General features: G+C 37.2%; 47 protein-coding genes (2 of these 47 only partly in view). 37 read left to right on the top strand and 10 right to left on the bottom strand.

The window, feature by feature from the left end:
• Window positions 1-75, bottom strand: the start of a protein-coding gene (locus ACZ1AQ_RS05635; RefSeq protein ID WP_489631967.1) for a hypothetical protein. 507 nt of this gene lie to the left of the window's left edge; only the first 75 of its 582 coding nucleotides appear in the window; the start codon lies at window positions 73-75; the stop codon falls past the left edge of the window.
• Window positions 76-322: 247 nt separating this feature from the next.
• Window positions 323-1,651: a HEPN/Toprim-associated domain-containing protein gene (locus tag ACZ1AQ_RS05630; protein WP_489631966.1), complete on the bottom strand. Its 1,329-nt coding sequence runs from the start codon at window positions 1,649-1,651 to the stop codon at window positions 323-325.
• Window positions 1,652-2,093: 442 nt separating this feature from the next.
• Here ACZ1AQ_RS05630 and rlmD point away from each other — a divergent pair, with 442 nt between their 5' ends.
• The 3 genes from rlmD to ACZ1AQ_RS05615 all read left to right on the top strand — a co-directional run bounded on the left by rlmD (window position 2,094) and on the right by ACZ1AQ_RS05615 (window position 5,282).
• Window positions 2,094-3,506, top strand: coding sequence for a 23S rRNA (uracil(1939)-C(5))-methyltransferase RlmD (gene rlmD, locus ACZ1AQ_RS05625; protein WP_489631965.1), 1,413 nt, complete (start codon window positions 2,094-2,096; stop codon window positions 3,504-3,506).
• A 431-nt stretch (window positions 3,507-3,937) separates the two neighbouring features.
• Entirely contained in the window at window positions 3,938-4,477 is a 540-nt protein-coding gene (locus ACZ1AQ_RS05620) for a DUF6452 family protein (RefSeq protein ID WP_489631964.1), read from the top strand.
• Window positions 4,449-5,282 (top strand): DUF6048 family protein, encoded by an 834-nt coding sequence (locus ACZ1AQ_RS05615; protein ID WP_489631963.1) that lies wholly within the window; start codon window positions 4,449-4,451, stop codon window positions 5,280-5,282. The genes ACZ1AQ_RS05620 and ACZ1AQ_RS05615 overlap by 29 nt, the downstream gene beginning before the upstream one ends.
• Window positions 5,283-5,585: 303 nt before the next feature.
• Here ACZ1AQ_RS05615 and ACZ1AQ_RS05610 read toward each other — a convergent pair whose 3' ends face one another.
• Both ACZ1AQ_RS05610 and ACZ1AQ_RS05605 read right to left on the bottom strand, forming a co-directional pair.
• Window positions 5,586-5,822: a hypothetical protein gene (locus ACZ1AQ_RS05610; RefSeq protein WP_489631962.1), complete on the bottom strand. Its 237-nt coding sequence runs from the start codon at window positions 5,820-5,822 to the stop codon at window positions 5,586-5,588.
• Between the two features lie 106 nt (window positions 5,823-5,928).
• A complete protein-coding gene (locus tag ACZ1AQ_RS05605; RefSeq protein ID WP_489631961.1) occupies window positions 5,929-7,107 on the bottom strand; it encodes a THUMP domain-containing class I SAM-dependent RNA methyltransferase in 1,179 nt (392 codons plus the stop codon).
• Between the two features lie 111 nt (window positions 7,108-7,218).
• Between ACZ1AQ_RS05605 and ACZ1AQ_RS05600 the strand changes: the two genes are divergently transcribed.
• The 21 genes from ACZ1AQ_RS05600 (at window position 7,219) to ACZ1AQ_RS05500 (ending at window position 26,822) form a co-directional block, all read left to right on the top strand.
• Complete coding sequence (locus ACZ1AQ_RS05600; RefSeq protein WP_489631960.1) at window positions 7,219-7,983, top strand: class I SAM-dependent DNA methyltransferase; 765 nt, start codon at window positions 7,219-7,221, stop codon at window positions 7,981-7,983.
• 62 nt (window positions 7,984-8,045) lie between these two features.
• Complete coding sequence (locus ACZ1AQ_RS05595) at window positions 8,046-8,714, top strand: ZIP family metal transporter (RefSeq protein ID WP_489631959.1); 669 nt, start codon at window positions 8,046-8,048, stop codon at window positions 8,712-8,714.
• Between the two features lie 225 nt (window positions 8,715-8,939).
• The gene (murQ, locus tag ACZ1AQ_RS05590; RefSeq protein WP_489631958.1) at window positions 8,940-9,758 is read left to right on the top strand and encodes an N-acetylmuramic acid 6-phosphate etherase; all 819 of its coding nucleotides are present in this window, start codon (window positions 8,940-8,942) and stop codon (window positions 9,756-9,758) included.
• Window positions 9,759-9,778: 20 nt separating this feature from the next.
• Window positions 9,779-10,000, top strand: a complete 222-nt coding sequence (locus tag ACZ1AQ_RS05585) for a DUF6095 family protein (RefSeq protein ID WP_315142069.1) — start codon at window positions 9,779-9,781, stop codon at window positions 9,998-10,000.
• Between the two features lie 87 nt (window positions 10,001-10,087).
• Window positions 10,088-10,318, top strand: coding sequence for a hypothetical protein (locus ACZ1AQ_RS05580; protein WP_489631957.1), 231 nt, complete (start codon window positions 10,088-10,090; stop codon window positions 10,316-10,318).
• A complete protein-coding gene (locus ACZ1AQ_RS05575) occupies window positions 10,303-10,617 on the top strand; it encodes a type II toxin-antitoxin system RelE/ParE family toxin (protein ID WP_489631956.1) in 315 nt (104 codons plus the stop codon). The genes ACZ1AQ_RS05580 and ACZ1AQ_RS05575 overlap by 16 nt, the downstream gene beginning before the upstream one ends.
• Window positions 10,605-11,177: a pentapeptide repeat-containing protein gene (locus tag ACZ1AQ_RS05570; RefSeq protein WP_489631955.1), complete on the top strand. Its 573-nt coding sequence runs from the start codon at window positions 10,605-10,607 to the stop codon at window positions 11,175-11,177. Before ACZ1AQ_RS05575 ends, ACZ1AQ_RS05570 begins: the two co-directional genes overlap by 13 nt.
• Window positions 11,178-11,179: 2 nt before the next feature.
• Entirely contained in the window at window positions 11,180-11,761 is a 582-nt protein-coding gene (locus tag ACZ1AQ_RS05565; RefSeq protein ID WP_489631954.1) for a DUF1572 domain-containing protein, read from the top strand.
• A 33-nt stretch (window positions 11,762-11,794) separates the two neighbouring features.
• Window positions 11,795-12,163 (top strand): DNA topoisomerase IV, encoded by a 369-nt coding sequence (locus tag ACZ1AQ_RS05560; RefSeq protein ID WP_489631953.1) that lies wholly within the window; start codon window positions 11,795-11,797, stop codon window positions 12,161-12,163.
• Between the two features lie 44 nt (window positions 12,164-12,207).
• The gene (locus tag ACZ1AQ_RS05555) at window positions 12,208-12,975 is read left to right on the top strand and encodes a TerC family protein (protein ID WP_489631952.1); all 768 of its coding nucleotides are present in this window, start codon (window positions 12,208-12,210) and stop codon (window positions 12,973-12,975) included.
• An 88-nt stretch (window positions 12,976-13,063) separates the two neighbouring features.
• Window positions 13,064-14,983 carry a DUF294 nucleotidyltransferase-like domain-containing protein gene (locus tag ACZ1AQ_RS05550; protein WP_489631951.1) on the top strand — a complete coding sequence of 640 codons (1,920 nt, stop codon included), beginning with the start codon at window positions 13,064-13,066 and terminating at the stop codon, window positions 14,981-14,983.
• Window positions 14,983-15,645 carry a 3'-5' exonuclease gene (locus tag ACZ1AQ_RS05545; protein WP_489631950.1) on the top strand — a complete coding sequence of 221 codons (663 nt, stop codon included), beginning with the start codon at window positions 14,983-14,985 and terminating at the stop codon, window positions 15,643-15,645. Before ACZ1AQ_RS05550 ends, ACZ1AQ_RS05545 begins: the two co-directional genes overlap by 1 nt.
• Before the next feature lie 381 nt (window positions 15,646-16,026).
• Entirely contained in the window at window positions 16,027-17,466 is a 1,440-nt protein-coding gene (locus ACZ1AQ_RS05540) for an MFS transporter (RefSeq protein WP_489631949.1), read from the top strand.
• A gap of 97 nt (window positions 17,467-17,563) precedes the next feature.
• Window positions 17,564-18,400 (top strand): 5-dehydro-4-deoxy-D-glucuronate isomerase, encoded by an 837-nt coding sequence (gene kduI, locus ACZ1AQ_RS05535; RefSeq protein ID WP_489631948.1) that lies wholly within the window; start codon window positions 17,564-17,566, stop codon window positions 18,398-18,400.
• A 25-nt stretch (window positions 18,401-18,425) separates the two neighbouring features.
• The gene (locus ACZ1AQ_RS05530; RefSeq protein ID WP_159683796.1) at window positions 18,426-19,217 is read left to right on the top strand and encodes a gluconate 5-dehydrogenase; all 792 of its coding nucleotides are present in this window, start codon (window positions 18,426-18,428) and stop codon (window positions 19,215-19,217) included.
• Between the two features lie 19 nt (window positions 19,218-19,236).
• The gene (gene uxaC / locus ACZ1AQ_RS05525; protein ID WP_489631947.1) at window positions 19,237-20,637 is read left to right on the top strand and encodes a glucuronate isomerase; all 1,401 of its coding nucleotides are present in this window, start codon (window positions 19,237-19,239) and stop codon (window positions 20,635-20,637) included.
• Between the two features lie 41 nt (window positions 20,638-20,678).
• Complete coding sequence (locus tag ACZ1AQ_RS05520) at window positions 20,679-21,701, top strand: PfkB family carbohydrate kinase (RefSeq protein ID WP_489631946.1); 1,023 nt, start codon at window positions 20,679-20,681, stop codon at window positions 21,699-21,701.
• A gap of 12 nt (window positions 21,702-21,713) precedes the next feature.
• Complete coding sequence (locus ACZ1AQ_RS05515; RefSeq protein WP_342692737.1) at window positions 21,714-22,382, top strand: bifunctional 4-hydroxy-2-oxoglutarate aldolase/2-dehydro-3-deoxy-phosphogluconate aldolase; 669 nt, start codon at window positions 21,714-21,716, stop codon at window positions 22,380-22,382.
• Window positions 22,383-22,406: 24 nt separating this feature from the next.
• Window positions 22,407-23,222 (top strand): SDR family oxidoreductase, encoded by an 816-nt coding sequence (locus ACZ1AQ_RS05510; RefSeq protein ID WP_489631945.1) that lies wholly within the window; start codon window positions 22,407-22,409, stop codon window positions 23,220-23,222.
• A gap of 38 nt (window positions 23,223-23,260) precedes the next feature.
• Complete coding sequence (locus ACZ1AQ_RS05505; RefSeq protein WP_489631944.1) at window positions 23,261-24,703, top strand: tagaturonate reductase; 1,443 nt, start codon at window positions 23,261-23,263, stop codon at window positions 24,701-24,703.
• Between the two features lie 502 nt (window positions 24,704-25,205).
• Window positions 25,206-26,822 (top strand): UxaA family hydrolase, encoded by a 1,617-nt coding sequence (locus ACZ1AQ_RS05500; RefSeq protein ID WP_489631943.1) that lies wholly within the window; start codon window positions 25,206-25,208, stop codon window positions 26,820-26,822.
• Window positions 26,823-27,383: 561 nt separating this feature from the next.
• Here the strand turns inward: ACZ1AQ_RS05500 and ACZ1AQ_RS05495 are convergent.
• Window positions 27,384-28,403 (bottom strand): LacI family DNA-binding transcriptional regulator, encoded by a 1,020-nt coding sequence (locus ACZ1AQ_RS05495; protein ID WP_489632062.1) that lies wholly within the window; start codon window positions 28,401-28,403, stop codon window positions 27,384-27,386.
• 316 nt (window positions 28,404-28,719) lie between these two features.
• Between ACZ1AQ_RS05495 and ACZ1AQ_RS05490 the strand changes: the two genes are divergently transcribed.
• The 13 genes from ACZ1AQ_RS05490 to ACZ1AQ_RS05430 all read left to right on the top strand — a co-directional run bounded on the left by ACZ1AQ_RS05490 (window position 28,720) and on the right by ACZ1AQ_RS05430 (window position 51,223).
• The gene (locus ACZ1AQ_RS05490; RefSeq protein ID WP_489631942.1) at window positions 28,720-30,162 is read left to right on the top strand and encodes a glycoside hydrolase family 28 protein; all 1,443 of its coding nucleotides are present in this window, start codon (window positions 28,720-28,722) and stop codon (window positions 30,160-30,162) included.
• A 111-nt stretch (window positions 30,163-30,273) separates the two neighbouring features.
• Complete coding sequence (locus ACZ1AQ_RS05485; protein WP_489631941.1) at window positions 30,274-33,405, top strand: SusC/RagA family TonB-linked outer membrane protein; 3,132 nt, start codon at window positions 30,274-30,276, stop codon at window positions 33,403-33,405.
• Window positions 33,406-33,424: 19 nt separating this feature from the next.
• Window positions 33,425-35,212 (top strand): RagB/SusD family nutrient uptake outer membrane protein, encoded by a 1,788-nt coding sequence (locus tag ACZ1AQ_RS05480; protein ID WP_489631940.1) that lies wholly within the window; start codon window positions 33,425-33,427, stop codon window positions 35,210-35,212.
• 41 nt (window positions 35,213-35,253) lie between these two features.
• The gene (locus tag ACZ1AQ_RS05475) at window positions 35,254-36,807 is read left to right on the top strand and encodes a DUF4957 domain-containing protein (protein WP_489631939.1); all 1,554 of its coding nucleotides are present in this window, start codon (window positions 35,254-35,256) and stop codon (window positions 36,805-36,807) included.
• A 492-nt stretch (window positions 36,808-37,299) separates the two neighbouring features.
• Window positions 37,300-40,434, top strand: coding sequence for a SusC/RagA family TonB-linked outer membrane protein (locus ACZ1AQ_RS05470; RefSeq protein ID WP_489631938.1), 3,135 nt, complete (start codon window positions 37,300-37,302; stop codon window positions 40,432-40,434).
• Between the two features lie 11 nt (window positions 40,435-40,445).
• Window positions 40,446-42,101 carry a RagB/SusD family nutrient uptake outer membrane protein gene (locus tag ACZ1AQ_RS05465; RefSeq protein WP_489631937.1) on the top strand — a complete coding sequence of 552 codons (1,656 nt, stop codon included), beginning with the start codon at window positions 40,446-40,448 and terminating at the stop codon, window positions 42,099-42,101.
• A gap of 163 nt (window positions 42,102-42,264) precedes the next feature.
• On the top strand, window positions 42,265-43,164 hold the full coding sequence (locus ACZ1AQ_RS05460; RefSeq protein ID WP_489631936.1) for an alpha/beta fold hydrolase: 900 nt from the start codon (window positions 42,265-42,267) through the stop codon (window positions 43,162-43,164).
• Entirely contained in the window at window positions 43,165-44,124 is a 960-nt protein-coding gene (locus tag ACZ1AQ_RS05455; protein WP_489631935.1) for a DUF4861 family protein, read from the top strand.
• 20 nt (window positions 44,125-44,144) lie between these two features.
• A complete protein-coding gene (locus ACZ1AQ_RS05450; RefSeq protein WP_489631934.1) occupies window positions 44,145-45,332 on the top strand; it encodes a glycoside hydrolase family 88/105 protein in 1,188 nt (395 codons plus the stop codon).
• 3 nt (window positions 45,333-45,335) lie between these two features.
• On the top strand, window positions 45,336-46,958 hold the full coding sequence (locus ACZ1AQ_RS05445; protein WP_489631933.1) for a glycoside hydrolase family 43 protein: 1,623 nt from the start codon (window positions 45,336-45,338) through the stop codon (window positions 46,956-46,958).
• 10 nt (window positions 46,959-46,968) lie between these two features.
• A complete protein-coding gene (gene pelA, locus ACZ1AQ_RS05440) occupies window positions 46,969-48,978 on the top strand; it encodes a pectate lyase (RefSeq protein WP_489631932.1) in 2,010 nt (669 codons plus the stop codon).
• Window positions 48,979-49,137: 159 nt separating this feature from the next.
• Window positions 49,138-50,484, top strand: a complete 1,347-nt coding sequence (locus ACZ1AQ_RS05435) for a glycoside hydrolase family 28 protein (RefSeq protein WP_489631931.1) — start codon at window positions 49,138-49,140, stop codon at window positions 50,482-50,484.
• A 7-nt stretch (window positions 50,485-50,491) separates the two neighbouring features.
• Window positions 50,492-51,223, top strand: a complete 732-nt coding sequence (locus ACZ1AQ_RS05430) for a rhamnogalacturonan acetylesterase (protein ID WP_489631930.1) — start codon at window positions 50,492-50,494, stop codon at window positions 51,221-51,223.
• Window positions 51,224-51,294: 71 nt separating this feature from the next.
• Here ACZ1AQ_RS05430 and ACZ1AQ_RS05425 read toward each other — a convergent pair whose 3' ends face one another.
• The 5 genes from ACZ1AQ_RS05425 to ACZ1AQ_RS05405 form a co-directional block, all read right to left on the bottom strand.
• Entirely contained in the window at window positions 51,295-52,968 is a 1,674-nt protein-coding gene (locus tag ACZ1AQ_RS05425) for a formate--tetrahydrofolate ligase (RefSeq protein WP_489631929.1), read from the bottom strand.
• A gap of 118 nt (window positions 52,969-53,086) precedes the next feature.
• Window positions 53,087-55,792 carry a DNA gyrase/topoisomerase IV subunit A gene (locus ACZ1AQ_RS05420; protein ID WP_489631928.1) on the bottom strand — a complete coding sequence of 902 codons (2,706 nt, stop codon included), beginning with the start codon at window positions 55,790-55,792 and terminating at the stop codon, window positions 53,087-53,089.
• A gap of 38 nt (window positions 55,793-55,830) precedes the next feature.
• Window positions 55,831-56,013 (bottom strand): hypothetical protein, encoded by a 183-nt coding sequence (locus tag ACZ1AQ_RS05415; RefSeq protein WP_489631927.1) that lies wholly within the window; start codon window positions 56,011-56,013, stop codon window positions 55,831-55,833.
• A 13-nt stretch (window positions 56,014-56,026) separates the two neighbouring features.
• Window positions 56,027-56,641, bottom strand: coding sequence for a hypothetical protein (locus tag ACZ1AQ_RS05410; RefSeq protein ID WP_489631926.1), 615 nt, complete (start codon window positions 56,639-56,641; stop codon window positions 56,027-56,029).
• A gap of 27 nt (window positions 56,642-56,668) precedes the next feature.
• On the bottom strand, window positions 56,669-57,671 hold the 3' portion of the coding sequence (locus ACZ1AQ_RS05405; protein ID WP_489631925.1) for a DNA topoisomerase IV subunit B. It continues 860 nt past the right edge of the window; the window shows 1,003 of its 1,863 coding nt (coding positions 861-1,863); its start codon lies off the right edge, out of view; the stop codon is at window positions 56,669-56,671.

Genomic DNA, 57,671 nt, shown 5'->3' with positions numbered 1-57,671 from the left:
TATGGTGCCTTTCTCTTTTTGGCTGAAAGTTTGTAATGAAAATAGTAGTACTGCAATGAGAAAAAGATTTTTCATAGTTTAAATAGTTTTGTGTTTAAAGTTTTGTGTTTTCTATTTTTTATTTTTCTGTAAATGTTTTAAAATATATTCTAAGTTATATTATTTCTGCTTTTTATGGTTTATAAAAAATTAATAAAAGGCTCAAATTAATTTCTACAACCTTAATTAATATCTTTAGTAAAATCAGCTATCCTGTTGAGGCCTGCAAATTTACTTTGCTTGCGGTCACGAGCGTGACGCTCGCGCTAGCGGGGGAAGTTGATTAGTCCTCTTCATTGTCTGTATTGAATGCATTAAAAATTATCTGTAGTAATTCTTTCAATTCCGTCCAGTCGTAATTGATTGTATTGGCTCTGTCTTTCAAGCAATCATCAATTTTAGCCTGAAATTGTTTTTGAACTCCTGATTTATCAATTATTTCCCCTTGATATTTTCCTAGGGTTTGGTCATAACCTTTCCATTGTATAGGAATTAGTTGTCCCTCCTTAATTAAGATATCTTTTCCTAAATACAATTCTATACTACATGCCAAACCATTAATATTCATTTGTGAAATTCCTGAAGGACCTATGGTTGGATAATTTTCAGCAATTTTAATATTAGGGTATTGAAGAATCTTGATGTTTTTTGGAATGATTGTCTTCTGAAATCCTCGAAGTGCAGATTCTGCGGCTGTGTCATTGTCGAATAATGCAATAACTCTATTTTTAATTCCGGCACCGACAAACGATTTTACACTTGCAACTAAGGAACTTGCACTTCCTGAAGCATTTGATATACCAAAGTCCATAAATGAATAATAGCCTGTTAGGTGTGGATATAAAACATTCATTGCTCCCTGTAGAATTTGTATATCGGTTGAGCCTTCTGTTAGTATTAAAAATTTCTCGCCAAGTTCGTAGTCATAAGTAATATTCTGAATAGTGTCTTCATAAATATTTTCTATTTCTTCTTCATAGTTCTCTTCATCAATAAGTTCAGTAATATCGTAAGTTACCTTTTTGTCGTCAGGGGTAAACTCTAGCAATGAACGCAATAAAACTCGTTGGTCGTAATGATATGGAAATTTATCAAGTCCGTGTCCATATTCAAGCAGGTAAAAAATTATTGAGTTTGTTTCTTTGGGCAAGTCTTCCACTTTAACAGCGTATCTATAACTTTTGTCAATAATCTCTTTACTAGCTACTAAAAAGTCATTGAAAGAAGATTTTTCCAGCAAGTCTTTTTCCGATTTTAACTTAGCTTCAACTTCAGGGTTGCTCGTGAAGTCTTTGTCATTTAGGTATCCTGACAATTCTTCGATAGATTCCTCTTTACTAGACTCAAATTCAGACATCGCCTTCTTCAAGGTAAAGCCCATGATTTCTAAACGGTCTCTAATATTTTTTGCAGTATTTGAATACTCAACTGCATGTTCAGTTTCGTCTTCGATGTCATCACGTCCATAAAGTAATTGATTTCTTTCACCAATAAGTCTGTCAAAATGATTCAAGTCTTCTGGCTGAAAAAGTGAAAGGATTGAAGGGTCAATTTCATTCTTAGTCGTTGAAATTGGATAATCTGATATGTAGAGTTCACAATATTGTCCCATGGATTTTTCCTAATGTTTGTTGTTGTGCAATTTCACATAACGTTTAAATAAGTCTGACAAAACCAGACCAATCTACCCATTTTAGATGAATAAGTCAAGAAACTATCAAACCTTTTCATTTCCAAATATATTCTTTTTCCTCTTAAAAACATAAAAAAATTCTGAAAGTTCCTTTCGTGTTTTGTCTGTTGTATCTGCCTTCTGAGTACTGAAAACTGTCGTCTTAAAAGCGTGAGGGATGGGAGCGGCATCCTCTTGGGGCGGGGTTCGCCCCAAGAGATATAGCGGACAGCCCGACCCCCGATTACGACCAAGGTGTGGGTTCAAGGAAAACGGGTTTCGGGGGGCACGCCCAAGCGGTACTTCTAAACAAATACTGTGGTTTTCAAAAAAAATTGTGAAATTGAATTTGTAAAACGTTTCAAAGCCTTATTTTTGCCGTATGGCAAAGAAAAATACAGACAAAGTTGTCTTTCATCAGATAAAAGTCCTTGATGCTGGAGCAAAAGGCGTGTCGGTGGCTAAAGCGCCCGACGGTAAAGTAGTGTTCATCTCGAATGTCGTGCCTGGCGACGTGGTAGATGTTCAAACGTTCAAGAAAAGAAAAGCCTATTACGAAGGCAAAGCCGTGAAGTTTCACGAATTATCAGAACACCGCGTTGACCCAATTTGTGAGCATTTTGGGGTGTGTGGCGGTTGCAAATGGCAAAATATGAAGTACAGCCAGCAATTGTTTTTTAAACACAACGAGGTTAAAAACCACCTGCAACGTATTGGTAAAATTGAATTACCGGATTTCGAACCTATTTTGGGTTCTGAAAAACAGTTTTTCTACCGCAACAAAATGGAGTTTTCGTTCTCGAACAGCCGTTGGCTAACCGAAGCCGAAATAGGAAGCAGCGAGGAATTAGACAATAAAAATGCCTTGGGTTTTCATATTCCGAAAATGTGGGACAAAATCCTAGATATCAATAAATGTCATTTGCAAGAAGACCCTTCGAACGCCATTCGCAACGAAGTGCGTGAATTTGCCAATGCAAACGGTTTGACGTTCTTTAACCCAAGAGCGCACGAAGGTTTGTTGCGTACGCTTATGTTGCGCACGGCTTCGACTGGCGAAATTATGGTGTTGATTCAGTTTTTTGAAGACGATCAAGCTAATAGAGAGTTGCTGTTGGATCATTTGTATGCCAAATTTCCGCAGATTACGTCTTTACAGTACGTGATTAACAACAAAGCAAACGATACGTTATACGATACGAACATTCAGTTGTACAAAGGACGCGATTACATTTTGGAAGAAATGGAAGGCTTGAAATTTAGCATCAACGCCAAGTCGTTTTACCAAACCAACTCGGATCAAGCCTACGAGCTATACAAAATCACAAGAGATTTTGCAGGATTGACTGGTAACGAAACAGTTTATGATTTGTACACAGGAACGGGAACTATCGCTCAGTTTGTATCGAAAAAAGCAAAAAAAGTAATTGGGGTTGAAAGTGTGCCCGAAGCGATTAAAGACGCCAAAGCGAATGCCGAAAGAAATAACATCACCAATTGTGAGTTCTTTGTAGGAGATATGAAAGTGGTGTTCAACGAAGCGTTTATCGCTCAACACGGCAAACCAGACGTAATCATCACCGATCCACCAAGAGACGGAATGCACGCGGCAGTTATTGATCAAATCTTGAAAATTGAGCCTCAAAAAGTGGTGTATGTGAGTTGTAATTCGGCTACACAAGCTCGTGATTTGGCTTTGATGGATGAGAAGTACAAAGTGACGCGCGTTCGACCTGTGGATATGTTTCCGCAAACGCATCACGTGGAGAATGTGGTGTTGTTGGAACGTCGTTAATTTTTGTAAACATATAAGTCATTGAAGTATCTTTTTAATGGTTTGTGAGGTTTGTAACCATATAAGGTATTGAAGGGCATTTAAGAGTTTTTCTTTGTGTGCTTTGCGTAAATCTTTGCGGTCTTAGCGGTTGGATTTTTAAACCATAGAAGGTATTGAAGGGCATATAAGATTGACGCTGGTTTTAAATCATAATAAATATCCGTTGGTTATGAAATTCAAATAAAATAAAAAATTTAACCACATAGAATCATAGATTAATGCTTATGAACAAAGAATAAATAGAAATAGCCCTATTTCACACATAGGATACTATGTGAATAGTAAAACGTCTATTACTTCTTTTAAAGATTACAAATTCTATGTCTCTATGTGGTAAAAAAAATAATCTAATTTTTAAAAAACTTAGCCATACAAATAAATAGTTTTAAATGAAAAAAATAACGCTTTTACTGTTGGTGTTTTGTTTCTCTTTTTCGAGTTGTGAGAAAGATGATATATGCGATGCCAATACGCCTACTACACCTAGAATGGTGATTAAATTCTTCGATATCAACAATCCAACGGTTGAAAAAAGCGTGACGAATTTGAAAGTAATAGGAGAAGGAATGACCGATGGAGTAATTTTTAATGCTACAGCTTCGGGAGAATCTAAATTCTTGGCGAATACTTCAAAAATTTCGATTCCGCTAAAAACCAATGCCACGACGACTACTTTTAGTTTCATACTAAACTCTGGGAGTACCAACGCTGCTTTGGTTAATACCGATGTGATTAAATTCAACTATACGACCAGCGAAGTCTATGTTTCTAGAGCTTGTGGTTTCAAGACTTTGTTCGAAATGAATGCTAATCCCCCATTTGAACACACAGATGGACCAGCTTCTGATACCAAGTGGATGAAAGTAGTTCAATTGCAAAAAACTAACATAAACAACGAAAATGAAACACACCTTTCTATCTTTTTTTAGTGGCTGCTTGCTCTTTTCTTTGTTTACCGTTCAAGCACAAGAAACGACTACAACAACTACACCTCCGAAAGCAACCAATATTCTTCCGGCAAAACCAAAGCAAGAATTAGAAAAATTGCCTACCACAAAAAAGGACACTGTTGTGCCTCCAAAATTCAATCGTTATGGTCTAAGAGTAGGTGCTGATTTGTACAAACTGACCAGAGGTTTGTACGACAGTAATTATAAAGGGATTGAGTTGGTAGGAGATTACCGCATAACGAAAAAATATTTTTTGGCAGCCGAATTGGGTTCTGAAAACAAAACAACCGAAGACGCCCGTTTGACATCGACTGCCAAAGGTTCTTACCTAAAAGCAGGATTCGATTACAACGCTTATGAAAACTGGTTGGATATGGAAAACATCATCTCGATTGGGATGCGTGCTGGTTTTTCAAGTTTTAGCCAAGAATTGAACAGCTACAAAATCTACAATCCAAATCCGTATTGGGGAGAAGTTCCACCAGTAGTTGCAGGAAAAAATTACAATGGTTTAACAGCTACTTGGGTAGAAGTGGTGGCGGGTGTAAAAGCCAAAGTATTCAACAACGTTTTTGTGGGTTTCAGTTTGCGATTGAACCGATTAATTACCAACGAAACGCCAAGTGGATTTGATAATTTGTACATTCCTGGTTTTAACAGAACGTATAATGGTGATTTTGGCGTAGGTTTTAACTACACTGTTTCGTACTTTGTTCCGCTATACAAGAAAAAAGTACTTCCTGCTGAAAAAGCAAAAAAAGAAGAGAAAAAGCCTAAGAAATAGAAGGCAGAAGGCATAAAAAAAACGTTTTTACGATTTGTAAAAACGCTTTTTTTTATGCTTGAAATGAGTAATCAGTTCTATAACTGAAAACTATTACCACCCATTGGGTGAAATTATTTTTTACCACATAGAATCATAGAATTTATAGTTTTTAAAAGAAACAAATAGACGTTTTACTATTCACATAGCTCATCTATTGTGAGAAATAGTACTATTTCTGTTTTTCTCTATATAGATTTACTATTAATCTATGGCTCTATGTGATTAAGTTTTTATTTTATTTGAATTTCAACCAACGGGTTATTACCCTATGATTCGGACTCCCTTGAGAAAAATCCAAGACATAAATAGTTTTTCGCCGTCTTTGGTTTTAGCTGCTTGAAATTTAGGTGCCAAAATTGTACCCAAAACAAATGCGGTTAACGGAATCCAAAAACCTGTCAAACCTGTATAAGTTGCTACTAAATAGCGAAAACCAACAAACAAAATGGCAAAACAGCCCAATTGGTATAAAAATGCTCGTACTTGTAATTTCGTCATATCAGACCCCTATCCCGTAGCGGCGGGAAATCCTATTAGGGGTAAATAGGTTTTTATGTTTAACTATTAAATTTAAAATATATCTTTTTCAACTTCACTTGCAGGATTACATTCCCCCTTCGGGGGTTAGGGGGCTCTGAAACTTGGTTCTTTTACTTCCTTCGTACATTTCGTATTTCACCAAACGTGCTTCTAAACTAGCATTAAACAATTTGATTTTTCGGGAAGGTTTTAAACCAACAAATTTCAAAGCATCTAAGTTCGCGGTAATAAACCAAGCATTGGTGCCAGGATAATTTTTCTTCAAAGTATCGCCAATGTTTTTATAAAATTCTTCCATATGAATATCCAAACGCTCATCATACGGTGGATTGAAAACCATATGCAATTTGCCTTCGGTGGTTTTCTCTGTATTAAAAAAGTTCTCTTCAGCAACCGTCACGTATTCGTCTAAATTGGCATTTCTGATGTTGTCTTTGGCTTTTTGAACAGCACTTGGCGCCTTGTCGTAGCCTTTTATAGTGTAATGAAACTCTTTTACTTTTTTCAGCAAACTGTCCATAATTTGGTCAAACAAATCATTATCCCAATCTTTCCATTTTTCAAAAGCAAATTCTTTTCGGTTAATGTTCGCAGGAATATTACAAGCAATCATTGCAGCTTCGGCCAAAAATGTTCCTGAACCACACATCGGATCCAAAAAGTGCCCTTGTCCTTCCCAACCTGACAGCAACAAAATACCCGCTGCCAAAACTTCGTTGATAGGAGCAATATTCGTAGCCGTTCTGTAACCACGTTGGTGCAAGGAATTTCCAGAAGTATCTAATGCCACCGAAACTTGGTCTTTGCCAATATGAATATTGATTCGTAAATCAGGAAAAGCTTTGTCAATGCTTGGACGTTGTCCTGTGCGTTCTCTAAACTGATCTACAATCGCGTCCTTACACTTTTGTGAGACAAACTCCGAATGGTTAAAATGATCCGAATGTACCGTTGCATCAATCACAAACGTTTGGTTAGCATTGAGGTATTTCGACCAATTTACACTCGAAATGCCTTTGTACAATGCTGCTTCATTATTGGCTCTAAACGAATAAATAGGTTTTAAAATCTTCAGAGCAGTACGTAAAGACAAATTGGCCTTATACATAAATCCTTTATCTCCCTTAAAACTTACCATTCTCACTCCCTGCTCGACATCTTGCGCGCCCAATTGGCGTAACTCTTTGGCCAATATTTCTTCAAAACCAAAAAAGGTTTTGGCTATCATTTTAAAATTCTCCATCGTATGCTATATTCCAAGTATTAAATTCCAAACTCCAAACGGTTTGAAATAGTATATTTTCTGCAAAAATACACTAAATTTGCCGGACTTAAATTAAATGAAAACGAATAAATGTCTGAAGACCACAAACCCTCTATAAAACATCAAGAGCCTTCCACCAAAAATTGGTTTACCTCTTGGTTTGACACACCTTACTATCATATTCTTTACAAAGAACGCAACTATCGTGAGGCGCAAATTTTTATGGATAATTTGACGCAATATCTCAACTTACCTGACAAAGCAAAAGTCTTAGATTTGGCCTGTGGCAAAGGGCGTCACGCCATTTATTTGAGTCAATTAGGATACAATGTTTTGGGCGCCGATTTATCAGAAAACAGCATTGCTGAAGCGAGCAAGAACAACAACACCCATTTATCCTTCAAAGTGCACGATATGCGTGAACCTTTTGAGGAAAAATTTGATGCTATTTTCAATCTATTCACCAGTTTTGGCTATTTTGAAGACGAAGCCGATAATCTGAAAACGTTAATAGCCATCAAAGACAGTCTATCCGAAACTGGATTTGCCGTGATCGATTTTATGAATGTCAATCAAGTCATTGAAACCCTAGTTCCCGAAGAAGTTAAAACGGTAGACCAAATCGATTTTCACATCAAACGATATGTAAAAGAAGAACATATTTACAAAGAAATAAGCTTTGAAGACCAAGGAGAACAGTACCATTTCACCGAAAAAGTAAGAGCTTTTAGTTTACAAGATTTTCAAGAGCTAATGGACGAAGCTGGTATTTATTTGTTGGATATTTTTGGTGATTACAAGCTTAAAAAGTTCCACAAAACCGAAAGTGAACGTTTAATTATGATTTTTAAGTAAATTACATTTTTTAACTATAATCGTTTAAACCTTACGATTATAAAACCAATTAAATAAAAAAGATGAATTACCTCTTGCCTTTAATTGCAGTAATCCTTGGCTATGTCTTGGCATTAGTAATCAAGCCTAAAAAAAAATCCAATTTAAAACTCTTATTGGCGTTTAGTGGTTCATTTTTGCTATCTATTACTGTAATCAACCTATTACCAGATGTATATGCCACCAAAAATAACACAATAGGCATCTATATCATGCTGGGAATTTTATTTCAAATCTTGTTAGAATTTTTCTCAAAAGGAGCAGAACATGGTCACGTACACGGTCATGACAAAATGCATCAAATGCCTTGGTTGTTATTCATCAGCCTTTGTATACACGCCTTTTTAGAGGGTTTCCCTGTCGGACATCATCATGACTTGGCTATCGGAATTGCTATTCACCACCTGCCTATCGCCATTATCTTGACTACCTTTTTTGTACAAGCACAACTCAACAAAAAAGCCATTTTTGCGTTCATGATTACTTTTGCTATGATGACCCCTTTCGGCACTTTAGCTTCAGATTATATTCCCAAACTACAAGACTATACAATAGAAATTACCGCTATAGTTATTGGAATTTTGTTTCATATCTCCTCTACCATCATTTTCGAAAGTAGCGAAGGACACAAATTCAACGTAGCCAAAGTATCGATGATTATTCTAGGAATCGCCCTAGCTTTTTTCATTTAAAAAATAATTTGGGTGTGCCCCCATAGCGCAAAGGGGCTTACTTATAGCATCGTTTATAAAGCCCTTTTGCCCTATGCGGTCGGGCTTTACGCGCTACTTCGGTAGTTAGCTTCAAATAAATTCACTGAACACCTATGTAAATAAATGTGTGTGAAGTAATCCATCACGCAAAAAAAATGGTATCCAATAAATTCCTATTTTTACAAGAAAAAGTTTTATTTCATTATGACCTTCACTAAAACCACTGAACAATCCTCAAAATACGAACATTTAGAAAAAATGTCGGTTCAGGAATTGCTACACAATATCAATCAAGAAGACCAAACGGTACCTTTAGCAGTTGCAAAAGCCTTACCTCAAATCGAAACTTTGGTAAACGAAATTGTAGCCAAAATGAAACTAGGAGGACGCCTTTTTTATATTGGAGCTGGAACTTCTGGAAGATTAGGTGTGGTCGACGCATCGGAATGTCCACCTACTTTTGGAGTTCCTTTTGATTTAGTTGTGGGCATTATTGCTGGTGGAGACAAAGCCATCCGCAGAGCTGTAGAAAATGCTGAAGATGACGCGGAACAAGCTTGGAAAGATTTACAAGAATTCAAGATCAATGAAAATGATGTAGTAGTAGGTATAGCTGCTTCAGGTACCACTCCATATGTCATTGGCGGATTAAAAGCCTGCAACGAGAAACAAATCAGCACAGGAAGTATTTCTTGCAATGCAGGAAGTCCGTTGTCACAAACCGCTAAATTCCCAATCGAAGTCATTGTAGGTCCAGAATTTGTTACAGGAAGTTCGAGAATGAAAGCAGGTACCGCTCAAAAATTAGTTCTCAATATGATTTCGACGGCTACTATGATTCAGCTTGGCAAAGTAAAAGGCAACAAAATGGTCGATATGCAATTGAGCAATGCCAAATTGGTAGACCGTGGCGTGAAGATGATTATGGGAGAAATTCCAGTGTCTTACGAAAAAGCATCCGAATTATTAGCCAAATATGGAAGCGTCCGAAAAGCGGTAGACAACTTCAACCCTGAAAATTAAACTCTAACATCTCACTTTAAATGGCAACCAACAAAGACTTTTTATCCAAAGGAATCAAATATTTATCGGGAGCTTTACCTCTACTCTTCCTTGGCCCGTCTATCATTTATAACGCCTTTATGAACCAACATACGAATTGGCATTATTTAGTGCTCGGCATAGGAATCATTGCTTGTTTGGCATCGATGTACTTAATCTTTACAGGCCTTAGATGGATTATGAAAGCTTTATTCAACGATTGAACAAGTTAATGCCTAATTTTAAAAAGGCCTCTTTCTCAAAATACTGAATAATAAAGATAAATTGTATATTTACAAAAATTGTATCATATGGATATTCGTGCTGACATAAACTGGATTCATCAAGAAATCGATAAGGTAAAAGACCCTAATTTTATTGAAAAAATAAAACGCCTTTTAGAAACAATCAACACTTCCAAAGAAGCTACTGTTGCAGAATACAATGCAGATATCGATGCCGCTTTAAAAAGCATTAATGATGGTGCATACTACACTCAAGAAGACGCAAAAAATCTTTCAAAAAAATGGGGAAGGAAATAATTTGGTCAAAAAATGCTTTAGAACAATTAGAGGATATCCATTTTTACATTTTCTTTGAAAGTAAATCAATTCACATTGCAGATAAAGTAATTGCAACCATTTTTGACAGCACTGAAATTTTAAAAACGCAACCCGAAATTTACAAACTTGACAGCAACAAAGTTAACAACGACGGAACCTTTAGAGTATATTACATTTATGATTACAGCATTTCTTATAGAATATCCGACTCAACCATTCAAATTCTTCGGATAAGACATACTGCTAGAAAATCTAAAAAATTACCATGGAAAATCTAATTAACGTTCAGAAAACCTTTGAAAAGGTCATCGCTGTTGATCAAAAAATAAACCATCGCGAGTTTGAAGATTGCGTGTTTAAAAACTGTGATTTCTCCAATAGTGATTTATGCAACAACACCTTTATGGATTGCGAGTTTATAGACTGCAACTTATCTATGGTGCAACTTGCAGCCAGTAGCTTAAAAACCGTTCGTTTCAAAAACTGTAAACTCTTGGGCATTCAATTTCAAGGATGTAATGATTTTTTATTCGATGTGGGTTTTCAAGATAGCGTATTGGATTACGCGTCTTTTGCCAATAAAAAAATGCCAAAAACTCAATTTTCAGGATGTTCGCTTAAAGAAGTAACTTTCATTGGGACACAACTGAACAATAGTGTGTTTGATAATTGCAATCTTGACCGTGCGATTTTTAACGATACCCAATTGGCAGGAACCGATTTTAGAACCGCCTACAATTACAGCATCGACCCCGAATTCAATCCGATGAAAAAAGCTAAATTTACTACACAAGGAATCGTAGGCCTTTTGGATAAATACGATATTAAAATAGAGTAGTTATGGAGCAAAATGCAATCTATCTTGAAAGTGTAAAAAAGCAATTTTTGTATTATAAATTGTTGGGAGAAAAAGCTATTAATCAATTAGCTGAAGAACAATTGTTTCTAGCTTTAAACGACGAAACCAATAGTATTGCCTTGATTGTAAAACATTTGTCGGGAAATATGCTTTCGCGTTGGACTGATTTTTTAACTACCGATGGTGAAAAGGACTTCAGAAATAGAGATGCCGAATTTGAAAATAATTGGAATACTAAAGACGAAGTAATGTCGCATTGGGATAAAGGCTGGAATTGTTTTTTAAACACCCTTGAGAGTCTTCAACCAGAGCAATTGAATACCATCATTTACATTCGAAATGAAGGTCATACTGTTATGGAAGCCATAAACAGACAATTAGCTCATTATCCTTATCACATTGGACAAATTGTCTTCTCAGCCAAACAATTGAAAAATGGAGACTGGGAAAGTTTATCCATCCCCAAAAACAAATCTCAAAGTTACAATTCAGCAAAATTTGCTCAAGAAAAGAAAAGACAACACTTCACCGATGAAGAAACAAATCGATTGAAAAACCAATAAAACTTTAAAACCCATCTGTAAGCACATCACTATATGAAAAAAATAATAAGCGTATTGGCTATTTTAAGCATGATTTCCTGCTATAATGTAGAACGAAAATGCTCCGATTTTAAAACTGGAAAATTCAAATTTGAATACGAAGTCAATGGTGTCAAAAAAACAACCGTTTTTGAACGCAAGGACAGCATCGAAATTGAGACTTTTGAAGGTAAAACCGATACAGCTACCATTCGTTGGGTCAACGATTGCGAGTATATTTTACAAAAAAAACATCCAAAAAATATGGCGGAAGAAAAAGCCATACAAATGAAAATCCTGACCACAACAGCCAATTCGTATACCTTTGAGTTTGGTATAGTAGGTTCGGATGCTAAACAAACAGGAACTGTTACTAAACTATAGTTCCTTATCCAAAAACATAAATCTTAACTTTTAACACATCCCAAATGGAAGTATTTCTGAATCCTGATGCTTGGATTGCCTTATTGACCTTAACTTTTCTGGAAATTGTTTTAGGGATTGACAACATAATTTTTATTTCGATTGCCACAGGAAAGTTACCTGAAGAAAAACGTAAAAAAGCCACCAAAATTGGAATGTTTTTGGCCATGTTTATGCGAATCGCTTTGCTGTTCGGTATCAATTTGTTGATTCAAATGAAAAAGCCATGGCTCACCATCGACTGGGGATGGTTACAGGCGGGGATTACTGGACAAAGCATTATTTTATTGTTGGGAGGATTGTTCCTTATTTACAAAAGCACCAACGAAATCCGTGAAAAAGTAGATGAAAAGGGACATGAAGAAAAAGAATTGCGCCAAGCAGCAACCAAATCTTTCCAAAGTGTCATTCTACAAATCATTATGATTGATTTGGTTTTTTCTTTCGACAGTATTCTTACTGCAGTTGGGATGACCAATGGAGTTCCTGGTGCAATTTACATTATGATTACTGCTGTAATTGTTTCAGTTTTCATTATGATGCAATTTGCTGTTCCGGTAGGTAATTTTGTAAACAAACATCCTTCTATTCAAATCTTAGGTTTATCCTTTTTGATTTTGATTGGCTTTATGTTATTGACAGAAAGCGCTCATTTATCCAATGCATTAATCTTCGGAAGTCACGTCACGCCAGTACCTAAAGGCTATTTGTACTTTGCCATTTCATTTTCTCTGTTCGTCGAAATATTAAATATGAAAACCAAAAAGAAATAACAACAAAATTAAGCTTCCAAAACTGGAAGCTTTTTTTATAAGGCTACCCCTCTTTTTAGTACATTTCAAAACAAGAAAAATTGCTATAATGAAAAATACCATTTCACAGAGAGTTGCGGATTTTTTAAAAAATTATCCGCCTTTCAGTTTTTTAAACTTAAGAGAAATCAACACCCTATCTGAAGAAGTTTCAATTATTTATAAAGAAAAAGACAGCATTGTTTTTGAAGAAAATGAAGCCGCACACGATTCATTTTATGTTATCCATAAAGGCGCTGTTGCCTTGAAAAAAGGAAGCAAAAACGAAATCATCAATATTTCAGACGAAGGTGACCTTATTGGTTTAAGACCACTCATTACACATGAAAATTACAAAATGGAAGCTCGTGCTCACGAAGAAAGCATCCTTTATGCCATTCCGAGTGACTTATTCAAACCTTATGCATTAAAGAATAAGGATGTAGCTAATTTTTTGATTGAAAGTTTTGCTTCAAATACCGAGAATCCCTATTCTGAAAGCCATCGCGGCAGGCTTTATGGCGAAGTAGTCAATGAAGAAATTTTGAGAGGTAGCCAAAAACTTTTGGATTTTCAACCTGTCAAATACTCCAAAAAAATCATTACTTGTGCGCCCTCAACACCTGCCAATAGCATTGCCGAGATGATGACCAAAAAAAATGTGGGCGCTATTTTAGTAGTTGAAAACGAACTCCCTATTGGCATTGTAACCGACAAAGATTTACGCAATAAAATCGTGACAGGTGCCTTTCCTATTACTGCTCAAGCGGCCTCAATAATGAATAGCCCAGTGATTACGTATCCCAAAAAAATGACAATCACGCAAGCGCAAATGGCTATGATAAAAAGCAACATTAGCTATTTGTGTTTGACTAAAGACGGAACTCCTAATACCAAAGCGGTTGGTATTCTTTCCAAACATGATGTAATGGTAGCCATAGGTAATAATCCAGCCGTACTCATCAAAGCCATCAAAAGATGTAAAAAAAGCAAAGAAATAAAACCTATCAGGCAAAACATCATGCGTTTGTTACAAGGATATATTGACCAAAATATCCCTATGACGCTTACTTCAAAAATCATTACTGAATTGAATGACGTTTGCATACAACAAGTCATCAAACTTTCGCTAAAAAAAATGAAAACTCCACCTCCAGTTGCTTTTTCATGGCTCGCGTTAGGAAGTCAAGGTAGAAGTGAGCAATTGTTGCATACAGATCAAGACAATGCTTTGGTCTATGAAGATGTCCCTGAAGAGAAAACCTCAGAAACTAAAAACTATTTCTTAGCATTGGCTACTCATGTCAATAAAGGATTGTTTGAAATTGGATACGATTATTGTCCCGCCGAAATGATGGCCTCGAATCCCAATTGGTGTTTGAGTATATCAGAATGGAAAAAGAAAGTATTGCTTTGGATAACCAATACAGGCAAAAATGAAGTCTTATTATCCTTTATCTTCTTTGATTATTCGTTGACTTATGGTGATAGTAAAATTGTAAATGAATTATCTGACTATATTTTTGAAACGATAAAAGCCAATCCAGTATTTTATCTGCATTTGGTTAGCGGTGCTTTACAAAGTCCCTCTCCTACTGGTTTCTTTAGACAATTCTTGGTAGAACAAGACGGAGCGAACAAAGACACCTTCAACATCAAAAACAGAGCTTTGATGCCACTTGCCGATGCCGCACGACTATTAATTTTATACCATTCTGTAAAATCAATCAGCAATACCGCAGAACGCTTTGAAAAATTAGCAGAACTAGAACCTAACAATCGGGAACTGTATTTATCTTGTGCTTATTCCTATAAAGCCTTACTGAAATTTAGAACCAAACAAGGCCTATTGCATAATGATTCTGGGCAATATATTGCTTTGGATTCCCTAACCAAACTCGAAAAAATAAAACTCAAAAATACGTTTAAAACTATTAAAGATTTGCAAGAACTCATTACCGTTCGATTTAATGCCTCAAACATATTGTGATGAAAGATTTTCTAAAAAAAATAGTGCCTTTTATTAAATCAAAGCTTTTCAGCACTGATACTTTATCCGAAAAAAAATGGTCAATTGAAGCAATTGAAGCCACACGAATTGTAGTTCTTGATACTGAAACTACAGGATTTGATTATTTAAAAGATTGTATTTTATGCATAGGTGCCGTTTCGTTACAAAACAATACAATCTCGCTGAAAGATAGCTTAGAAGTATTCATAGAACAAGATCATTACGATCAAAATAGTGCTAAAATTCACGGAATATTAAAACAATGGATTTTGGACCGTCCCACTGAATTAGAAGCCTTACAACAATTCTTGGAATATCTTGGTGATGCCATTATTGTAGCCCATCATGCCTATTTTGATATTGGAATGATCAACAAAGCGCTAGAAAGAAACGGCCTTCCCCGACTAAAAAATAAAAGTTTAGATACTGCTACGTTGTATAAAGAAACCTTACTAAAATCAAACTTGTTAGAAAAAAAAGACAACTATAGTCTGGATGAATTGGCAGACAAATTTGATATTTCAAAAAAAGACAGGCATACCGCAATGGGCGATGCTTATATTACCGCCATTGCTTTCCTTAAAATCATCCATAAATTAAAGTACAACAAAGATTTCAACTTGAATGATTATTTAAAATAATTGAATAGACTAAAGTTACATTCATTTACCTTTTCTACACCGCCCTATAAGTGTAACAGAAAGCATGTACAATTGCAATTTTACAATTACAATATAGAGTACTTATTACTCTAGCAACTCACTTTAGCCCATATTCCTTACTTCGAAAAAATAGTTCGATTTTTTTTCTTTTTAAAAAGTATGTATCGAAATCTCAAAGCCACTTATAAAAATGCATCATTTACCTTTTAAAAAAGCATTTTATTACATATTACTTAAAAATTAATCTAAAGTTTTATTACATCAAAAAAAAAGTAACCAAAAAATTGTATATATAAAAATATAATCTATTTTTGTGTAATCGATTACATTAATTATTATAATCCAATAGGCAATAAAAATATGAGCAACACTAAACTAGGAAACTACCGTTGGAAAATTTGCAGTTTACTATTTTTCGCAACCACTATCAATTATTTAGACCGACAAGTACTATCGTTGACTTGGAATGACTTTATTGCTCCTGAATTTCATTGGACGAATAACGATTACGGCAACATCACTGCTTTATTCTCTATATTTTATGCAACCTCCTTACTTTTTGCAGGAAGATTTGTGGATTGGTTGGATACCAAAAAAGGCTTTTTATGGGCCATTGGAATCTGGTCATTTGGAGCTTGTATCCATGCTTTTTGTGGAATAGCTACTTCTGGAATCATCACAGGAAACTGGTTGGTAGGTTTTGAAGGAGCAAAAGAAGCCATCAAAACAGTAAACGACACCGCAATGGTAATTAATGTAAGTGTCTATTTATTCATTTTTGCCCGATTGATTTTGGCCATAGGCGAAGCTGGAAACTTTCCTGCAGCCATTAAAACAACTGCTGAATATTTCCCTAAAAAAGACAGAGCCTTTTCTACTAGTATATTCAACTCAGGAGCCACTGTTGGTGCCTTGGCAGCACCAATTACCATTCCGTTTATCGCCAAATCCTTTGGATGGGAAATGGCCTTTATTATCATTGGAGCATTAGGATTTGTTTGGATGGGATTTTGGGTTTTTATGTATGACAAACCTGAAAAACACCCAAAAGTTAGTGCCGCTGAACTTGAATACATTCAGCAAGACGACATAGCCGATAGCAAAATTGCAGGCTACATTCCAGAAACAAGCACAAAAGTTTCCTTGGTGGACTGTTTCAAATACAAACAAACTTGGGCTTTTGCCTTTGGCAAATTCATGACTGATGGGGTTTGGTGGTTCTTCCTATTTTGGACACCGGCTTACCTAAGTTCTGTTTATGAAATGGATGCTACAGAAGCTGCATTACCTCTATTTGTGTTATACATGATTACCTTGCTATCAATTATTGGAGGATGGCTACCTACGTTCTTTGTAGAAAAAAAAGGAATGAATCCTTACGAGGGCAGAATGCGTGCCATGTTAATTTTTGCTTTTTTCCCATTATTAGCTTTAGTTGCACAGCCTTTAGGCTACATCAGTTATTGGATCCCTGTTATCATTATTGGGATTGCGGGAGCCGCACATCAATCGTGGTCGGCCAATATATTTACTACGGTTGGGGATATGTTTCCCAAAAAAGCAATTGCTACCATTACTGGAATTGGTGGATTAGCTGGTGGTCTGGGCTCAACACTAATCAATAAAGGCTCTGGAATGTTGTTTGATTTTAGCAAAGAAACCAATATGGCGTTTATGGGTTTCAAAGGAATAGAAGCAGGTTATTTCATCATTTTCTCTATTTGTGCCGTAGCTTATTTAATTGGTTGGAGTGTGATGAAAACATTAGTACCCAAATACCGTCCTATCACTGATTTATAATAGAACAGAAATATTATTTTTTAAGATTATCGAAAAAAGAAAACGAATTTCACATAACTTTTATACTTTTGTGTAATCGATTACAATATAAAATACCATGACAAAATACAGCTCTAGATACGCTTCTAATCCGCAAGCGGTAAAACAATATGATACCAAACAATTAAGAGATGAATTCTTGATAGACAACCTCATGGAAGAGGGAGAAATCATATTAACCTATTCTCATTACGATCGTTACATTGCGGGTTCTGCAGTACCTACTATTCCATTAAAACTTGAAGCCATAGACCCACTAAAAGCCAATTATTTCTTAGAACGAAGAGAAATGGGAATTATCAATGTGGGCGCTAAGGGAACAGTTATAGTTGATGGTACAAGCTATGAATTAGGTTTCAAAGACGCACTTTACATTGGTAGCGGAAACAAAGATATCCTCTTCAAAAGTGAAGATGCCAAGAATCCTGCTAAATTTTACATCAATTCGGCACCTGCACATACGAGTTACCCAACCCAAAAAGTAAGTTTGGCAGAAGCCAATAAACTTGAATTAGGTAGTATGGAAACAGCGAATCACCGTACCGTAAACCAAATGATCATTGGTGGTGTGGTAACTACCTGTCAGTTACAAATGGGAATGACCGAATTAAGACCAGGAAGTGTTTGGAACACTATGCCAGCACACGTACACGACCGCAGAATGGAAGTGTATTTTTATTTGGATATTCCAGAAAACCAAGCCGTTTGCCATTTTATGGGAGAACCGCAAGAAACAAGACATCTCTGGATGCAAAACCATCAGGCAGTGATTTCTCCACCTTGGTCCATTCATTCGGGTTCAGGAACAAGCAATTACTCCTTTATTTGGGGAATGGCGGGAGAAAATTTGGACTATGGCGATATGGATGTTTGCAAAATCACCGATTTAAGATAAATACTAACTTATTAAATAAAAATATATGTCAATCAACCTTTTTGATTTAACTGGAAAAACTGCATTAGTTACTGGAGGTGTTCACGGATTAGGAATGGCAATGGCAAAAGGACTAGGGCACGCAGGCGCAAAAATTGTGGTAAACGATCGCGCTTCAAGAGAGACGGTAGATCAAGCAGTGGCAGAATATAAATCTGTGGGAATCGACGCGTATGGTTACGTTTTTGATGTAACCGATGAAGCCGCTGTAATCGAAAACATTCAAAAAATAGAAGCCGAAGTAGGCCCAATCGATATCTTAATCAACAATGCAGGAATCATCAAAAGAATCCCCATTATTGATATGGAAGTTGCCGACTTTACCGCTGTTGTCAACGTAGACTTGATTAGCCCTTTCATTGTTTCCAAAAATGTAGCGAAAGGAATGATTCAGCGTGGAGGCGGAAAAATCATTAACATTTGCTCCATGATGAGTGAATTAGGAAGAGATTCGGTTAGTGCTTATGCTGCAGCAAAAGGAGGTTTGAAAATGTTAACTAAAAATATGGCAACAGAATGGGCCAAATTCAATATTCAAACCAACGGAATTGGTCCTGGCTATTTTGCTACTAGTCAAACTGCACCAATTCGTGTAGATGGTCATCCTTTTAATGAATTCATTATCAGCAGAACCCCTGCAGCTCGTTGGGGTGACCCAGATGATTTGCAAGGTGCGGCCATCTTTCTAGCTTCGAAAGCCAGTGATTTTGTCAATGGTCATATTCTTTATGTAGATGGAGGAATATTGGCCACTATTGGAAAACCTTCCAACGAATAATAACTTTTAATCCTGTCGTATGAGCACCACTTTTATACACGATAATTTTTTATTAGAAAATAAATATGCTGAGGAATTATACCATAATTATTCCAAAAATCAGCCTATCATTGACTACCATAATCACTTAAATCCACAATTTATTGCCGAGGATAAAATTTTCGACAATATTACCAACGTTTGGATAAATGGTGATCACTACAAATGGCGCGCTATGCGTACGTTAGGGATAAATGAGCAATTCATCACTGGTAACGGATCAGACAAAGAGAAATTTTTAAACTGGGCCAAAACTGTTCCTTATACCATGCGCAATCCTTTGTACCATTGGACTCACTTGGAATTAGCGCGCTATTTTGACATTTATGATTTACTCAACGAAAAGTCGGCTGAGAAAATATATGAAGAAGCTTCAGCAAAAATAAACTCGGCTGCTTATAGTACTCGCAACTTACTTCAAAAAGTTAATGCTGAACTGGTTTGTACTACCGAAGATCCTACCGATAGCTTGGAGTTTCATCAAAAATTGAATCAAAATCCTTTTCCAACGAAAATGAGTACGGCTTTTAGACCTGACAAAGCCATTTTAATTTCGAACGACGGATACAATGACTACCTAGATACTTTAGGGAATGTGGCCGAAATAGCGATCAACACCTATACCGATTTATGTGATGCTTTGAGAAAAAGAATTACTTTCTTTCATCAAAACGGTTGTCGTTTGAGCGATCATGGATTGGATCAGATTTATTTTGAAAACTTTACAGCCTCCGAAATAGACTCAATTTTCAAAAAGAAAAGAGAGAACCAAAGCATTACTTCAGAAGAAGCGTTAAAATTTCAAAGTGCAGTATTGTTATTTTTATCCGAAAGCTATCACGAATTGGGATGGGTACAGCAATTTCACTTAGGTGCTTTGCGTAACAACAATGCGCGTATGCACCGAATTTTAGGTCCAGATACAGGCTGGGATTCTATCGGAGATTATCCACAGGCTCAAAAATTATCTTCATTTTTAAATGCCTTAGATAGCAAAGATAAACTGACCAAAACCATTATTTACAACTTAAATCCAGCTGATAATGAGGTAATGGCTACAATGATTGGTAATTTTAATGATGGAAGTGTAAAAGGAAAAGTTCAGTTTGGGTCGGGATGGTGGTTTTTGGATCAAAAAGACGGAATGACCAAACAACTAAATGCGCTTTCGAATATGGGGCTTATCAGCTGTTTCATTGGAATGCTAACCGATTCTAGAAGCTTCTTATCGTTCCCAAGACACGAATATTTTAGACGTATTCTTTGCAATCTTTTGGGAGACGAAATCAAAAGAGGAGAATTGCCAAACGATATGGAATGGATTGGCAAAATGGTAGCCGATATTTCTTATCACAATGCAAAAGAATATTTTAAATTTTAAATAAAAAACAACCGTAAAGCTCGCAGCAAAAAAATAATATTATGAGTAAAGTAGTAGCATTCGGAGAAATTATGTTGCGCCTTTCGACGGAAAGACATTTGCGTTTTGCTCAGGCAAAAACTTTGGAAGCTTGCTATGGCGGAGGAGAATTTAACGTAGCCGTTTCTCTTGCCAATTATGGCATTGCTTCAGAATTTGTCACAAGAGTTCCCAACAACGAAATCGGGGCTTGTGCGGTTCAAGAAATGCGCAAAATGAATGTAGGTTCACAACACGTGGTTTTGGGCGGTGAGCGTTTGGGAATTTACTTCCTTGAAACTGGAGCTGGAGTGCGTGGCAGTAATGTGGTCTACGACCGTGCACACAGTGCAATGTCTACTCTAGAAAAAGGTACTATTGACTGGAAAAAAGCACTGGAAGGTGCTACTTGGTTTCACTGGAGCGGCATCACTCCTGCTCTATCAGAAAATGCTGCCGAAGCTTGTCTAGAAGCTATTCAAGCTGCTTCCGAATTAGGTCTTACCATTTCCTGTGACTTAAATTATCGCTCAAAATTGTGGCAATACGGAAAAAATCCAAGTGAGGTAATGCCTGAATTACTAAAGTATTGTCACGTTATTTTAGGCGATATTGATACTGCTTTTTTTATGCTCGGAAAACCAAAAGTAGCACCCGATTATAATGTTATTGACCAACTCCCAAAATGGTATAATGAATTACTAGAATATATTCCGAATTTAAAAGTAGCTGCTACTACCCTACGCTACTCAGTAAATGCCTCACATCAGAGCATAGGCGGACTTTTGTTTGATGGTAAAAAAATATATCACTCAGCAGTAAGAGAGGTCACTCCGGTGATTGACCGCGTGGGTAGCGGAGATGCTTTTATGGGAGGTTTGATTTATGGGCTAGTACAGTATCCAAACGATTATCAAAAAACGATAGCATTTGCAACGGCAGCTTGTTGCTTGAAACACACCATTGCTGGCGATTATAATTTAGCAACTTTAAAAGAAGTAGAAAACAGTTTAGATGGCGATTCTTCGGGATTAGTATCACGATAAAACAATAAAATTATGGCAAAATACACAAGAATCGAAGTAGCTACCGTAATGAAAGAAACAGGAATGATTCCTTTATTCTATCACGGAGATGTGGCACTTGGCAAAGAGGTACTCAAAGCCTGTTATGATGGAGGCGCTCGTTTGATGGAATTTACCAGCAGAGGCGATTTTGCCTTCGAAATTTTTGGAGCACTCAACAAATATGCGTTGGCGGAATTGCCCGGAATGATTTTGGGCGTGGGCTCGGTAACGGATGCCGCTGCCGCCTCGTTGTATATGCAATTGGGAGCCAATTTTATAGTGACTCCTGTATTGAGAGAAGATATTGCCCTAGTTTGTAACCGCCGAAAAGTACTTTGGTCACCCGGCTGTGGCTCGCTTACTGAAATCGCCAAAGCCGAAGAATTGGGTTGCGAAATTGTAAAATTATTTCCGGGTGATATTTACGGTCCCCAATTCATAAAAGGCATAAAAGGTCCATGTCCTTGGACGAGTATTATGCCAACAGGCGGCGTTTCAACTTCCGAAGACAATCTGAAAAGTTGGTTCGATGCTGGCGCAACTTGTGTTGGAATCGGTTCTCAATTGATTTCAAATGAAATACTAATCAACAAAGATTTTGATGGTTTACGAGAAAAAGTAAAACAAACCTTGGAAATCATCAAAGCCATCAGAGCTTAACGAACACCTTAAAACTGTAGCATTTTGGAAAATAATTTTTCGTTAGCAGAAAAAGTCATTGTAATTACTGGAGCAACAGGAGTAATTGGAGAGGCTTTCGTGAATAGTGTGAGCAAAGCTGGCGGAGCTGTGGGGATTTTAGGTAGAAATGAAGCGGTTGCCAACGAAAGAGCTAACGCCATTATTGCTGCTGGAGGGAAAGCTATTCCGTTAATCGCAGACGTAACAAACGAACAACAACTGCTTGCCGCAAAAGAAAAAATGCTACAACATTTTGGTAAAATTGACGGACTCGTTAATGCCGCAGGAGGAAATCAGCCAAAAGCAATCATTCAGCCTGAGCAAGATATTTTCAAACTAGACATTCCGGCTTTGGAACAAGTAATGCAACTCAATTTATTGGGAACGATTTTACCAACTCAAGTCTTTGGCGAAGCCATAAAAGAAACGGGTTCTGGCAGTATTGTCAATATTTCGTCTGTAACGGCTCATTTGGCGGTGTCAAAAGTACTTGGATATAGTTTGGCAAAAGCCGCAATTGACTGTTACACCCAATGGTTCGCCCTAGAATTGGCCAAACGATACGGCGATGCTATCCGAATGAACGCGATTGTGCCTGGATTTGTGCTAACCGAACAAAATAAAAGTTTGCTCACCAATGAAGATGGAAGCTGGACCGAAAGAGGAAACTTGATTATCAATAAGACTCCGTTTCATCGTTTTGGCACACCCAACGAACTCGAAGGAGCTTTGATTTGGTTGCTCAGCGATGCTTCCAAATTTGTGACTGGAACGAGAATCACTGTAGATGGCGGATTTGCAATGTTCAGCGGTGTCTAAAAGAACGAAAAAGAAATATTTATTTTATATATCTAGAAATGAAAAAATTAAATAGCGAAAACATAGGATTAACAGAAAGAAATCCGATAAAAATAGTACAATTTGGCGAAGGAAATTTTCTTAGAGCCTTTGTAGATTATGCGTTTCAGGAGCTGAATGATACCGTAAACTTTGATGCGGGCATAGCTGTTGTGCAACCCATAGAAAACGGGATGGTTCATTTGCTAAACGAACAAGATGGGCTTTATACCCTATTTATGAAAGGATTGAGTAAAGGCCAAGAAATCCAAGAAAAAAAACTAATTACCAATTTGGTAAAAGGAATTAATCCTTACAAAGAATACGAAAGCTATTTGGCATTAGCCAAAGAAGAAGCCTTAGCATTTATCATATCGAATACGACAGAATCGGGAATTGCTTATGATGCTAACGATACCTTGGCAATGCAACCGCCCAATTCTTATCCAGCGAAAGTAACTGCACTCTTGTATGAAAGATTCAAACATTTTAAAGGTGATGCTACCAAAGGATTGACGATTATTCCTTGTGAATTGATTAATAACAATGCCGAAACTTTAAAAGAAATCATTTTAAAATATTGTTCGGATTGGCAATTGGAAGAAGCTTTTACTTCTTGGATTTTGAACAGTAACTCTTTCCACAATACCTTGGTAGACCGCATTGTTCCCGGATATCCAAGAGCCGAAATAGAAGCCTACAACCAACAACTCGACTACAGTGACAATCTTATCGTAACCGCCGAAACTTTTTTCCTTTGGGTTATCGAAGGAGACGAAACGCTGAAACAAAAACTGCCGTTTAATAAAACCAAACTCGATGTCAAAATTGTAGCCGATATGCAACCGTACCGCACAAGAAAAGTACGAATCTTGAATGGTGCTCATACGGCTATGGTTCCGTTTTCGCTTATGTATGGAAACGAAACCGTAAAAGAAACGGTCGATAATCCTTTTACAGGAAGCTTCGTTCATAAAGCCATTTTTGAAGAAATTAACGAAACCATCGCGATGGACAAATCCGAGTTAGACGAATTTGCCGATGAAATTTTGGACCGTTTTAGAAATCCATTTATCAAACACAATTTGTCTAGCATAGCGCTGAACTCTATTTCAAAATTTAAAGTGAGAGTACTACCGAGCTTGTTAGGATATGTCGCTAAATATGGCAAAATCCCTACTCATCTCACTTTTTCATTGGCGTGTTTGATATTGTTTTATAAAGGAACTTGGAAAGGAAAGCTTTTGCCAGTAGATGATAGTACTGATATTACTGATGCATTTGCTGAAATTTGGAAATCAAGTACTACGGAAGAAGTGGTAGAAAAAACATTGGCTAACGTAGCGTTTTGGGACGAAGATTTAACGGCAGTGAGTGGTTTACAAGAGGCTCTAGTTCGTGCAATCGAAGAAATAAACAGCAACGGAATTGAAGTAGGTTTTGAAAATTTCAGCAAACAATAGTACGCTGATTTCTAAATACCTACAAGGTCCAAAAAAGACCTTGCAGGAATAACGACTAATAGTGTAAATAGGCGTGAAGTTTTGTAATGCAACCCTACTATACTAAAACAAACGCCTATAATAATTGAATAACAACAAAACGTTCTTTATAGCAGGAATTGCGTGAGGACAATGTCATTAAGTTAAGAGGAAGAAGAAAAAAAATAGCACGCAGATTCAACAGATTTAAACTGATTTTTCTGCGTAAATCTGCGTGAAAACAAAAAGAGTAATTCCTTAACTTGATGAGATTGCGCGTGAGGGATTGCTTCGCCAATTCGCTTCGCTCGTGTGCAGTGGAGCTCTCCCGATTTTTTATCGGGAAGCGGGAACGGATAGCCCGACCCGACCTACTGAGCCTGTCGAAGTATCGGGAGGGGCACGCCCAAAAAAAATCTTTGAAACGTTAGTGTTTTGGGAGATGGTTTAGAAAAATAATAGCAACATTTTATACTTGATTAAAATGCAAAAGAAATTAATAAAAGTAAATCCAACAGACAATGTAGCTGTTGCCTTAGTGAATCTTAGCGCTGGTGAGGTACTTTCGTTTGAAAACGAGACCATCACTATCGAAACGGATGTGAAGATGAAACATAAGATTGCGTTGCAACCTCTAGAAGCAGGCGACCGCATCATTATGTATGGTGTTTTGGTAGGAAAAGCGAGTTCGAGAATAGCAAAAGGAGGGCTTTTGTCTACTACCAATGTAAAGCACGAAAGTGATAAAGTTACTGGAAAAACAGAGTCTATTGGATGGACGGTACCCAATATTGAAAAATGGAAAAACCGAACGTTTATGGGCTATCACAGAGAAGATGGACAAGTAGGAACTGAAAATGTGTGGCTGTTTTTTCCGCTAGTATTTTGTGAAAACAGAAATATCGAAATCTTAAAAGATATTTTTGAAAAAGAGTTGATGAAACCCAAAGAGAATGATTACCAGCTTTTGTTGCGTTCGTTAGTGAAATCAGAAACGGGCGGCGCTGGCAATGAAGCTGCATCGAACGAAGCTAATTTATTCAACAACATCGAGGTAAAATTCATCACGCACCAAGGCGGCTGTGGCGGAATTCGTCAGGATTCATACAGCTTGGCCAAATTATTAGCGGGCTATGTGAATAATCCAAACGTGGCTGGTGCTACGGTGTTGAGTTTGGGGTGTCAGAACCTTCAAATTCAGATTTTCAAAGATGCTTTGAATGCTATTAATCCGAACAGCAAAAAACCGGTGTTGATTTACGACCAACAATCGATTGGAACCATTGAAGCGATGTTGAGTAGCGTAGTAAAAGACACGTTTGAAGCCATAAAAGAAGCAAATAAAATTCAGCGAACTCCAGCGCCATTGTCTAAGCTAAAAATTGGTTTGGAGTGTGGTGGTTCGGATGGTTTTTCAGGTATTTCGGCCAATCCAACTCTGGGAGTATTATCAGATAATTTAGTGGCTTTGGGCGGCACTACAATTCTTTCGGAGTTTCCAGAATTATGTGGAGTTGAGCAAGAATTAGTAAACAGATGTATTGATGATAAAGACGGAAAACGCTTTTTAGAATTGATGCAATGGTACGAAAAAACAGTAGTAGATGCTGGTTCTGGATTTGACATGAATCCTTCTCCTGGGAATATCAAAGACGGTTTGATTACCGATGCGATGAAATCGGCTGGAGCAGCAAAAAAAGGAGGAACGTCTCCAATTGTAGGAGTTTATGATTATGGAGAATACATTAATGAGTCGGGCTTTACTTTACTTTGTACTCCCGGAAACGATGTAGAATGTACTACTGCTATGGTGGGCTCTGGAGCCAATATGGTGTTGTTTACAACAGGTTTAGGAACACCAACAGGTAATCCGATTGCGCCCGTAGTAAAAATTTCATCGAATACTGAATTGGCTAACAAAATGCCGGATATTATAGATATTGACACAGGAGGTATCATTAAAGGAGAAAAAACAATTGAAGAAATGGCTGATGAAATGTTAGAATTCATCATCGATGTCGCCAGCGGAACCATTAAAACAAAAGCCGCTATACTGAATCAGAATGATTTTATTCCTTGGAAAAGAGGGGTTTCTTTATAATATTATGTGGTTAATGAATAGCAACTTTTTAATCTTAAAAGATTATTGCTAAATTTCACTACATTACTTTTAGAATTTTTTATTTGTTTCAAAAAAAAGCTGTTGGAGTTTATTTTCAACAGCTTTTTTGATGGAATGAAGTGGTTTGGGTTAATCGGTTAACTGGTTAATTGTTCAACTGGTTAACTGATTAAACCTTTCGCTCCTTGCGTAAACCCTTGCGAGCTTTACGGTTAAGTTTTCACTTATTATATATTCCCCCTTTTGGGGGATAGGGGGCTAAACTTTGCGTTCCTTGTATAAACCCTTGCAAACTTTGCGGTTAAAATTTTGCCACGGATTTGACGGATGAAACGGATTCATAGCGAATTTCGGGCAGTTAAATCTTTCGCTCCTTGCGTAAACCCCTGCGAGCTTTACGGTTAAGTTTTCACTTTTTATATATTCCCCCATTTGGGGGATAGGGGGCTAAACTTTGCGTTCCTTGCGTAAACCTTTGTGAACTTTGCGGTTAAATTTTCAAGTATAATAAATAACCTATTGTGGTGGTTAAGGGGGCTTTTATCTAGTTGACGATTTTCTGATTTGCAATTCGGGTTTGAGGACAACTTTCTTCTCTATTTTAATGTTGTCGGTATTGTTTATTTGTTCCAAAAATACTTTGGCAGCCATTCGTCCCATCTCAAGTGGAGATTGATCAACAGAAGAAATAGACAACTCTAAAAAACGAGTAAAAGGTTCGTTACCAAAACCAAAAACACAAAAATCTTCTGGGATTTTGATGCCTTTTTCTTTTAATTCTTGAATGGCGCCCAAGGCCGCAAAATCACTCGAAGAAAAAATAGCATTAGGAGGATTGGACAGGCTCAACAGTTTTGTTACTGCGTTGCGACCCGCGTCTACGTTACTCTTGGTTTGAATGACATAGTCAGGATTCCATTCTAAGCCAAAATCTTTAAGCGCTTGTTCGTATCCTTTGAACCTGTTTTCATAAATTTCTAAAGAGCGATCACCTGAAAAATGCGCAATTCGGGTACAACCTGCGTCAATCAAATTTTTGGTAGCCAAATAACCTCCTTCAAAGTCATCGATGGTCACCGAGCTTACGCCATCCATTTTTTTCTTTCTATCGAAAAAGATGAGCGGGACATTCTTATCTACTACGTGCTTTATAACAGGATCATTTTCTTTGGACATATTAGAAATAGACATCAAAATACCATCAACCTGAGCATTCATTAAGGTTGTAATGTTTTCAATTTCTCTTTTTTCGTCTTCGTGTGTTTGACAAATAATGACATGATAGCCTTCAGGATGCAACTCTTCTTCTATACCCCGAATAACCGATGCAAAAAAGTTTACATCAATACGAGGAACAATTACCCCAACATTATTGCTTTTTCCACTGCGGAGAGACTGCGCTAATCTATTTTGCTTATAATTCATTTTAGCGGCGGTTTCCAATACTAATTTTCGGGTTGCCTCGCTAATTTTTGGATTATTGTTCAAAGCTCTAGAAACCGTTGCAGCGGTGATATCGAGCTTTTTAGCAATATCATAAATTGTTGTTTTTTGGTCCATATATTGGATAAATTGTGAAATAGTTCTTGGTAAATCTACTAAAAAAAATACATTTAGCCCTTCTTTTGTTATCGATTGCATTAAAAAATATTTTTTTTCCTATTTAATGCTAACTTTTTATTTTTTGGATATTAAAAAAGCAGGATAAATTCTCATTCATTAAGAATATGATAAAAATTAATAACTTTTTTTTTACGACCCGTTTTTTTATAGCATTTTTTTGTTTATATAAAAAAAAATATTAGATTTGTGTAATCGATTGCATAATTGATATTCTTCCTTTTCAATTGAATTGAATAGCATAACCAAAACTAATATGAAACTCAACCATTCCATCGTTACACTTTTCTCACTGACCATTATTTTTACTTTTACTTTTCTAGCAAAAGCGCAAACAAATACTCAAAATACAGATAAAGTATGGATTCAGATGAATAAGGTAATTACCTCAATGAAACCAACTCAATTCAAAAACAAAGTATACAATATTTTAGATTTTGGTGCGAAAGCAGACGGAACCTTCAACTGCACCGAAGCCTTCAAAAAAGCTATAGCTGTATGCGCAAAAAATGGTGGCGGTAAAGTACTTGTTCCTAACGGAAAATTCTTCACGGGTCCCATTCATTTAGAAAGCAATGTCAATTTACATTTGGAGGACAAAGCCGAAATCTTATTTAGTACCAATACAAACGATTACTATCCGCTAGTACATACTTCATTTGAAGCAACCGAGTTAATGAATTACTCCCCTCTTATTTACGCCTACAAAAAAACAAATATAGCCGTTACTGGCAAAGGTACACTAAACGGTCAAGCCTCAAACGACAACTGGTGGTCTTGGTGCGGTAAAGATGAATATGGTTGGAAACAAGGAATGCCTAGTCAGAATGATCCTCTCAATCGATTTCGCTTAGTAGATTTGGCCGAAAAAAATATCCCTGTAAAAGAAAGAGTTTTTGGGAACAATGGGTACTTGAGACCTAACTTTATTCAGTTTTTTGAATGCAAAAACACCTTGATTCAAGATGTTACCATTACCAATGCTCCGTTTTGGATCATCCATCCGATCAAATCTACCAATGTTGTGGTTGATGGCGTAACCGTAAGAAGTCATGGTCCCAACAATGATGGCTGCGATCCAGAATACTCAAAGAATGTGTGGATTAAAAACTGCATTTTTGATACTGGAGACGATTGTATTGCCATCAAAGCAGGAAGAGATGCTGATGGGAGAAGAGTGGGCATTAAAAGCGAAAACATCATTGTTCAAAATTGTAAAATGTATGATGGCCATGGTGGAGTAACTATAGGAAGTGAAATATCAGCAGGAGTAAGTAATGTATATGTTGAGAACTGTTTGATGGATAGCCCCAATCTAGACCGAGCCATCCGAATAAAAACCAATGCCAAACGAGGCGGTTTAATCGAAAACATTCATGTGAGAAACCTTCAAGTAGGTCAAGTTAAAGAGGCGGTACTACGAGTGGATATGTTTTACTCTGTGTACAAGGGTGATAATGAAGGCCCCTTCATTCCAAGAGTAGAAAACATTACTTTAGAAAATGTACAAGTAAAAGACGGAGGAAAATATGGTATCCTTGCCAAAGGATATGCTACATCTCCTGTAAAAAATATTCTTTTCAAGAATGTTACCATAGACAAAGTAGGCAAAACATTTCAATTAGAACATGTTGAGAACCTTCGCTTAATCGACACCAAAATCAATGGCGAAAACATCAAAGAAAACTACAAACAATAAACCACAAACAATAAACCACAAACTATTAAGACATAAATTATGAATTTAAACCACTTTTCAAGTAAAAAAATACATCCTTATGGGTTGTTACTCTTGTTACTCTGTATGTTTATGAGTATACAAAGTTTTGCTCAAAGCACTACTATTAAGGGGATTGTAACCGACAATACTGGTTTGCCTATTCCTGGAGCCAATGTTATTGAAAAAGGAACGACCAACTCTAGCTCAAGTGATTTTGATGGGAAATACGCCATCAAAGTATCAAGTCCAAACGCCGTTTTAGTGTTCACCTACATTGGCTTCGAAAAGAAAGAAGTAAAAGCAAATGGAAGCGTCATTAATGTTTCCCTAAAATCTGAAGAACAAACTTTAAAAGAAGTAATTGTTATTGGATATGGAACTTCTAAAAAATCTGATTTAACGGGTTCAGTTTCTTCAATTTCGGGTGCTGATTTGAAAAAACAACCTATTGCTAACGTTGCTGAAACGTTGACAGGACGAGTTGCCGGGGTACAAATTACCTCATCAGAAGGTTCTCCAGACGCCGATATCAAAATTAGAATTCGAGGAGGAGGTTCATTAACACAAGACAGTTCACCACTTGTCATTGTAGATGGCTTCCCAGTAAATAGTATCAACGACGTTTCTCCATCGGATATTGATAATATTTCCATTCTAAAAGACGCTTCTTCAACTGCTATTTATGGTTCTAGAGGTGCGAATGGTGTAGTGATTATCACCACTAAAAAAGGAAAAAACGGAAAGTTAACCGTTAACTATAATACCTTTTATGGAGTAAAAAGCTTAGCCAACAAAATTGATGTTCTAAAACCAGAGGATTTCGTTAAACTTCAATATGAATATGCTGTATTAGATAACGATATTCCTTCTTACGAGAAATATTTTGGGCAATGGCAAGATTATGACCAATACCTAGGCATGAAAGGCAACGATTGGCAAGAGCAAATCTATGGTAGATTAGGCGAAGTAAAAAGTCATGATTTAGGCATTCGCGGAGGTTCAGACAAAGTGAATTTCAATTTTAACTACGCTCGTTTTGTCGAAAAAGCCATAATGGTTGGTTCCGATTTCAACAGAAATAACGTTTCGTTGAGTTTGAACAACAAAGCCAGTGACAAAATTGACCTTTCGTTTACCTTACGTTATTCAGACACTGAAATTAATGGTGGAGGTGTAAATGAACAAAGAGAAGTTTCGTCTGCCGATGCAAGATTACGCCATAGTGTGGGCTACTCTCCTATTCCTCTTCCTGGTTTAACAACAGATGATACCGATGAAGCTTTGTCTAGTTATTTAGTGAATCCTTTTGTTTCCGTGGCTGATAATGACCGTAAACAAGAGCGAACCAATTATAATATGCTAGGAAGTTTTGGTTGGAAAATCATTCCAGATCTACAATTCAAATCTGACTTTGGTTTAGACAATTACACCTATTCTGACAATCGTTTCTATGGTCGCTCTACTTACTATGTAAACAACATTCCTGCAGCAGAAAATCAAGGTTTGCCTTCGATTATCATCAGTGAACGTAAGGATACTCGTTTTAGAAATGCCAACACTTTGAATTATGATTTCAAAAACATCTTAAGTGAAAATCACAAATTGAAAGTATTAGTTGGAGAAGAAATGATAGATTCTCGTTCTAATCAAATTGCAAGCACTATTCACGGTTTCCTTAAGTTTTTTGATTTTAACAGCGCTAAAAACCTTTCTTCGCAAGGAAAACCTCAATCGGTTATTAATTTTTTCAGTCCAGATGACAAACTACTTTCTTTCTTTGGACGTGTGAACTATGATTATAAAAACCGCTATTTATTTACCGCAACGTATCGTGCTGATGGTTCCAGTAAATTTCTTGGCAACAATCGTTGGGGTTATTTCCCAGCAGCAGCAGTTGCTTGGAAAATATCTGAAGAGAAGTTTTTAAAAGATGTAAACTGGCTGAATGCTCTTAAACTAAGAGTAAGCTATGGTGAAGCAGGAAACAATAACATTCCAACAGGACAAACAGTTCAAAATTTTGAGTCTTCAAACTCTGCTTGGATCAACAATGTAACCAGCTATTGGTCTGCATCAAAAATCCTTGCTAATCCCGACTTAAAATGGGAAACTACAGTTACTCAAAACGTGGGACTAGATTATGACTTATTTAGCGGAAGGTTAAGTGGAACGGTTGAAATGTACAAAAACATTACCAAAGACCTTTTAATCCGTTTTCCCGTTCCTGGTACTGGCTATGATTTTCAATACCGAAATATGGGTGAAACACAAAACACCGGTATTGAAGCTTCACTTAACGTAATTGCACTTGAGAGACAAAACTATGGTTTGAACTTTTCATTCAATATCGGAATCAACAAAAACCGTATCAATTCTCTTGGAGTGATGCAAAACTTTGGTGAAGCTACTAACTGGGCATCTACTGCTATAGGAAATGACTTTGTGGTAAATGTAGGCCAACCCATCGGACAAATGTATGGTTACAAAAGCGATGGGCGTTATGAAGTTTCGGACTTTGACTTTAATGGAACTACTTATACTTTAAAAGCTGGTGTTGCTAATAGTTCTACTGTAGTAGGAACTGTAGTTCCAGGAAGTATGAAACTAAAAGACATTGATGGCGATGGTATTGTAAATGCAAAAGACTTAACCATCATTGGTGACGCCAATCCAAAACATACGGGTGGTATGGTAATCAACGCCAATGCCTATGGTTTTGATCTTTCGGCTGCCTTCAACTGGAGTTATGGCAATGATATTTACAATGCCAATAAAATTGAGTTTACTACTGCTACTCCAAATGGTCAATACCGCAACTTGAGCTCAGAAATGGCCGAGGGAAAAAGATGGACCAATCTTAATGCCGCTGGACAACTCGTAACCGACCCAACAGAATTAGCCGCATTGAATGCTAATACAACGCTATGGTCACCAATGATGGCAAGATTTGTATTGAGTGACTGGGCTATAGAAGACGGCTCTTTCTTGAGATTAAACACCCTTTCATTAGGATACACACTTCCTCAAGATCTTTCTGATAAAATTGGAGCAACCAAATTTAGAATCTACGCAACAGCTACCAATGTATTTGTATGGACCAATTATTCAGGTCTTGATCCAGAAGTTTCAACCAGAAGAAACACCCCTCTCACACCTGGTGTAGATTATTCACCATATCCACGAAGCAGACAAGTGGTTTTTGGTTTAAATCTAAATTTTTAATTTAAATAAGTAGTACAATATGAAAAAGATAGTAATTGCAGGAATAATTATAGCAGGCTTATTTTCTTCTTGTCAGGACATTGGAGATGACTATTTAGAGGCTCCAGCAAAATCAACTTTAGATGAATCAATAATTTTTTCTAACGCAGGTTTAGCCAAAGGCGCGGTGGATGGAATCAAAATACCATTTGCAGAAACCAACTCTTATCGAGGTCGCTTTTTACCTTGGTACGGATTAAATACGGATACCGAATGGTACAATACCTCGCAAACTGCTGGTGACAATGCCGATTTGTGTGTGTACGATGCCAAACCTACCAATACCCAAATGAATACAACCAATAACGCTTGGGCAATGATGTACTCCGGAATAGAAAGAGCTAATATTTGTATTCGAGGATTGAGAAATTTTGGCAAACCAGAACCAGGGACTGACTTGGGGTATCTTTTAGGAGAATCTTTAACGCTAAGAGCGATTTATTATGCTGATTTGCTAAAAACTTGGGGAGACGTTCCTGCTCGTTTTGAACCGATTAATTCGCAAACCATTTATTTAGCCAAAACCAATCGTGATGAAATCTACAAACAACTTTTAAAAGATTTAGAAGAAGCAGCAACTTTAGTTCCTTGGCCAAATCAAAGCCCTAATACTACTACTGTTGAAAGAGTAAACAAAGCTTTTGTAAAAGGACTTAGAGCTAGATTGGCTCTAGCTGCAAGCGGCTTTCAACAATACCCTGACGGCATTAGAAGAAGTAAAGATGCTGAACTTTCTGTAGAAAAAATGTATAAACTGGCTTTAGATGAATGTCGCTCAGTAATTAGTAGTGGTTCGGCTCGTTTAGAGTCTTCTTTCGAAACCTTATGGAGAAACTACAATCAAGAAAATATTGCCGCTGGTGGTGAATCGCTCTGGGAACTTCCTTTTGCAGATGGTAGAGGAAGAATGTTGTTTACTTTCGCTGTTAGACATACCACCAATGACCAATTTCATGCCAACGGAAGCAATCGTGGAGGTGCTGCTGGACCACTTCCTCATGTGTTTTATGACTATGATCAGGCGGATACCAGAAGAAATGTTACTTGTGTTCCCTACAAATATGGAGCTGCTGTAAACGGCATTGCAAAACAAGAATTGGGCGCATTAGATACTTGGTATTTCGGGAAATATCGTTACGAATGGATGAAACGTTTTGTTACTTCTACCAACGATGATGGTGTAAACAAAATGTACATGCGCTATGCTGAAATACTTTTAATGGCTACCGAAGCTGCTAATGAATTAGAAGGGCCTGCCGCCGCAGCACCTTATTTAAAAGAAATCCGTAGAAGAGCTTTTGCTCCAGCTCTACATGCTCAAAAAGTAGATAATTATGTAAATGCCTTAAACTCAAAAACGGCCATGTTCAATGCAATTGTAGAAGAACATAAATTTGAATTTACGGGCGAAATGGAACGTAAACAAGCCTTGATTCGTTGGAATTTACTAAAAGCCAAATTAGACGAAGCCAAAGTAAAAATGGCCAACCTAAAAGCCCGTTCAGGAGAATATGCTGATGTACCGAGTACCTTATATTTTAAGCTTGGAACAGACAATGTTACCCTAACTATCTATGGATTGAACAGAGGCGAAGTAACGAATCCTGGAGTTGATTATACCTCATTTGCTTGGAACAAACTTGACGACACCAAACTTAACTCTTTGTACAAATCAGGCGTTAATCCAGATAACAGACAATTTTGGCCAATATGGCAAGTATTTATCGATGGAAGTAATGGCAAATTGACCAATGATTATGGCTATTAGTCTTCTAAAAAGTAAAATAATAATTTAAGCTATCAATGACCATGAAAACAAAACATATCCTAAAAGGCTTACTTTCATTCATCTGTCTAGCAGTAATGGCAAGCAGTTGCGAAAGCTATAACGAAGAATTAATTGAGAGCTTAGTAACCGACAGAGCCTTTTCTCCTATTGGACTAACCGCCAAGGTAAAAAATCAAACAACGGTTGAACTTAACTGGACAACCAGCGAAGCAATCGATTATTATGTAGTGGAATTTAGCGCCGATGATACCGAATTCAAAACCATTTTCAAAACAGTAAAAGTAACCGCCAAAGAACTTCCTATTCAGGTAGCTCTTGAAGGCGAAACTACCTACTCGATACGAGTAAAAGGAATTAGCGCAACAGGACTTGAAGATTCAAAATGGTCCATTACTACAGCCAAAACATTATCTGAACAATTATTTTTACCCATAATCGAATCAGAAATTGAAGCAAAACAAGCCACTTTACGATGGGTTGCTAATAGTAATGTAACCCATATTACTTTAAATCCTGGTGCAATACAACGCAACTTAACTGCCGAAGAAAAAACAAAAGGAATTGCAGTAATTACTGGTCTGACTGGCGAAACACAATACACTGCTGATTTATTCAACAACACGAAGAAACGAGGAAACACGACCTTCAAAACAGGAATAGATATCGGGAATGGGATACTCATTAAACCAGAAGATAATTTAAATGATAAAATAACTAGTGCAGCATCTGGTGCGATACTCGTTCTAGCTCCAGGAGACTACAAAGCATTTTCAGGTACAATCACAATTAACAAACCTATTACCATTAGAGGGTTGTATAGCTTTAACAAACCATTATTACATGTGAATTTCCTAGTAACCAGTGGCGCTTCAGATATCACTTTATTGGACTTGGATATGAATGGCGATAAAACATTAACGGATGCTATTCGCTACAATTCAGCAAGTACTACTTATGGACCATTGGTTATCAGTGGATGCAACATTCATGATTTTGACCGATCTTTATTGGGAGGCAATGTGACCAGTGCAAGGGTTCCTTCAATTACCATTGACAACTGTATAGTGACTAACATTATCACAAATGCAGGTGATTTTATTGATTTCAGGACTACTTATGTGGGGGACTTAACTATTAAAAACAGTACATTCAACAATTGCTCACCAACTAGAGATTTTATTCGTATTGATGCCGCATCAGGTCTTTCTGGAACAGGATTGACAACAAAAGTCAATATCGATAGTTGTACATTATACAATGTGTGTAATGCTGCAGGAAATAGAATTCTTTATGTACGCTTTGTAACCAATGTTTTATCAGTTAGCAATACCATCTTTGCGCAAACCACTGCTACCTACTCAAATCAGGCCGGAACAACAGTACCAACTTTCTCTAAGAATAATTATTTCAATGCTGCGGCACTTTTTACTACCGCAGCCTCTCCAATAAAATTTGATAATTCTGGAACTCATACTACTTTAGATCCCCAATTTGAAAATGTAACCACAGGTAATTTTAAACTTAAAAATCAAAATTTAATTGATTCCAAAATTGGCGATCCTCGCTGGCGTTAATACTGTAAATAAATAACAGCTCAAGAACGAGACATACAAAATGTATGTCTCGTTTTTTTTACCTTACATCTAATACTCAACCCTTACTCAACTTATTCTATTTGAGCTTTTTGTATAAATATCCCTATCAAAATAACAATTGTTATCGATTACAAAATTTTAAAAATACTATTATGTAAACAAGTTTTAAAGAAAAAACAATACATAAAAAGCAGTTAAAAAATAAATTATATAATAATATGATAAAAAATAGCATATATTTTTTTACAACATGTTTTTTTAAGTGCTTTTTTTTGTTTATGTCGAAAATAATATTAGTTTTGTGTAATCGATTACATTTTTAATTTCTTTACGAATCAATCAGATATATAAGTTTTCAAAAAATCCAAAGAGTTATTTTTTTTTCAAAAACACCTCAATCGATTTCGAAACAAAAAGAAATGTTCCCAATGTAGGAGAAACCAAAAAACTAACTATTAACACTTTTAAACTATGAAATTGAACCACTTTTCAAGTAAAAAACTACATCCGCTTTGGTTGTTTTCGTTTTTGCTCTGTTTACTTCTAGCAAACGAAACCTATGCGCAAAGTTTGACCACTATCACAGGTAAAATTACCGACAATGCAGGCCTTCCTATTCCTGGTGCGAATATTGTCGAAAAAGGCACAAACAACTCCAGTTCAACTGATTTTGATGGAAAATTTGCTATAAAAGTAAGTAGCCTTAATGCAACACTTACCGTAAGTTATGTGGGACATCAATCAAGGACAGTAAAAGTTACTGGAGAAGTGATGAATATCGTTTTACAACCAGAAGAACAAAGTTTAAAAGAAGTCGTAGTAGTTGGTTACGGTACCGCAAAAAAAACAGATTTGACAGGTTCTATCAACACCCTTACATCTGCCAAAATAACCGAACGAAATGTGACCAACCCGCTTGAAGCCATTCAAGGAGGTATTGCTGGGGTTCAAGTTACCTCAAATTCAGGACGACTTGGTGATGGATTCAATGTTATCATTAGGGGAGCTAACTCTATCAATAAAGATGGGTCAAAACCACTATTTATTATTGATGGTGTACCCGCAGATGGAATTGATTTCTTAAACCCTCAAGATATTGCTCGAATGGATGTATTAAAAGATGCTTCATCAGCAGCGATCTATGGTTCTAGAGGAGCTAGTGGTGTAATTATCGTAACAACCAAAGGTGGCGCCAACGCAAAATCTGGATTTAATGTCTCTTACGAAACATCTTATGGTAACAAACAAGTAGCGCGTTTACCCAAATTTATGAGTGGCGAAAAATGGTGGTACTATCACCAATCTGCTTTCTTGCCTACATCGCTGTCTGCAACGGTAAAAACATATGCTGACATTACTCCTGCCCTATTAAATACAAATGTAGGAGCAAGCGGTACAAACAACGTGCTTTTCCAAAGAGTAGCTAACAACCAAACTTTCGACTGGACTGATGCTGTATTGAGAGGAGCCATGATGCAAAATAATTACTTGTCGGTTTCTGGCAGAGGAGATAATGGTTTGGCTTATAATTTAGCTATTGGACAACAAAAAGAGACGGGTAATATTGAAAATGAAAGCATCGATAAATACACTTTCAAAGCGGGACTAAATCATAAAATAAATGACAAATTCTCATTAGGTGTCAATTTGACTTTGGCTAAAACAGATGAGCAATTAGGAAGTCCGACAGCGATGCAAGAAGCTTTTAGACAAAATCCGTTTACTTCGCCTTGGGCAATTGATGCTGCTGGAAATGAAATCATAGGCACTTATGCCTTACAACCAGGAACGTTGCGCTACCCAAATAACACTTTGGCTATCAACAAAACGGGTTCAATAAACCCTCTTTTAGAAATTGCCAACTCTAGCGACGAGAGAAAAAGCTGGACAACGATAGGAAATCTATTTGCAGAATATAAAGCCAATAGCTGGTTATCGTTTAAATCGACTTTCTCTGCTGGAAAAGTAGAATCGAAACGAGGCAAAGCATTTGGAGCACAAACTAACATTGGTATAGCCAATAAAAACTTACCTTCGGGAGAAATTGAAAACTTATCAAATTTCAATTATACTTGGGATAATCAATTCAATATCAATTATACGCTAAAAGAAGATCACGTATTTAGCTTTTTAGGACTTCAGAGTTTGTACTCAAATATAACCGAAACTTCTTTCTTATCTTCTAGAGAAAACCCTTTCGATACCGGTTATTATAATTTGGGTTCAGGACCTCAGTCAACTTATAATGTGGCATCAAGCTACTTCAAAAATACGTTAAACTCGTATGCTGCACGATTGAACTACACCTTCAAAGGACGCTATTTATTGACTGCCACCACCAGATACGATGGCTCTTCTGTATTGGCAAAAGGCAACAAATGGGCTTCGTTTCCTTCTATCGCAGTGGGATGGAAAATTAACGAAGAAGGTTTCATGAAAAACTTAACTTTTATCAGTAATTTCAAACTAAGAGCGAGTATTGGATATACAGGAAACGATAATGTAACTCCATACTCAAGTTTAAGTGTTTTGAAAACCCCAACTTACTATGACTTCAACAATACGCTAGCCAATGGATACATTCCAGCTAGTTTAGGCAACAGCGAACTAACATGGGAAAGAACCAAAGAGGTAAACTTTGGACTTGATTTTGGATTTGCTCAAAACAGAATCTCGGGAAGTGTAGACGTATATGATAGATTGTCTAAAGATTTATTGTTTCAACAAGCGCTTCCGCTAGAAATTGGTGTTCCTACCATAACATCAAACGTAGGTTCTGTAAGCAACAAAGGAATTGAGGTGGCTTTGACTACCAAAAACATCCAAACAGAAGATGTTACTTGGGAAACCAGCTTTACTTTCACCAAAAACGTGAATGAGTTAGTTTCTATTTACAATCAAAAAGAAGTAAGCGATGTGGGGAATAATTTATTTATCGGAGAAAATATACACTCCTACTACAACTTTGTTTTCGATGGAATTTGGCAAGAAAGCGATAGAGCATTGGCAGCTACTTACGGCCAATTGCCAGGAGAAGCTCGTGTAAAAGACCTAAACAACGATGGCAAAATAGACGGAAACAACGACCGTGCTATCATCGGTAATTATGATCCAAAATGGACAGGAAGTTTTTCTACTTCTTTGAAAGTAAAACAATTTGACTTCTCATTATCATTGATTACCAATCAAGGAATGACCGTATTTAGTGATTTCCACAACAACTTTGCCGATGTAAACGACAGAGGACGTCAAAAATTAGACTTAAAAGATTGGTATGTTCCTGCTAATGGTGCGGGTGTAGCCGAACAATACTCAAACACTAATCCACTACCACGTGCTGCTGGTGTATATTATACTAATAACGATGTTGCTTTTTACAAAGACGCTTCTTTTGTTAAAATTCAAAATATCGCTTTTGGATACAGCTTCAATCAAGATTTGTTAAACAAACTAAAAATCAAAAACTTAAGATTGTATGTCAATGTATTGAATCCTTTTGTGTTTACAAAGTATGAAGGATATGATCCAGAATGGGCAACAGCCTCTCTTGGAGTAAATCGTGTAGCATCAACCACCATTCAAATGGGTGTAAGTTTAAAATTTTAAAGTAAAACAAAATGAAAAAAGTAATAGTAATTTTAGGAATACTGGCCCTCTCGCTTAACGCTTGTTCCTCATTTATAGAAGAAGATAATCGCTCTTTCGCTGCTGCCGAAGAATATTTCTTAACAACAGCTGGATTTGAATCCCTAGTGAATACAAATTATTCGATGCTAAAAGACATTTACGGTGGAGATCCGTGGTTGTTTGAGGCTGGAACCGATATGTACTCTGAAGGAAGGAATATGGAACCCGACGGCTTGAGCAAATACCTCAACCTTAATCCAACCTCACAAGGAGTTGACCAACTGTACAGAACATGCTATGCTGCAATTCAACAAGCCAACAAAGGTTTGTATTATGCCAACATAACTGCACAAAGTCCTAACTTGAATACTCGAATAGGAGAATTAAAATTCTTAAGAGCCAATGCCTATTTCTTATTGGTACAAACCTACGGAGGCGTGCCAATTGTTTTAGACAATATCAATACCGCTATTTTGGCTTTTGACAGAAATACCGCAGAAGAAGTATACACCCAAATTTTGAAAGACTTAAATGAGGCTTTGCCAGCAGTGAGCACTGGAGCATATACAGGAAGAGTAAACAAAAGAGCCGTTCAAAACTTACTTGCAAAAGTATACTTAACAAGAGGTTATGAAACTTTTGGTACCGCTGCTGATTTTACTACTGCAGCCTCATTAGCAGACCAAGTTATCAATGGTCAACCATTGAACGTTTCTTTTGATAATGTGGTAAAACCTGGCAACGAAATGAACGCCGAAACCATATTCTCAGTACAATTTTCTGCTGCTACCAATGCAACAGGAGTTACTACGCTAGGAAACGCGCAATGCTACTATTTTGGCCCCTATCTTGGCCCAGCTGCAACAGGTAATCCCTACCCTAACAGAAGTTATACCCTATTGCCAACTGTTTATGCGCTTTCATTATATGAAAAAGGAGATAAAAGATGGGAAGGTACTTTTATGACCGAAATTTATTCAAGATATTATGCCTTTTATGAAGTGGCGGATAAATCGGCTTTAAAAATTACAGACTTCTATGAGCCAAGTTGGTTTACAACTGCTGATAGAGCTGCTTGGAAAGCCGCAAACGCCTCAAGATATCAAAATGCAGCGACATTTAGATACCATAACTGGGGAACTTATTCTTCGTCGTCTAACGTAAGTGCTGATTACGCAACTATTCCGGTCCGCAAGTTCGATGATCCAACAGCACCTTACGGAACAGCTACCAACAACAGAGTAAGCACTCGTGACTTTATCATTTCGCGTTTGGGAGAAACGTATTTAGTTGCCGCAGAAGCCTATCTTAAAGCTGGAAACACCGTAAATGCTTTGGCTAGATTAAATGAAGTAAGACGTAGAGCTGGTGGTGGAACAGCAGGTGTAATTCCGGTATTGACTTCAATCGATATCAATACTATTCTAGACGAGAGAGCCAGAGAATTACTAGGGGAATACCACAGATGGTTTGATTTAAAACGTACAGGTACTTTGGTGACCAGAACCGTTTTACACAATCCAAAAATTACCAATGCAAGTGTTTTTAATGGACTAAATGGCAATCTTAAAATCCTAAGACCAATTCCACAAACGGTACTGGATTTAAACAGAAGCAACAATTATCCACAAAACCCTGCATATTAATTTTTTTTATTGGTTTAAGCTTTTGTTTTAGTTATTAGGAGTTTGGTGTAATCATACCGAACTCCTTTTTTAAGTGAAACGCCAAGTTCATTTTCATAAAATTCGTCGTGAAGCAGGCAAAAGCAAAACCCAATAAATAATACCAAAACAAATAATAACCCGTATGAAAAGCTTTTTTATACTACTCGTTTTTCTACCCATCCTACTAGGAGCACAAACGCCTTTTCCAAAGGATACCTCCTACACAATCTCGAGTACGTATCAAAAAGAAAAAAAGAAATTCCCTTTTATTAGCATTGCCAAAACTTTGCACAATGATAATATTAAAACCGAAAAACAAATCGTTTATCAACAAACAGCAACTCGAAAGCTTCATCTAGACACCTATTTATTCCAATCCCCAAAAAAACTTCCCATCGTAATTCTGTTACACGGTGGCGGATGGAAATCAGGTGATAAATCGCAGATGGAACCCCTAGCAACTGCAATTGCTGCAAAAGAATACCATTGTTTTGCCATTGAATATCGATTATCGCCAGAAGCGAAATATCCTGCTGCTTACAATGATGTAAAAGAAGCTATCGCTTTCCTTATCAAAAATGCCTCTCGTTTTAATAGTAATCCAAATAAAATAGCCATTTTGGGCTGTTCTTCAGGAGGGCAACTGGCCGCTTTACTTGGTACCACTTCTCCAAACGAAATACAAGCCATTGTTGATTTAGATGGCATTCTAGCTTTTCATCATCCAGAATCTGAAGAAGGAAAAATCGCCGCCGAATGGTTGGGAGGAACCTATGAAGAAAATCCTAAAAACTGGATAGCAGCCTCGGCACTCACCCACACCAACAAAAACACACCTCCCATTCTTTTCGTGAATAGCCAATGGAATCGATTTCACGCAGGAAGAGATGATATGATTCGAATTTTAAACCAATATGGAATTCACAGTGAGATAAAAACTTTCGAAAATTCGCCACATTCTTTCTGGTTTTTCAATCCGTGGTTCGAAAAAACCGTAACTTTTACAACCCAATTTCTAGATAAAATACTAAAACAAGAATAAATGAAAACACTACAGCTACTAGCTTGTTTAGCCCTAACCGGAATCTACCAAGTCAATGCCCAAACTTCGAATATAAAAGCCAAAACCTACGCTGAAATCTCTGTAAAAGAAGGCGGAAAATGGGAAGGAAGAAAATACATCGGTGGTACGTTCAAAAATGTTCAGAAATTAAAACTAGCTCCAGAACATACCGATCATTCGTTTGATATTCGCTACGAAGGCCCAGGCTGGGAAAGCAACAAAATTGGCTATCGTTTGTACCTAGATTGGAGAAATGCCATTGACATTTTTGGAAAAAAAACAGAAGCAATCGTTTTGCCACAAGTGGGGCAGGATGGTTTTGACTCCTATCACGAAATGAGCGATTGGGGTGCCGACATCCTGAAAGCTGGAAAAGGAATTGGAATTGGCTCCATAGATCGCTATCTAAACAACGAAAGATTACATTTTTATGAAGTGGATTCAACCCTTGCACAAGTAGAGAACAAATCCAAATCTTCGGGTGTAATTATCCAATACTACGGTTGGAAAACAGCGGGAGAAAAAATTGATTTTACCTCTAAGCTTACAATTACTCCAAACCAACGCCATACCCAACATACCATCCAAGCATCTAAAGCAATTAGTGGTATTTGTACTGGAATTGTAAAACAAAAAAACACAGAATCCTTTAAAAAAGTAAGTCAAAACAAAAAATGGGCGTACCTCGCTACTTATGGCACTCAATCGTTAATTCCAGACCAACTGGGTATGGCCATTTTTTACGAAGTGAATACTGTAGAAGCTGAAGTAAGCGCAGAATTCGATCATCTTTTAGTTTTTAAACCTTCAACCCAATCTATAACGTTTTACTTTTTAGGTGCTTGGGAACAAGAAAAAGACGGAATTAAAAATAAAGAAGCTTTCCTAAACTACTTGGATGAAAAACTAAACGAACTCAACAAAAAAGGCAAAATTTAATTGTAAAGAGTAGATAAATTATGAAAAAAAATAACTTCAACTCCCTTGTTGTAATTCTCCTAGTACTGTTTGGTGGCAATATCCTTAATGCACAAACCATCTCCAAAAAACTAAAATGGTCAGAACGTATGGCCGAAACCGTAATGCTACAACACAAAGAATCGTATATGATTGATCATGCGACTTCTCCAAAATGGGATTACGTTCACGGATTGGTGTTGACTGCAATAGAAGAATTGAATAAAAAACATCCCAATCCAAAATATACCGAATATATAAAATCGTATGTAGACAAACTCATCCAAAACGACGGAACTATCGATAGCTACAAATTCGAATCGTACAATATTGATATGGTGGTTGCTGGTAGATTGTTGTTTGATATTTATGCTAAAACCAAAGAAGAAAAATATCTAAAAGCATTACAAACGCTCAGAAAACAAATCGAGGAACAACCCAGAACTCCTAGTGGTGGATTTTGGCATAAAAAAATATATCCTAACCAAATGTGGTTGGACGGATTGTATATGGGAGAGCCTTTTTATGCACAATACACTATGACTTTTGAAAACGGAAAAAGTTTAGACGATATCGCCAAACAATTTGAACTCATTCAAAAAAATGCACGTGATCCAAAAACTGGATTATTGTATCACGGTTGGGACGAAAGCAAACAAATGCCTTGGGCCAATAAAACGACTGGGACGTCTCCTAATTTCTGGTCTCGTTCTTTGGGTTGGTACGCTATGGCGTTGGTTGATGTCTTAGATTATATGCCTAAAAGTCATCCAAAACACAAAGAATTAGTCAACTATTTGAACCAATTGGCTACAGCATTAACTCCCTTTCAAGATGGTTCTGGACTTTGGTACCAAGTAACCGACAAAGGAGCTGTAGTTGGAAATTATTTAGAAGCCTCAGGAACAGCTATGTTTGCTTATGCTTTCGCGAAAGGAGCCAACAAAGGATATTTACCCAAAAAATATAAAAAAATCGCTCAAAAAGCCTTTGATAGTATGACCCAACAATTGATTAAAATTGGTGCGAATGGCGAAGTAATTATCACTCAAGCTTGTGCTGTGGCTGGTCTTGGTGGAAATCCCTATCGAGATGGCTCGTTTGAATACTATGTAAACGAAAAGAAAAAAGACAACGATCCAAAAGCAACCGGTCCCTTTATTCTTGCTGCCTTAGAATTAAACCGATAAACAATGAACCTTAAAATCAGTTTCTTATTCCTCATTTTAAGCGTTTCTGTATTAAGAGCGCAAGAAATAAAAAACGGCTTTCTATCGCAAGTTTGGGTGGCCGATTTGGGCAATGGAAACTATCAAAATCCGATACTCCACAGCGACTATTCAGATCCTGATGTCATTAGGGTCAATGAGGATTACTATATGACGGCTTCATCCTTTAATTGTATTCCGGGTGTGCCAATTCTGCATTCTAAGGATATGATTAACTGGACCATCATAAATTACGCCCTTCAAAAACAACCGCCTTTTGAGGTGTATGACCAACCGCAACACGGTAATGGCGTTTGGGCACCTTGTATTCGGTTTCACAATAATGAATTTTATATTTACTATCCAGATCCCGATTATGGTATTTATATGGTCAAAACCAAAGATCCAAAACAGGCTTGGTCTGCTCCCGTCTTAGTCAAGGAAGGAAAAGGATTAATTGATCCGAGTCCGCTTTGGGAAGAAGATGGAAAAGTATACCTCACCTACGCTTTTGCCGGTAGTCGTGCGGGTATCAAAAGTATTTTGGCGCTTTGCACGCTCAATGCAGAAGGAACTTTGGCCAACAATGATGATGTCATTTTGTTTGACGGTCACCCGAATGACACTACTGTTGAAGGTCCAAAATTCTACAAACGCAACGGATACTATTACATCTTTGCTCCTGCAGGGGGTGTGGCTACGGGTTGGCAATTGGTATTAAGGTCCAAAAAGGTATACGGACCTTATGAAAAAAAAGTAGTACTCGAACAAGGCAACTCAAAAATCAATGGACCTCATCAAGGTGCGTGGGTACAAACACAAAAAGGAGAAGATTGGTTTTTCCATTTTCAGGATAAAGGAGCTTATGGAAGAATCGTGCATTTACAACCAATGATTTGGAAAAACGACTGGCCAATAATCGGAACCGATACCAATGGGAACGGCATTGGTGAACCTGTGAGTATTTTCAAAAAACCAAATGTAGGTAAGACATTCCCAATACAAACTCCCGCAGAAAGTGATGAATTCAGCGAACCAAAATTAGGATTACAATGGCAATGGCACGCCAATCCAAAAGTAAGTTGGGGCTTTCCTTCTACTCTTGGCTATTACACCCTGTTTTGTCAAACTAAACCCAAAAACAGCACTAATTTATTCGATATCGGAAACTTGTTATTACAAAAAATTCCGGCCGAAAATGCCACCATCACAACCAAAATAACCTTCAATGCAAGAGCCGACGAAGAACAAACAGGCTTGCTCGTAATGGGGTTGGATTACAGTTATCTCAAAATGAAAAAACTTGGCAACAGCTATTGGCTATCACAAGTGACTTGCCTCGGCGCAGACAAAAAAGGAATCGAAAAAGAAAGCCAAAGCTTAGCCCTACAAAGCAATACCTGCTACTTAAGAGTTCAAATAGCCGCTGGTGGACAATGCCTTTTTTATTACAGTGAAGACAATCAAAAATTCCTGCCAATCGGAACGGCTTTTAGTGCCAAAGAAGGAAAATGGATTGGCGCAAAAATTGGCTTTTTAGCCCTGCGAAACGAAACGACCAACGATGCTGGAAATGTAGTTATCGATTGGTTTAGAGTAACAAAATAAAGCACAAAAAATGAAGAAAATAATTTTTGTTTTATGTATCTGCGTCGGAAGTTTATCCTACGCACAAGTCTTGAATAAAAGCTGGAAAGCCATTACCGAAATGAAAGAAGGTCCTTGGTTTAGCAGTCCAGAAGCCAAAGCCATTGCCGAGAATGTTTTGTTGTACCAACGCTCTATTGGCGGTTGGCCGAAAAACATCCAAATGCAAAAAAGCCTAAGCGAAACCGAGAAAAAAAAGCTACTCTCTGAAAAAGACAGCACAGACGAAATCACTATTGACAATGGGGCGACTTACCAAGAAATGGTATTTTTATCCAAAATGTACCGCCAAAATCCCGACGAACGCTATCAAAAAGCGTTTTTATTGGGTCTAGATTACTTGCTCAAAGCACAATATGCTAATGGTGGTTGGCCTCAGTTTTTCCCTAAGAAAAAAGGCTATTACACCCATATCACTTTCAATGATGATGCAATGGCCAATCTACTTTTTATGTTCAAAGAATTGAAAGACAAAAGCGATTATTTTGCCATAAAACCCTCAGATGCTTTGGTCAATCAAATCAAAGTTGCCTTCGACAAAGGCATTGATTGCATACTAAAAACACAATACAAACAAAACAATATCTTAACCGCTTGGTGCGCACAACACGACGAAGTAACTTTGCTTCCTGCAAAAGCCAGAGCCTATGAATTGCCTTCGTTGAGCGGAAAAGAATCGGCAAAAATTGTCTTGCTCTTAATGGCTATCGAGAACCCTTCACCAGAAATCATTCAAGCCGTAAAAAGTGCGGTAACTTGGTTTGAAACCACCAAAATAACGAATTTAAAAGAAGAACGAATCCTAAATGATGCTGGAAAAATTATCGATAAAAAAATGATTGCCACCGAAAATGCCGAGCCTATTTGGGCCCGATTTATGGAGCTTGACACCAACGAACCTTTCTTTTGCGACCGAGATGGTATCAAGAAAAAAACAATAGAAGAAATTGGTTCCGAAAGACGAAACGGCTACGCTTGGTACACGAACGAACCCAAAGAAGTACTAAAAAAATATCCCAATTGGCTGAAAAAAATCCAAACAGAGGAACCAAAAAAAAAAGACCAACAACCACTAACCAATGAGAATTATTTTGTGGTCGATGCTAACAGCTCTGGGAACTTTACTAAAATTCAAGACGCCATAAATGCGGCTCGTTCCTATCCCGACCAACGCATTATAATCTATATCAAAAACGGAAAATACTACGAAAAAGTAAAAATCCACGCTTGGAACACCAAAATTTCCCTCCTTGGTGAAAGCAAAGAAAACACCATTATCACTTTTGACGACCACTTCAAAAAAATGAATATGGGGCGAAACAGTACCTTCCACACCTACACCGTTTTGGTAGAAGGAAACGATTTCATCGCTCAAAATTTAACCATCGAAAATAGTTCGGGCGAGGTCGGACAAGCAGTTGCGCTCAATGTCAACGCCAATCGGGTAAAAATTGAAAACTGCAATCTCTTGGGCAACCAAGACACGCTATACACCTCAGGCGAAGGAACCAAAAACTATTTCAAAAATTGCTACATCGAGGGCACTACTGATTTTATTTTTGGCGATGCCACGGTTTTGTTCGAAAACTGTACGCTACACAGCAAAAAAGATTCCTATATCACCGCAGCTTCAACGCCTCAGGACAGCACTTTTGGCTACGTTTTCAAAAATTGCAAACTCACGGCAGACGCTAGTGTCAAACAAGTCTATTTGGGCAGACCTTGGCGCATCTATGCGAAAACCGTTTTCATCGATTGTACGATGAATGCCCATATTCTGCCGCAAGGATGGCACAATTGGTCAAAACCCGAAGCCGAAAAAACTAGCTTTTATGCCGAATACAACTGTTCCGGCCTAGGCTTTCAACCCCAAAAAAGAGTCCCGTGGTCGCATCAACTCACCAAAAATGAAGCTAAAAAGTACACCATAGATAACATTCTTAGTGACAAAATCAAAGATTGGTATGTAACTGCTAAGTAATTAATTTTTAGAAGCAGCAACAACGGGAGTTTCAGGAAACAAAGTCCCGCTATCCGTTCCACCCGAGCGATAGCGAACTGGCGAAGCAATCGGAACTAGCAGCCAAGAAATTATTCTCTTGGTTTCAACCTTTAAAACAAAATAATAAATGCCATCAAAATGAAAAAATACCTTCTTTTCTTTGTCTGCATCAGCCTCAGTGGTTGGGCACAAAACGCACCTTTTCCCACAGAAAAAGTCAATGCTATCCTAAATCGTATCGTTTTACCCAACATTCCTCCATTCACCATAAAAGTAACCGCATTGGGAGCCAAAGGAGATTCGACAAGCAATGCAAAGCCCGCTTTTGATAAAGCAATGGCACTTTGCAAAAAGAAAAACGGCGGAACAATCATTGTCCCAAAAGGTGTCTATACGCTACACGGACCGCTTCATTTTGTGAGCAATGTTCGCTTGCATTTAGAAGACGGTGCCAAAATCCGATTTGGCTATAATCCAAAAGATTATCCGCTGGTGTTAACCAGTTGGGAAGGTACAATGCTATACAATTACAGTCCGTTGATTTACGGAAATGGATTAGAAAACATAGCCATCACCGGAAACGGCACTATCGATGGAGAAGCCAAAAACACTTGGATAAAATGGAAACCGCTAGAAAAGAAAGACCAACTTTTGAGTAGAGAAATGAATCATCAAAATGTGCCCATCATAGACCGAGTTTTTGGAGAAGGACATTACCTACGACCGCAACTCATTCAATTCATCGACTCCAAAAATATTCTTATCGAAAATGTTCAAATCGAAGATGCGCCGTTTTGGTGCATTCATTTGTTAAAAAGCAAAAGCATTATAGTTCGTGGTTTAAAATACAAAGCATTCAATAACAATAACGACGGAATCGACCCCGAATATGCTAGCGATGTCCTAATCGAAAACATTTCTTTTGATAATGCCGATGATAATATTGCCATAAAATCAGGTAGAGACCACGAAGGAAGAGCCAATAGTGTCACTCCAAGTCAAAACATTGTCATCCGAAATTGCAGTTTTAAAGGCTTGCACGGAGTAGTGTTGGGCAGCGAGATGTCGGCTGGAATTCAAAACATTTTTGTAGAAAACTGCAAAACGATTGGCTACCTCAAAAGAGGCATTTACCTAAAAACCAATGCCGACCGTGGTGGCTATATCAAAGATGTTTTTGTAAACAATCTGCAACTCGACGAGGTAGAAGATGCTTTGCATATTACCTCCAACTATCACGGCGAAGGCAGTGGTTATGCTTCAAGCATTAGCAACATCAATTTTTCGAATATCGTTTGTAACAAAGCATCACAAACCGGCATTGTGATTCAAGGTTATCCCGATTTAAAAATAAAAGATATTTTTTTTAATAACATTCATATCCAATGGGCCAAAAACGGCATTTCAAGTCAAAATGCTGAAAATGTTGTGCTGAACGAAGTCACTATTGGAGAAAAAGCAAGTATACCAACTTCTGTAAAATAAGATTAAAATGAAAAAGTACTTCCTACTAATTGCCTGCATCACCCTAAGCGGTTGGGCACAAAAAACTACTATTTACACCATAGGCGATTCGACTATGGCCAACAAAGTCGCACCAGAACAAAACCCCGAAAGAGGATGGGGACAAATGCTTCCGTCTTTTTTTTCAGATAATGTAATCATAGACAACCGCGCCGTCAATGGTCGAAGCACGCGCAGTTTCATTGATTTAAAATTATGGGATGCGGTGTACAATTCACTCAAAAAAGGAGATTATGTGTTTATACAATTTGGTCATAACGATGGCAAAGTCACCGACCCAACTCGTTATACCAATCCACACACCAGCTACCGACACAATTTGATTCGTTTTGTAGAAGAAACTAGAAAAAAAGGAGCCACTCCTATCCTATTCTCTTCCATAACCCGAAGAACCTTCAATGAACAAGGCGTTTTGATTGACTCTCACGGCGATTACACTCAAGAAATGAGACTAGTTGCACAAGAATACAAAGTGCCTTTTATCGATATGCAATACTACACGGAACTTTTGGAAGAATCCTATGGAGTAGAAAAATCAAAAGAATTACATCTGCACTTTGCGCCGGGAGAAAATAGCTATATCCCAAAAGGAATCGATGACAACACCCATTTATCAGTAAAAGGAGCCACAGAAATTGCTAAAATTGCCGCACAACAAATCAAAGCACTCAACATTCGCTTGTCTAAAGAAGTGAAATAAAACAACCAATCCTTATTACAAAAACAAAAGAATATGCCATCTCACGAGATGGCATATTTATATCATATAGTTTATGACAATCCCGAAATGACTCCATTATCATCAATATCGATTCGGGTAGCATTTGGGAGTTTGGGTAAGCCTGGCATACGCATGACATCGCCTAGCAATGGAATAATAAAACCAGCGCCACTGGCAAATTCAAATTCACGTACAGTAACCGTAAAACCAGTGGGTCGACCAATCATTTTTTCATCGTCAGAAAAGCTGGCTGGCGTTTTGACCATACAAATTGAAAAATGCTCAAAGCCTAATTCCTTAATGCTTTGCAATTGTTTCTTGGCCAAAGCCGAATAAACAACCTCATCTGCACCATAAATTGTCGTGGCAATCGTTTCAATTTTCGATTCAATCGATGCTGTGCTTGCATACAATGGTTGGTAATTGGCACTTGCAGTTGCTACTTGCTCCACAATTGTTTGAGCTAATTTTTCGGCTCCTTTGCCTCCATCCGCAAATGCAGTGCTGACAACAGCTTTTACCCCTTTTTGGGCACACAACTTAATCAGTACGTCATATTCTTCTTGTGTATCCGCAGGAAAAGCATTGATACAAACTACTGGTTGTATACCAAACTTTTGAATATTTTCTATATGCTTTTCTAAATTACAAAAGCCTTTATTTATGGCGTTAACGTTGGGTTCTTTACATTCTTCTGCTGTTAAGCCTGCGTGATGCTTAATGGCTTTTAATGTCGCCACTAAAACCACTGCATCAGGTCGCAATCCGGATTGTTCACACTTGATATGCAAAAATTTTTCGGCTCCCAAATCGGCACCAAAGCCAGCCTCGGTAACAACATAGTCGCCCAAAGACAATCCCATTTTGGTAGCAATTACTGAATTGGTTCCTTGCGCAATACTCGCAAAAGGACCTCCGTGAATAATGGCTGGATTTCCTTCGATAGTTTGTACCAAATTTGGCTTGATAGCATCTTTCAGCAAGGCGGCCATTGCTCCTACCACTTTCAAATCTTTAGCAAAAACAGGAGTGCCTTCTACCGTTTTTCCCACATAAATATTTCCTATGCGTTTTTTCAAATCAGCAATGTCTTTGGCCAAACATAAAATAGCCATAATTTCAGAGGCAGGTGTAATGTTGAAATTTTCCTCACGCATCACTCCGTTTCCTTTGGCACCGACACCAATTACTATCTGACGCAAAACGCGATCGTTCATATCCATAACGCGTTTCCAAACAATGGCTTTCGGGTCTAACTGCAAATGAGTTTCAGGGTATTGCAAATGATTATCAATGATAGCAGAAAGTAAATTATTAGCCTTTTCAATCGCAGAAAAATCACCTGTAAAATGAAGATTAATATCCTCCATTGGCAATACTTGAGCATAGCCTCCGCCAGCTGCTCCACCTTTCAAACCAAAAACAGGCCCCAAAGAAGGTTCTCGTAAAACCGCAATAGCTTTTTGACCAATACTATTCAAACCATCAGTCAAACCTATAGTCATTGTCGTTTTGCCTTCGCCGTATTTGGTTGGCGACATAGCCGAGACCAAAATTAATTTCCCTTTAGGTTCTTGCTGCTGCAAATGCAAGGGCAATTTGGCTTTATATTTTCCATACAACTCCAAATCATCTTCATTTATGCGTAATTTTTTCGCAATGTCTTTTATTGAAGAAATCTTGCTTTTTTGAGCAATTTCTATGTCGGAAGGAAATAATTTCATAAGAATTGAATTGGTTTTTGTTTTTTATGTAAAAATAAACCAAATCCAAAACATAAAATACGATAAAAATCAGGTTTTAAAAAAACCGTTTCCTTTTGAAGTTGGAAACGGTTTTTAACTATTCTAAGGATAAAGTGACTTGCCCATCATCTTCTAATTGAATCGAAGAATCATCAATAGTGTCTTCTATACTTTCAGTCGGTTCGGGTTGCTCTTCTTCTGGCTCTTCATAAGGCAAAGGCTCAAGCAAATTCACTTGTTTTAACTTATCGGTTGTCAATTGGTTTCCTAAAGCTTTAAAACCTTTTACGGCAATAAAACTCTCGATATCTACCACTTGATTTTCTTTTTGAACACCTTTCACTTTAGCAAAAACTAATTCGGCTACAGGACGATAATCGGTAGCTACAATTTCTAAACGAGAATTTGGATGTTCAGAAATAAACGATTCTTCTTTATTCTCCACTTCAACCAAGAAGCGCTTGATATAATAACGCTCTTTTTCACCATCATAATAGATAGCCGAAATCGGTTTCTTAGGATTCCATTTTTCTAAAACGATCATATCTTCATCAAAATGAGTAGAAAGTTCTGGAATAATGACTTTGAGTTTTCCCGTTTGAGAAATGACTAATATTTTGTCGCTTGGTCTAAATTCACCTAACAACTCTCCTCTTCCATCGACATTTAAACGCTGTACGGTATCGTCAAACCAAACTTTTCTAGGCAATAAGGTAGAAATTCCTTTCTCTTTTAGTTCGATTTTTTTAATTGGATATTTGGTTACCAAATTCCCTTTAGAGGCTCTTCCTTTGATGGCTAATTTGGCGAAGTCAATATCAAATTTGAGTTTTTTGATACTACCTACTTGACGCAGGATGATATTGACTACCTCGGCTTCTCCATTTGGATTGCAAGAAAAATACAAGATCTGTGAACCGGGCGTTTCATTGGTCAAATCATAGGCTTTATCTCTAGTAACACCCGAAACATTGAATCGTTTAATGTAAGACGGACCCGATTTTCCATCACGATAAATCATATTGTAAATTGTGCGTTTATCGCCTTTATCAAAAATAGCAACGTGAATAATGTCTTTACCCACAAAGGTCTTAGCATCGACTTTGGTAATCATCATCGTTCCATTACGTAGAAAAACAATGACATCATCGATATCAGAACAATCCACCACATATTCATCTTTTTTCAGACTCGTTCCTACGAATCCTTCTTCACGATTGACGTATAATTTGGTATTACGCAAAACCACTTTGGTCGCTTCGATGTCATCAAAAATGCGGAGTTCGGTTTGGCGTTCCCTACCTTTACCATATTTTTCTTTAAGCTTTGCAAAATAAGCTATCGCAAAATCGATGATGTGATCCAAATGATGCTGCACTTCCTTCATTTCGTCCTCTAATTTCGCAATGAAATCATCGGCTTTATCCGAATCAAAACGTGTAATTCGAATCATTGGGATTTGCGTTAATTTTTGCAAATCATCATCATTTATTTCTCTAACAAACGTTTCTTTAAAAGGCTCAAATCGTTTGTACAAATACTCATAAAGTGATTCTCTATCAGAATATAATTTGAAATCAATATACATTTCTTCACGAATGAAGATTTTCTCCAAAGTAGCAAAATGCCATTTATTTTTTAATTCTTCTAATTGAATTTCGAGTTCTTGACGCAATAAATCTACGGTGCGGTCTGTCGATATTTTCAACATATCCGATACGCCAATAAAAAGCGGTTTGTTGTCTTCGATGACGCAACCTAATGGAGCCACCGACGTTTCGCAAGCGGTAAAAGCAAACAGAGCATCAATGGTTTTATCTGGAGAAACACCTGGAAAAAGATGGATTAAAATCTCAACCTCGGCAGCGGTATTGTCTTCGATTTTCTTGATTTTGATTTTCCCTTTTTCATTGGCTTTCAAAATACTATCAATCAAAGTAGAAGTATTGGTCGAAAACGGAATTTGAGTTATCACCAAGGTATTTTTGTCTACTTGACTAATCTTGGCACGAACCCGTACGCGACCGCCACGCATTCCATCGTTGTAATTCGAAACGTCAGCGATACCAGCGGTTTGAAAATCTGGATATAAAGTAAAAGGTTTTCCTTTCAGAATCTTTATAGAAGCATCGATTAACTCATTGAAGTTATGAGGCAATATTTTGGTAGAAAGCCCCACCGCAATTCCCTCCGCGCCTTGTGCCAAAAGCAAAGGAAATTTTACGGGAAGATTGTTGGGTTCAGCACGACGACCGTCATACGATACACCCCAATCTGTAATTTTAGGAGAATACAATACTTCTAAGGCAAATTTAGACAAACGTGCCTCGATATAACGAGAAGCAGCTGCGCCATCGCCCGTTAAAATATTACCCCAGTTTCCTTGACAGTCAATCAATAAATCTTTTTGACCAATTTGCACCATAGCATCGGCAATACTCTGATCCCCGTGAGGATGGTATTGCATAGTGTGTCCCACCACATTTGCTACTTTGTTATAACGACCGTCGTCTAATTCTTTTAACGAATGCATTATACGGCGTTGCACTGGCTTAAATCCGTCTTCGATAGCTGGTACGGCACGTTCTAAGATCACATACGAAGCGTAATCCAAAAACCAATCTTTATACATTCCTGTAACTTTGGTAATGGTATCGTGCTCGTCTGCTTTATCTTCATAAAAATGGTGCATCCCACTGGAAGTCGATATATCATCGAACCCTTCTTGATCATTAGCATCAAAACTGGCGTCGTTGTTTTCGTCTTCGTTCGAAAGGATGTTATCTTCTTCTTCGTCTTTCATTTATATCTTTATAAATCTACTTAATCGTTACTTAAGTGCTAAAAAGCATACTTTTCTTTGCAAATATGTTCTTCTGTAGTCACCCAATTTCCGGTTTTGTCTTTCACTTTTTTGGTAACTATTCCACATTCTTTGTGATCATTGCTTCTGATAATAAAAAATGTCCCACCAAAACCTAGAGCAAAAGCTAAAACAATGAGTACTAACGTTTTTTTATTCATTTTTTATTACTTTTCAATTCAAATTCATAAGCCCTTTACGCTTTACAAACTCTGTTTCTTCTTGATGATCTTCAAAGGTTACAAAAAGTTTTATTCCAAATTTTCGAAATAGTTCAGCCATATCAGCATAACAATATTTTTGAAATCCTTCCAAATTTTTTGAACTTCTCGAGCCAATACAACTTATACAAAACTCATTGTAACCAACAATTCTATTTTTTTTATCTCTAAACAATATCATATGCCTAGGATCATAACAAGCAGCTTCCATCTCTTTCGGAACACAGGTGTCACTTATCAATAGATTTAAAAGTTCTTTCTCTTGACTTTTATTTAAAACCACTCTCTCTTGTATCATTGTACTATCAAAAGTAAGTTTATAATTATCAACTAATAGTTTATATGAGGGCCGCTCACCCTTATATTTTATAGTATCCCAAAGAACTCTATTATAATAAGAAACCAATTCAATTTTAGAAAAATTCTTTATTGGAAAATCTCTCTTGCTAATTATTTTACTAATTGATTTTTCAATCGGAATTCCTTCGGATTCTATTGGTTGTTGTGCATTTTCATTTTTGCAAGAAACCAATAGTAAAATAGCCATCAAAAATATTACTTTCCGCATAAACTAAATTTTCACTTTAAAACAATACTACTCTTTCTCAATCACATCCAAATCTACCTTCAAGTTTTTGATGATAAAATCTTGTCGGTCTGGGGTGTTTTTGCCCATATAAAAGGACAATAATTGCTCGATTGACGTGTTTTTATCCATCATGATAGGATCCAATCGGATGGTTTCTCCAATGAAATTTTTGAACTCATCTGGCGAAATTTCTCCGAGTCCTTTAAATCGAGTGATTTCGGGTTTGGGTTTTAATTTTTCGATGGCTTCTTTACGTTCTTCGTCAGAATAGCAATAAATGGTTTCTTTCTTATTTCGAACTCTAAAAAGCGGTGTTTGCAAAATATACAAATGCCCTTCTTTGATTAATTCAGGGAAAAATTGCAAGAAAAAAGTAATCAACAACAAGCGAATGTGCATTCCATCGACATCAGCATCGGTTGCAATTACAATATTGTTGTAGCGCAAGTCGCCCATATCTTCTTCGATATTTAAGGCCGCTTGCAACAAATTGAATTCTTCATTTTCATACACAATCTTCTTACTCATTCCGTAAGAATTCAAAGGCTTTCCACGTAAACTAAAAACCGCTTGTGTATTCACATCACGCGATTTGGTAATCGATCCCGAAGCCGAATCTCCCTCGGTGATAAACAACGTACTTTCTAAATATCTTGGATTTTTGATGTCTGGCAAATGCACCCGACAATCTCTCAATTTCTTGTTGTGTAAACTGGCTTTTTTAGCACGGTCTTTGGCTAATTTTCGAATGCCTGATAACTCTTTTCGCTCTCGCTCGGCTTGTAGAATTTTTCGTAGCAACAAATCGGCTGTTTCTGGATTTTTGTGTAAAAAATTGTCTAATTTATTTTTCACAAAGTCATTCACAAACGTTCTCACCGATGCCATTCCTGGCTCAGAGCCCATATCTGTAGAACCTAATTTGGTTTTGGTTTGGGATTCAAAAACAGGCTCCATCACCTTGATACTAACCGCACTCACAATCGATTTACGAATATCAGAAGGCTCA

The organism is Flavobacterium sp. UM26 (assembly GCF_057922445.1).
The sequence above is the reverse complement of the archived record's forward strand: the minus strand, read 5'-3'. Positions and strand labels throughout refer to the sequence as shown.

Bases quoted from the DNA above. Each gene is read 5' to 3' on its own strand.
- ACZ1AQ_RS05630 (WP_489631966.1), bottom strand. From the start codon at position 1,651: ATGGGACAATATTGTGAACTCTACATATCAGATTATCCAATTTCAACG.
- rlmD (WP_489631965.1), top strand. From the start codon at position 2,094: ATGGCAAAGAAAAATACAGACAAAGTTGTCTTTCATCAGATAAAAGTC.
- ACZ1AQ_RS05620 (WP_489631964.1), top strand. From the start codon at position 3,938: ATGAAAAAAATAACGCTTTTACTGTTGGTGTTTTGTTTCTCTTTTTCG.
- ACZ1AQ_RS05615 (WP_489631963.1), top strand. From the start codon at position 4,449: ATGAAACACACCTTTCTATCTTTTTTTAGTGGCTGCTTGCTCTTTTCT.
- ACZ1AQ_RS05610 (WP_489631962.1), bottom strand. From the start codon at position 5,822: ATGACGAAATTACAAGTACGAGCATTTTTATACCAATTGGGCTGTTTT.
- ACZ1AQ_RS05605 (WP_489631961.1), bottom strand. From the start codon at position 7,107: ATGGAGAATTTTAAAATGATAGCCAAAACCTTTTTTGGTTTTGAAGAA.
- ACZ1AQ_RS05600 (WP_489631960.1), top strand. From the start codon at position 7,219: ATGTCTGAAGACCACAAACCCTCTATAAAACATCAAGAGCCTTCCACC.
- ACZ1AQ_RS05595 (WP_489631959.1), top strand. From the start codon at position 8,046: ATGAATTACCTCTTGCCTTTAATTGCAGTAATCCTTGGCTATGTCTTG.
- murQ (WP_489631958.1), top strand. From the start codon at position 8,940: ATGACCTTCACTAAAACCACTGAACAATCCTCAAAATACGAACATTTA.
- ACZ1AQ_RS05585 (WP_315142069.1), top strand. From the start codon at position 9,779: ATGGCAACCAACAAAGACTTTTTATCCAAAGGAATCAAATATTTATCG.
- ACZ1AQ_RS05580 (WP_489631957.1), top strand. From the start codon at position 10,088: ATGGATATTCGTGCTGACATAAACTGGATTCATCAAGAAATCGATAAG.
- ACZ1AQ_RS05575 (WP_489631956.1), top strand. From the start codon at position 10,303: ATGGGGAAGGAAATAATTTGGTCAAAAAATGCTTTAGAACAATTAGAG.
- ACZ1AQ_RS05570 (WP_489631955.1), top strand. From the start codon at position 10,605: ATGGAAAATCTAATTAACGTTCAGAAAACCTTTGAAAAGGTCATCGCT.
- ACZ1AQ_RS05565 (WP_489631954.1), top strand. From the start codon at position 11,180: ATGGAGCAAAATGCAATCTATCTTGAAAGTGTAAAAAAGCAATTTTTG.
- ACZ1AQ_RS05560 (WP_489631953.1), top strand. From the start codon at position 11,795: ATGAAAAAAATAATAAGCGTATTGGCTATTTTAAGCATGATTTCCTGC.
- ACZ1AQ_RS05555 (WP_489631952.1), top strand. From the start codon at position 12,208: ATGGAAGTATTTCTGAATCCTGATGCTTGGATTGCCTTATTGACCTTA.
- ACZ1AQ_RS05550 (WP_489631951.1), top strand. From the start codon at position 13,064: ATGAAAAATACCATTTCACAGAGAGTTGCGGATTTTTTAAAAAATTAT.
- ACZ1AQ_RS05545 (WP_489631950.1), top strand. From the start codon at position 14,983: ATGAAAGATTTTCTAAAAAAAATAGTGCCTTTTATTAAATCAAAGCTT.
- ACZ1AQ_RS05540 (WP_489631949.1), top strand. From the start codon at position 16,027: ATGAGCAACACTAAACTAGGAAACTACCGTTGGAAAATTTGCAGTTTA.
- kduI (WP_489631948.1), top strand. From the start codon at position 17,564: ATGACAAAATACAGCTCTAGATACGCTTCTAATCCGCAAGCGGTAAAA.
- ACZ1AQ_RS05530 (WP_159683796.1), top strand. From the start codon at position 18,426: ATGTCAATCAACCTTTTTGATTTAACTGGAAAAACTGCATTAGTTACT.
- uxaC (WP_489631947.1), top strand. From the start codon at position 19,237: ATGAGCACCACTTTTATACACGATAATTTTTTATTAGAAAATAAATAT.
- ACZ1AQ_RS05520 (WP_489631946.1), top strand. From the start codon at position 20,679: ATGAGTAAAGTAGTAGCATTCGGAGAAATTATGTTGCGCCTTTCGACG.
- ACZ1AQ_RS05515 (WP_342692737.1), top strand. From the start codon at position 21,714: ATGGCAAAATACACAAGAATCGAAGTAGCTACCGTAATGAAAGAAACA.
- ACZ1AQ_RS05505 (WP_489631944.1), top strand. From the start codon at position 23,261: ATGAAAAAATTAAATAGCGAAAACATAGGATTAACAGAAAGAAATCCG.
- ACZ1AQ_RS05500 (WP_489631943.1), top strand. From the start codon at position 25,206: ATGCAAAAGAAATTAATAAAAGTAAATCCAACAGACAATGTAGCTGTT.
- ACZ1AQ_RS05495 (WP_489632062.1), bottom strand. From the start codon at position 28,403: ATGGACCAAAAAACAACAATTTATGATATTGCTAAAAAGCTCGATATC.
- ACZ1AQ_RS05490 (WP_489631942.1), top strand. From the start codon at position 28,720: ATGAAACTCAACCATTCCATCGTTACACTTTTCTCACTGACCATTATT.
- ACZ1AQ_RS05485 (WP_489631941.1), top strand. From the start codon at position 30,274: ATGAGTATACAAAGTTTTGCTCAAAGCACTACTATTAAGGGGATTGTA.
- ACZ1AQ_RS05480 (WP_489631940.1), top strand. From the start codon at position 33,425: ATGAAAAAGATAGTAATTGCAGGAATAATTATAGCAGGCTTATTTTCT.
- ACZ1AQ_RS05475 (WP_489631939.1), top strand. From the start codon at position 35,254: ATGAAAACAAAACATATCCTAAAAGGCTTACTTTCATTCATCTGTCTA.
- ACZ1AQ_RS05470 (WP_489631938.1), top strand. From the start codon at position 37,300: ATGAAATTGAACCACTTTTCAAGTAAAAAACTACATCCGCTTTGGTTG.
- ACZ1AQ_RS05465 (WP_489631937.1), top strand. From the start codon at position 40,446: ATGAAAAAAGTAATAGTAATTTTAGGAATACTGGCCCTCTCGCTTAAC.
- ACZ1AQ_RS05460 (WP_489631936.1), top strand. From the start codon at position 42,265: ATGAAAAGCTTTTTTATACTACTCGTTTTTCTACCCATCCTACTAGGA.
- ACZ1AQ_RS05455 (WP_489631935.1), top strand. From the start codon at position 43,165: ATGAAAACACTACAGCTACTAGCTTGTTTAGCCCTAACCGGAATCTAC.
- ACZ1AQ_RS05450 (WP_489631934.1), top strand. From the start codon at position 44,145: ATGAAAAAAAATAACTTCAACTCCCTTGTTGTAATTCTCCTAGTACTG.
- ACZ1AQ_RS05445 (WP_489631933.1), top strand. From the start codon at position 45,336: ATGAACCTTAAAATCAGTTTCTTATTCCTCATTTTAAGCGTTTCTGTA.
- pelA (WP_489631932.1), top strand. From the start codon at position 46,969: ATGAAGAAAATAATTTTTGTTTTATGTATCTGCGTCGGAAGTTTATCC.
- ACZ1AQ_RS05435 (WP_489631931.1), top strand. From the start codon at position 49,138: ATGAAAAAATACCTTCTTTTCTTTGTCTGCATCAGCCTCAGTGGTTGG.
- ACZ1AQ_RS05430 (WP_489631930.1), top strand. From the start codon at position 50,492: ATGAAAAAGTACTTCCTACTAATTGCCTGCATCACCCTAAGCGGTTGG.
- ACZ1AQ_RS05425 (WP_489631929.1), bottom strand. From the start codon at position 52,968: ATGAAATTATTTCCTTCCGACATAGAAATTGCTCAAAAAAGCAAGATT.
- ACZ1AQ_RS05420 (WP_489631928.1), bottom strand. From the start codon at position 55,792: ATGAAAGACGAAGAAGAAGATAACATCCTTTCGAACGAAGACGAAAAC.
- ACZ1AQ_RS05415 (WP_489631927.1), bottom strand. From the start codon at position 56,013: ATGAATAAAAAAACGTTAGTACTCATTGTTTTAGCTTTTGCTCTAGGT.
- ACZ1AQ_RS05410 (WP_489631926.1), bottom strand. From the start codon at position 56,641: ATGCGGAAAGTAATATTTTTGATGGCTATTTTACTATTGGTTTCTTGC.